The sequence below is a fragment of the Pseudomonas sp. PDM21 genome (genome assembly GCF_014852505.2).
Taxonomy (GTDB): Bacteria; Pseudomonadota; Gammaproteobacteria; order Pseudomonadales; family Pseudomonadaceae; genus Pseudomonas.
The window spans coordinates 2,769,036-2,826,706 of the sequence record NZ_CM181223.1 but is presented as its reverse complement, the minus strand read 5'-3'; the positions used below and the strand labels follow the sequence as shown (position 1 = coordinate 2,826,706).

47 protein-coding genes (2 of these 47 cut by a window edge) are annotated in these 57,671 nt (G+C 66.5%); 20 read left to right on the top strand and 27 right to left on the bottom strand.

Annotated features, from left to right (window positions below; all coding sequences use genetic code 11):
• Positions 1-9: the 5' end (the start) of a helix-turn-helix domain-containing protein gene (locus IB275_RS13245; protein ID WP_192296351.1), read on the bottom strand. It extends 402 nt beyond the left edge of the window; only the first 9 of its 411 coding nucleotides appear in the window; the start codon lies at positions 7-9; its stop codon lies beyond the left edge, outside the window.
• Positions 10-483: 474 nt separating this feature from the next.
• Here IB275_RS13245 and IB275_RS13240 point away from each other — a divergent pair, with 474 nt between their 5' ends.
• Entirely contained in the window at positions 484-3,279 is a 2,796-nt protein-coding gene (locus tag IB275_RS13240) for an ATP-binding protein (RefSeq protein WP_192296352.1), read from the top strand.
• Between the two features lie 12 nt (positions 3,280-3,291).
• On the opposite strand, the gene tssA is transcribed toward IB275_RS13240, so the two are convergent.
• The 5 genes from tssA to IB275_RS13215 are packed head-to-tail and all read right to left on the bottom strand — an operon-like array spanning position 3,292 to position 10,797.
• Positions 3,292-4,350 (bottom strand): type VI secretion system protein TssA, encoded by a 1,059-nt coding sequence (tssA, locus tag IB275_RS13235; RefSeq protein ID WP_192296353.1) that lies wholly within the window; start codon positions 4,348-4,350, stop codon positions 3,292-3,294.
• Complete coding sequence (locus IB275_RS13230) at positions 4,347-8,171, bottom strand: type VI secretion protein IcmF/TssM N-terminal domain-containing protein (protein WP_192296354.1); 3,825 nt, start codon at positions 8,169-8,171, stop codon at positions 4,347-4,349. The genes tssA and IB275_RS13230 overlap by 4 nt, the downstream gene beginning before the upstream one ends.
• On the bottom strand, positions 8,168-8,938 hold the full coding sequence (locus tag IB275_RS13225; protein ID WP_192296355.1) for a DotU family type IV/VI secretion system protein: 771 nt from the start codon (positions 8,936-8,938) through the stop codon (positions 8,168-8,170). The genes IB275_RS13230 and IB275_RS13225 overlap by 4 nt, the downstream gene beginning before the upstream one ends.
• A gap of 15 nt (positions 8,939-8,953) precedes the next feature.
• Positions 8,954-10,285, bottom strand: a complete 1,332-nt coding sequence (gene tssK / locus IB275_RS13220) for a type VI secretion system baseplate subunit TssK (RefSeq protein ID WP_192296356.1) — start codon at positions 10,283-10,285, stop codon at positions 8,954-8,956.
• Between the two features lie 56 nt (positions 10,286-10,341).
• Positions 10,342-10,797, bottom strand: a complete 456-nt coding sequence (locus IB275_RS13215) for a type VI secretion protein (RefSeq protein WP_138214554.1) — start codon at positions 10,795-10,797, stop codon at positions 10,342-10,344.
• Between the two features lie 227 nt (positions 10,798-11,024).
• Between IB275_RS13215 and tssB the strand changes: the two genes are divergently transcribed.
• The 10 genes from tssB (at position 11,025) to IB275_RS13165 (ending at position 23,060) form a co-directional block, all read left to right on the top strand.
• Complete coding sequence (tssB, locus tag IB275_RS13210; RefSeq protein WP_026079019.1) at positions 11,025-11,597, top strand: type VI secretion system contractile sheath small subunit; 573 nt, start codon at positions 11,025-11,027, stop codon at positions 11,595-11,597.
• A 25-nt stretch (positions 11,598-11,622) separates the two neighbouring features.
• Positions 11,623-13,110, top strand: a complete 1,488-nt coding sequence (tssC, locus tag IB275_RS13205; RefSeq protein WP_138214555.1) for a type VI secretion system contractile sheath large subunit — start codon at positions 11,623-11,625, stop codon at positions 13,108-13,110.
• Positions 13,111-13,180: 70 nt separating this feature from the next.
• Positions 13,181-13,678 (top strand): Hcp family type VI secretion system effector, encoded by a 498-nt coding sequence (locus IB275_RS13200; protein ID WP_192296357.1) that lies wholly within the window; start codon positions 13,181-13,183, stop codon positions 13,676-13,678.
• Between the two features lie 12 nt (positions 13,679-13,690).
• Complete coding sequence (gene tssE / locus IB275_RS13195; RefSeq protein WP_192296358.1) at positions 13,691-14,119, top strand: type VI secretion system baseplate subunit TssE; 429 nt, start codon at positions 13,691-13,693, stop codon at positions 14,117-14,119.
• The gene (gene tssF, locus IB275_RS13190) at positions 14,103-15,929 is read left to right on the top strand and encodes a type VI secretion system baseplate subunit TssF (protein ID WP_192296359.1); all 1,827 of its coding nucleotides are present in this window, start codon (positions 14,103-14,105) and stop codon (positions 15,927-15,929) included. Before tssE ends, tssF begins: the two co-directional genes overlap by 17 nt.
• Complete coding sequence (gene tssG / locus IB275_RS13185) at positions 15,893-16,906, top strand: type VI secretion system baseplate subunit TssG (protein ID WP_192296360.1); 1,014 nt, start codon at positions 15,893-15,895, stop codon at positions 16,904-16,906. Before tssF ends, tssG begins: the two co-directional genes overlap by 37 nt.
• The gene (tssH, locus tag IB275_RS13180; protein ID WP_192296361.1) at positions 16,906-19,455 is read left to right on the top strand and encodes a type VI secretion system ATPase TssH; all 2,550 of its coding nucleotides are present in this window, start codon (positions 16,906-16,908) and stop codon (positions 19,453-19,455) included. Before tssG ends, tssH begins: the two co-directional genes overlap by 1 nt.
• 500 nt (positions 19,456-19,955) lie before the next feature.
• On the top strand, positions 19,956-20,465 hold the full coding sequence (locus IB275_RS13175) for a hypothetical protein (protein WP_192296362.1): 510 nt from the start codon (positions 19,956-19,958) through the stop codon (positions 20,463-20,465).
• A gap of 38 nt (positions 20,466-20,503) precedes the next feature.
• On the top strand, positions 20,504-22,504 hold the full coding sequence (locus IB275_RS13170) for a type VI secretion system Vgr family protein (protein WP_192296363.1): 2,001 nt from the start codon (positions 20,504-20,506) through the stop codon (positions 22,502-22,504).
• A 10-nt stretch (positions 22,505-22,514) separates the two neighbouring features.
• The gene (locus tag IB275_RS13165) at positions 22,515-23,060 is read left to right on the top strand and encodes a toxin-antitoxin system YwqK family antitoxin (RefSeq protein WP_192296364.1); all 546 of its coding nucleotides are present in this window, start codon (positions 22,515-22,517) and stop codon (positions 23,058-23,060) included.
• 6 nt (positions 23,061-23,066) lie between these two features.
• On the opposite strand, the gene IB275_RS13160 is transcribed toward IB275_RS13165, so the two are convergent.
• Positions 23,067-23,462, bottom strand: coding sequence for a DUF4280 domain-containing protein (locus IB275_RS13160; RefSeq protein WP_192296365.1), 396 nt, complete (start codon positions 23,460-23,462; stop codon positions 23,067-23,069).
• A 203-nt stretch (positions 23,463-23,665) separates the two neighbouring features.
• Between IB275_RS13160 and IB275_RS13155 the strand changes: the two genes are divergently transcribed.
• Entirely contained in the window at positions 23,666-24,565 is a 900-nt protein-coding gene (locus IB275_RS13155; protein ID WP_192296366.1) for an acetoacetate decarboxylase, read from the top strand.
• A 9-nt stretch (positions 24,566-24,574) separates the two neighbouring features.
• Here IB275_RS13155 and IB275_RS13150 read toward each other — a convergent pair whose 3' ends face one another.
• The 12 genes from IB275_RS13150 to IB275_RS13095 form a co-directional block, all read right to left on the bottom strand.
• Positions 24,575-25,177 carry a hypothetical protein gene (locus IB275_RS13150; protein WP_192296367.1) on the bottom strand — a complete coding sequence of 201 codons (603 nt, stop codon included), beginning with the start codon at positions 25,175-25,177 and terminating at the stop codon, positions 24,575-24,577.
• Positions 25,178-25,324: 147 nt separating this feature from the next.
• Positions 25,325-25,576 carry a hypothetical protein gene (locus tag IB275_RS13145; RefSeq protein WP_192296368.1) on the bottom strand — a complete coding sequence of 84 codons (252 nt, stop codon included), beginning with the start codon at positions 25,574-25,576 and terminating at the stop codon, positions 25,325-25,327.
• Positions 25,577-25,735: 159 nt separating this feature from the next.
• Positions 25,736-26,188 carry a universal stress protein gene (locus IB275_RS13140; protein ID WP_045209392.1) on the bottom strand — a complete coding sequence of 151 codons (453 nt, stop codon included), beginning with the start codon at positions 26,186-26,188 and terminating at the stop codon, positions 25,736-25,738.
• Positions 26,189-26,279: 91 nt separating this feature from the next.
• Positions 26,280-27,320, bottom strand: coding sequence for an AraC family transcriptional regulator (locus IB275_RS13135; RefSeq protein WP_192296369.1), 1,041 nt, complete (start codon positions 27,318-27,320; stop codon positions 26,280-26,282).
• Positions 27,321-27,429: 109 nt separating this feature from the next.
• Positions 27,430-28,758, bottom strand: a complete 1,329-nt coding sequence (locus IB275_RS13130; protein WP_225607865.1) for an SEL1-like repeat protein — start codon at positions 28,756-28,758, stop codon at positions 27,430-27,432.
• Positions 28,751-29,281, bottom strand: coding sequence for a DUF6396 domain-containing protein (locus IB275_RS13125; protein WP_494514430.1), 531 nt, complete (start codon positions 29,279-29,281; stop codon positions 28,751-28,753). The genes IB275_RS13130 and IB275_RS13125 overlap by 8 nt, the downstream gene beginning before the upstream one ends.
• 1 nt (position 29,282) lies before the next feature.
• Entirely contained in the window at positions 29,283-30,050 is a 768-nt protein-coding gene (locus tag IB275_RS13120) for a tetratricopeptide repeat protein (RefSeq protein ID WP_494514429.1), read from the bottom strand.
• Complete coding sequence (locus tag IB275_RS13115; RefSeq protein WP_192296371.1) at positions 30,050-31,963, bottom strand: phospholipase D-like domain-containing protein; 1,914 nt, start codon at positions 31,961-31,963, stop codon at positions 30,050-30,052. The genes IB275_RS13120 and IB275_RS13115 overlap by 1 nt, the downstream gene beginning before the upstream one ends.
• Complete coding sequence (locus IB275_RS13110; protein ID WP_494514428.1) at positions 31,960-34,668, bottom strand: type VI secretion system tip protein VgrG; 2,709 nt, start codon at positions 34,666-34,668, stop codon at positions 31,960-31,962. The genes IB275_RS13115 and IB275_RS13110 overlap by 4 nt, the downstream gene beginning before the upstream one ends.
• Positions 34,669-34,876: 208 nt before the next feature.
• On the bottom strand, positions 34,877-36,085 hold the full coding sequence (locus IB275_RS13105) for a DSD1 family PLP-dependent enzyme (RefSeq protein WP_192295334.1): 1,209 nt from the start codon (positions 36,083-36,085) through the stop codon (positions 34,877-34,879).
• 84 nt (positions 36,086-36,169) lie between these two features.
• Positions 36,170-37,564 (bottom strand): D-arabinono-1,4-lactone oxidase, encoded by a 1,395-nt coding sequence (locus IB275_RS13100; protein ID WP_412548209.1) that lies wholly within the window; start codon positions 37,562-37,564, stop codon positions 36,170-36,172.
• A gap of 16 nt (positions 37,565-37,580) precedes the next feature.
• Positions 37,581-37,949: a c-type cytochrome gene (locus IB275_RS13095; protein WP_081518385.1), complete on the bottom strand. Its 369-nt coding sequence runs from the start codon at positions 37,947-37,949 to the stop codon at positions 37,581-37,583.
• Positions 37,950-38,333: 384 nt separating this feature from the next.
• On the opposite strand from IB275_RS13095, the gene IB275_RS13090 reads away from it, so the two are divergent.
• Genes IB275_RS13090 through IB275_RS13075 form a run of 4 tightly spaced genes read left to right on the top strand, consistent with a single transcriptional unit; the run spans position 38,334 to position 43,499 of the window.
• Complete coding sequence (locus IB275_RS13090; protein WP_192295324.1) at positions 38,334-38,816, top strand: formate dehydrogenase subunit gamma; 483 nt, start codon at positions 38,334-38,336, stop codon at positions 38,814-38,816.
• A complete protein-coding gene (locus IB275_RS13085; protein WP_192295323.1) occupies positions 38,810-40,369 on the top strand; it encodes a formate dehydrogenase beta subunit in 1,560 nt (519 codons plus the stop codon). Before IB275_RS13090 ends, IB275_RS13085 begins: the two co-directional genes overlap by 7 nt.
• Positions 40,366-43,284, top strand: coding sequence for a formate dehydrogenase subunit alpha (gene fdhF, locus IB275_RS13080; RefSeq protein WP_192295322.1), 2,919 nt, complete (start codon positions 40,366-40,368; stop codon positions 43,282-43,284). The genes IB275_RS13085 and fdhF overlap by 4 nt, the downstream gene beginning before the upstream one ends.
• Positions 43,281-43,499 carry a formate dehydrogenase subunit delta gene (locus IB275_RS13075; protein ID WP_192224475.1) on the top strand — a complete coding sequence of 73 codons (219 nt, stop codon included), beginning with the start codon at positions 43,281-43,283 and terminating at the stop codon, positions 43,497-43,499. Before fdhF ends, IB275_RS13075 begins: the two co-directional genes overlap by 4 nt.
• Before the next feature lie 48 nt (positions 43,500-43,547).
• Here the strand turns inward: IB275_RS13075 and mrdA are convergent, their stop codons facing one another.
• The 6 genes from mrdA to IB275_RS13045 form a co-directional block, all read right to left on the bottom strand.
• The gene (gene mrdA, locus IB275_RS13070) at positions 43,548-45,440 is read right to left on the bottom strand and encodes a penicillin-binding protein 2 (protein ID WP_192295321.1); all 1,893 of its coding nucleotides are present in this window, start codon (positions 45,438-45,440) and stop codon (positions 43,548-43,550) included.
• A gap of 225 nt (positions 45,441-45,665) precedes the next feature.
• Positions 45,666-46,064, bottom strand: a complete 399-nt coding sequence (locus IB275_RS13065; RefSeq protein ID WP_192295320.1) for a heme-binding protein — start codon at positions 46,062-46,064, stop codon at positions 45,666-45,668.
• A 51-nt stretch (positions 46,065-46,115) separates the two neighbouring features.
• Entirely contained in the window at positions 46,116-47,015 is a 900-nt protein-coding gene (locus tag IB275_RS13060; protein WP_192224472.1) for a DMT family transporter, read from the bottom strand.
• 51 nt (positions 47,016-47,066) lie between these two features.
• The gene (locus IB275_RS13055) at positions 47,067-48,335 is read right to left on the bottom strand and encodes an NAD(P)/FAD-dependent oxidoreductase (protein ID WP_192295319.1); all 1,269 of its coding nucleotides are present in this window, start codon (positions 48,333-48,335) and stop codon (positions 47,067-47,069) included.
• Positions 48,332-49,438: a polyamine ABC transporter substrate-binding protein gene (locus tag IB275_RS13050; RefSeq protein ID WP_192295318.1), complete on the bottom strand. Its 1,107-nt coding sequence runs from the start codon at positions 49,436-49,438 to the stop codon at positions 48,332-48,334. Before IB275_RS13050 ends, IB275_RS13055 begins: the two co-directional genes overlap by 4 nt.
• Before the next feature lie 82 nt (positions 49,439-49,520).
• A complete protein-coding gene (locus IB275_RS13045; RefSeq protein WP_192295317.1) occupies positions 49,521-50,819 on the bottom strand; it encodes an NAD(P)/FAD-dependent oxidoreductase in 1,299 nt (432 codons plus the stop codon).
• A gap of 170 nt (positions 50,820-50,989) precedes the next feature.
• On the opposite strand from IB275_RS13045, the gene IB275_RS13040 reads away from it, so the two are divergent.
• From IB275_RS13040 to IB275_RS13025, 4 genes are all read left to right on the top strand, one after another.
• Positions 50,990-51,898: a LysR substrate-binding domain-containing protein gene (locus tag IB275_RS13040; protein ID WP_192295316.1), complete on the top strand. Its 909-nt coding sequence runs from the start codon at positions 50,990-50,992 to the stop codon at positions 51,896-51,898.
• Positions 51,899-51,969: 71 nt separating this feature from the next.
• Positions 51,970-52,452 carry a MarR family winged helix-turn-helix transcriptional regulator gene (locus tag IB275_RS13035; protein WP_081518397.1) on the top strand — a complete coding sequence of 161 codons (483 nt, stop codon included), beginning with the start codon at positions 51,970-51,972 and terminating at the stop codon, positions 52,450-52,452.
• A 169-nt stretch (positions 52,453-52,621) separates the two neighbouring features.
• Positions 52,622-53,836, top strand: coding sequence for a 3-(3-hydroxy-phenyl)propionate transporter MhpT (mhpT, locus tag IB275_RS13030; RefSeq protein ID WP_192295315.1), 1,215 nt, complete (start codon positions 52,622-52,624; stop codon positions 53,834-53,836).
• A 50-nt stretch (positions 53,837-53,886) separates the two neighbouring features.
• Positions 53,887-55,140, top strand: coding sequence for a thiolase family protein (locus IB275_RS13025; protein ID WP_192295314.1), 1,254 nt, complete (start codon positions 53,887-53,889; stop codon positions 55,138-55,140).
• Between the two features lie 103 nt (positions 55,141-55,243).
• On the opposite strand, the gene IB275_RS13020 is transcribed toward IB275_RS13025, so the two are convergent.
• The gene (locus IB275_RS13020) at positions 55,244-57,100 is read right to left on the bottom strand and encodes a feruloyl-CoA synthase (RefSeq protein ID WP_192295313.1); all 1,857 of its coding nucleotides are present in this window, start codon (positions 57,098-57,100) and stop codon (positions 55,244-55,246) included.
• Positions 57,101-57,216: 116 nt separating this feature from the next.
• A protein-coding gene (locus IB275_RS13015; RefSeq protein ID WP_081518401.1) for an aldehyde dehydrogenase crosses the window boundary here: on the bottom strand, positions 57,217-57,671 show its end. Its footprint extends 997 nt past the window's final position; the window shows 455 of its 1,452 coding nt (coding positions 998-1,452); its start codon lies beyond the right edge, outside the window — the gene reads right to left on this strand; the stop codon is at positions 57,217-57,219.

The window sequence follows — 57,671 nt, the reverse complement described above, 5'->3', positions numbered from 1 at the left end:
CTGAAGCATGCTGGTCTCTCCCCTGCGGTCTGCGAACCATTCTTTGTGGGTGCAGGGGTACCGGCGAGTTAAAGCTGGTTAAACCGCATTAACCCGCCGCAGAGGAAATGCAGCGGCGCGACCGCCGGAAGCGAATATTTCCAGGGTCCGCGCGGCCACCCGACAACACCGCGAAAGCGCCGCCAGTCAGCCGCCATGCCTTGCGCGGCGTGGCTTGCAGCACATGGGGGATGGGACAGGGGGCACCCTGTTGCGGTATCGCGGGCCAGCGCCACAGCGAGCCGGCGTTAATCGTTATTAAGCCCGCCGGCAAAACTCCCCGCCCGTCGCAGGATGGCTCAACGCTGAGCCGTCGTTTACCCTGACTGCCATCCACACAAGAAATGGCCAATCGACCGGAGAGTCGATGGACCTGTGCCACCGGGGCTGACGTCAGGACCGGTGCGAAACCTGCCCCCAGCGTGCGAAAGCGACTACCAGACGATGATTCCCGAGCCCGTGGCCACGGTCGAAACCGTGCTTCATTTCGGCCCCTACCAGATCTATCCCGCATCCCGCGTGATCCTCGAAGCCGGCCGCCCATTGCGCCTGGGGCAACGCGCGCTGGACATCCTGCTGGCGCTGCTGGAGCGCGCCGGCCAGGTAGTCAGCAAGCGCGAGCTGCTGGCCCGCGCCTGGCCCGGCCAGGACATCGACGAAGGCAACCTGCGGGTACACATGACCGCTCTGCGCAAAGCGCTGGGCGATGGCCAGAACGGGCGGCGCTTCATTGTCACGATCGCGCTGCGCGGCTACAGCTTCGTCGAGCCGCTGACGGCGTCGGCACAGGCGACGCCCGCCCCCGATGACGGCCAGTCGGCGGACCACAACCTGCCACCCCGGCGCAACCGCCTGCTCGGCCGCGAGGCCGAGCTGGAGCGCCTGGTCACCGAGCTGCCGAGACGTCGCTGCGTCAGCCTGGTGGGCTGTGGCGGCATCGGCAAGACCAGCCTCGCTCTGCAGGCTGCGGAGCGTTTCATCGGCCAGTATCCCCACGGCATCCGCATGCTCGACCTCACCCCATTGCAGGACGCGCGACCGCTGAACAGCACGCTCGCCTGCGCGCTGGGCATTCCGGGGCTGGCCGGCGAATCGCTGGAACATCTCTGCCGCCAGGTCGCCGACCGGCAGATGCTGCTGCTCATCGACAACTGCGAGCACCTGATCGAGGCGGCCGCGCATCTGGTCGAGTGCCTGCTGCGCCACGCGCCGCAGATCCACATCCTCGCCACCAGCCGCGAGAGCCTGCGCGCTACCGGCGAATACATCCTGCCGCTACGGCCGCTCGGATGCCCGCCGGCGCAGGTCGGCAGCGTCGAGGACGCCCTCGCCTACCCCGCCGTCGCACTGCTCATCGAGCGGACCAAGGAGACCCACGAGGACTTCGAATTCCGCCCCGAAGACCTCCCCCGCGTCGGCGAAATCTGCCGGCGCCTGGAGGGCATTCCGCTGGCGCTGGAACTGGCCGCCGGCCACCTGGGGCAGGCCGACGGAGGCATCGACGCACTGCTGCAGGACGGCTACCTGGATCTGCCGCTGCAGTCCGAAGAGTCGCCCAGCCGCCACGAACACCTGCGCGCGATGCTCGACTGGAGCTACACACTGCTGCGCCCCGCGGAGCAATCCTGCCTGCGTCGCCTGAGCGTGTTCCGCGGCAGCTTCACCCTGGACTCCATCGCCGCCGTCCTCGGCCAGCCGGCGGACCTGGGCTCGGCCTTCGTGCTGGTGAACCAGCTGACCGCCAAGTCGCTGCTGACCACCGAGATTCGCCGCGACGAGGTCACCTACCGGTTGCTCGAACCGACCCGCCTGCACGCGCTGGAGAAACTCCAGGCCGCCGGCGAACTGCACGAGGCCCGCGAACGCCACCTGCAGCTGTGCCAGAACACGATGCAGGCCGCGCAGAACGACTGGGAAAGGTCCGCTTCGCTGGGCTGGCTCAAGCAACACTCGCCGTGGCTCGCGGAAGTTCGCGCGGCACTCGACTGGGGGCTGCACGCGGAAGTCCGGCACACCCAGGCCATTCACCTCGCGGCCTGCTCGGCACCGCTCTGGCAGGAGCTGTCATTGCTGCACGAATACGGTCCTTACGTGAGCGCGGCACTCGGCCTGCTCAGCGCCGAATCGGCTTCATCGTTGTCACTGGCCATGCGCCTGGAGCTGGCGCTGGGCAACACGACCTACCACGACGTGCGCAACCGTCAGGCGGACGAGGCCTTCCAGAACGCCCGCTACCTCGCCCAGCAGATCGGCGACCTCAACGGGGAACTCACCGCGCTGTCCGGCGGCCTGGCCGTGCTGCTGTGGGCCGGCCAGTACCAGCAGGCGGCCGAGCAGAGCCGGCACTTCGACCGGCTGAGCGACGGCCAGGGTGAGATGCTCGCCACCAGCGCCCTGCGCCTGAAGGTGCTGGCGTTGCATTATTCGGGCAACCAGGTACGCGCCCAGACCGTCGGCGACGAAGTGCTGCGGCGTCTGGAGGAGCAGCGCCGGGCCAACCGTTTCGCCCCTTGTCTGGGGGTGCAATACGACCAGCAGGTTGCGTCTCTTGCCACCCAGGCGCGCACGCTCTGGTTACGTGGCTTGCCCGAGCAGGCGGAGCGCATGGCGACACAAGCCATCGAACTGGCCTGCGAGATCGACCACAGCGCCTCCATCGCCTACAGCCTCGCGGTAGCCGGCTGCGTCATCGCCTTCTACAACGGCGAGTTCGACAAGGCCCGCAGCCGCGTTCGGCAGATGATCGAGGTTGCCGAGCGCCACCGCGTGCCGTTGTTCACCGACTGGGCGCGGCACTATGCGTGGGCCATGCAGCTCGATGAAACTGCCGGCGCCACGGCACCTGCCGTCGGCCTGGTGCGCGACATCGTGCAGACCCTCGGCGGCCGTCCCCTGCCCGCCGATCAGGCCCAATTGATGCGCGCACGCACCGGCGCGGCCGGCTGGTGCGCACCGGAAATCCTGCGCAACGAAGCGGTCGCCCTGCTGGCGCGCGGCGACCGCGAATCCCTGCTCGGCGGCGAAACCCTGCTGATCCGCGCCCTGACACTGGCACAGGAGCAAGGCGCACTGGCCTGGGAACTGCGATCGGCTACCGGCCTGGCGCAGCTGTGGAGCGCGCAGGGCAAACAGCAAGCCGCGCGGCAACTGCTGGAGCCGGTCTACCAGCGCTTTACCGAAGGCCTGGACTCACCGGACCAGCGCCATGCGCGGCAATGCCTCGAGGCCTGCGGTCACTGACGATGGCACCGCTCAGCGCAATACGCCAAGCATGACCCAGACGCGACGGGCCTCGGGGTCGGCATGGACCAGCTCGTCCATCAGCGCACTCAGCGGCATGCCGCCCCACTCCACCGCCCGGCGAATGATGTAGGGCACCGGGCTGTGCGGTTCCGTGCGCGCCAGGTACTCGGCGATGGCGGTGAGCTGCCGGTAGGCCTCTTCGCGGCTCTGCGGAGCACCGCCGGCGGGAAGCGATCCGGAAGTAGCCACAGGAGCCGGCTCCGGCTCGGAAGGCACTTCCGGTGTGGCGCTGGGTATGAACTCTTGCGGGGCCATGGCCTTGCATCCCTGGATGACGTTGCTGAAAGCGTCGATGGACGCGGCGAGTTGGTGCAGGCTCGGTGCGGCATCGCCGAGCTGGCGGTCACACCAGGCATCCAGGCGCCGCAGATGGCCGGCTGCCCTCTCCAGCTGGGTCAGCGTCGCCCCCCAGCCATTCACCGCACCGCTGCGGATCGATTCGTTCAGCCGTTTCTGCTCCTGTCGCGCGCTTTCCGCCGCCACCTTGTCGACCTTGTTGTCACTGACCTGCACCTGCCGTCGCTGCAGTTCCTGCCAGCTGTGCAGGGTGGTCTGCGGCCAGCCGCTGCACAGCGGCACACGGGTAAGCAGGAGTTCGGTGTAGCGCCGCGACAACCAGGCAAGTGGCGCCGCACGCCACTCCTGGTCACCGTCGGTGGCCTGCGGATGCAGTTGCTCAGGGAACGCATCGCAGAGATCGGCCAGCAGGCCCAGCGCGGCCGCAAGGCCTGCAGGACCCTGGGTGACGATCCAGGCCTCGCCCAGGAAACCGGCGATGGTCAGGTCCTTGCTGCGTCGCGCCAGCAGTTCCTCGGCGAGCACCGCCAGCGCCAACCAGTCCGCGCGCTTGGGCTCAGCCTGCCAGACGCCCGCCGGCAGCTGGGTATCCTCCTCGCGGCGAAGCTCGCGCAGGCGATCCATCAGCGGGTCGTGGCGCAGTGACTCTCCGCACGGCGACTCGCCCGGCAGAGGTTGCAGGAGCGCTTGCAGCGCCTCGTCTGAAATCATGGCAACTCCTGGGCGCCGGCAAAGGACGCCACGCCTACACCGCTGAAGGGCGTGCGCGGCGCGCGTACGGGCAAGGGCTGGACGGACAGCGGCTGCTTGGCGTCCTGGGTCATCAAGGAGATCCGCAGGAACATCCGTGCCTCGGGCTCTCGGCTGTTCGGCGCGCGGACCGGCACCTGCAGCGCAAGCGGGAAGTCGGTGTAGTCGGCGCTGGGCTGGCGTTGCAGGATCAGGTGCGAACGCAGCAGGCGCATCAGCGCCCACGGGCCGCCGTACTCCCAACCCACCTCCAGGTCCGCCACGGCCATGCTCGCCTGCTGCGGGTCGATGTCCGGCCGTTGCGCGCTGTCCTTGGCCCAGCGCAGCAGCAATTTCATCGGCTCACCAACATTCCAGTGCAGGCGCTGGCTGTCGCTGCCGGGGAAGCTCAACGGACGGTCCGCCGCGTAGAGCGTCCAGGCGATCACCTGGTCGGCGCCACGCTCGGCCTCGCGGTCGGTGCGCCAGCGCACGTCGAGGTCGACGCCCTGCGCCCCGCCCTTGTCGCGCTGGAACAGGGGGCCCATCCAGGACTTGGCCAATTGCAGGCGCTGGAGGAAATCCGCCGCCGCCACGCGGTCGACCGACTGGCTGAGCTGGAGGCCTGCCTGGGCCCGCTCCAGGTTCTGGTCGAGCAACTCGACCAGGTGCTGCACCCGCGCCGGGTCGGCGTCTTCGGCCTGCAGGCTGTAGGCGAAGGGGAAGCGATTGGCCAGATACTGGTTGAAGTAGTCGGCGATGGCCGACCAGGCCTGGGCGGCGTCCTTCTGCTGCAGTTCCAGGCAGCGTTGCTGCGCCTGGCCGTGCAGGCCACGGGTGAAGCGCGCCACGTCGCCCTGCCCGGCCGCCAGCGCGGAAGTCCGCAGGATGTTGCCGCAGCTGGAGGCGTCCATTTCCACGAAGTCGCGGGTTACCAGCTGATCGAGCAATATCGGCGAGCTGGTCGGGTTCTGCGCCTTGTACTTGACCAGTTCATCACTGAGGTCGGTGAAGCGCCGCACCTTGTCCTGGTCGGAGAAGCCGAGGTTGCCCCGGTCACGCAGCCAGGTCAGCGCCGGCGCGTGCTCCTCGCTCAGGGCGAGCATGGTGTCGAACTGTTGGGCCAGGTTGCGCTTGAGGTCCTGGGTGTCGGTGGAGCGGTACAGTTGCAGGCCGAAGTTGCGCGTGCCGTCCCAACCGGAAGGTTCAGAGCGAACGCGGAACAGTGGCAATGCATCGACCGACTTCAACACGCCGTCTACGTCGGCCAGCGCGCCACGGGTCAGGTGAATGTCCAGTGCGTTCGCCAGATCGCTGCGCTGCACGGACTCCAGGGCCGAACGGACCTGCTCGGCTTGCTCCAGCGGAACGTCGAAGGTGTTCTTCGCGGGCGCGCCGCTGGCCGAAACCGATTGCGTCAGGCTGCTCCATATCGCGCTGGCGGCCGCGGCCGCAGCGCTCTCGGCGAGAGCATCACGGTACTCGGCCGGAATCCGCGCCTGCTCCTGCTCGCTGTACTTGCGGTAGCTGGCGTAGTACGCCAGGGCGGCGTTCAGCGAGTGGGCATCCAGATTGCCCAGGCCGCGCGGATCGATGTCCTGCGCTCCCTTGCTCAAGGCGGTGCCGGCGAAGTCCTGGCGCAACAGCGAATCGATGGTGCTGCCCAGCGCCACCACATGCTCCTGCAGCGCCAGCGTACCACCGGGCTGCAGTTGCAGCAGGTTATCGCGGGAACCGGCGGCGGAGATCCACTGGTCATGGAAGGCGCGCTGCAGCTTGCTGGCCTGGCTGGTCACCCGGGCTTCCGCCGAGGGACCGAGCAGGTAGGACTGGCGTACGTCGTCTAGCATCGCGCGAAAGCCCGGCACGATCTCCTGGGCATTGCCGTGGCTCCAGGCGGCGTTGGTCAGGGCTACCATGTTGCGCAGCGCGTCGATCTGTGCGGCGGTCTCTTCCAGCTCCTCGAGGCTGTTGCCCTGCCGCGCCTTGAGCTCGTTCAGGTGCAGACGCAGGAAGCCGGCCGGGCGCACGAAGTTGTCGGCGAGGAAGAACTGGTCGAGCCAGAGGCTCATCAGGTCGTCGAAGTTGCGCGCCAACTGGCCCTCGCGCGGACCGGGGTCGACGGGTGCCGGAGCATCGGGAATGCCCTGACCGAGCACTGACTGCAGGTAGCCTGCATTACGCAGTGAGCCCGGCTCCAGGGTCAGGCCATAGGCCTGTTCGCCCAGTTTGCCAAGGCTTTCCAGAGCGTTCTTCGAAGTGCCGGCGCGCAGCTCGGTGTACCAGCGGTTGCGCTGCTCGAAGGCCAGTACGCCGTGCGCCAGGTCGCGGGCGGCGACGAAGTTCGGCCACTGCTCCGGGCTGTCGCTCTGCACGTTGGCACGGCGTTCGCTGCTGCGGATGGCGCGCAGCCGGACCAGTTCGGCGGCCTGCGCCTGCTGCAGGGGCACCAGCACTTCGCGGCGGGTCAGGTCGCGCAGCAGTTCATCCATGTGCTCGTCGAAACCGGAGAACCAGGAGCTCGGATATACCAGTGAGCTGAAGTGCCAGCGCGGCGCGGCCTGCAGCAGCGCCCAGTAAGCTTGCAGGCGTTGCCGGGCGGCCTCATCCGGCGATTCGCCGGCCGCATCGCCTTCGCCCTGCCCACGCTGCACGGCCAGGATGCGCTGCCCCAGCGTCTGCGCCTCGCGGGAATCCACGTGCCAGACCCACAGCATCCCCAATAGCCAGCAGACGCCGGCCACGCCAGCCACCGCCCCCAGCACGCGTTGCGAGCGCTGGCGCAGGCGCAGGACTCGCGGCACGACCTGGGCCAGCCCGCGCTCGGCGAGCAGGCGCGATTGCCAGAGATGCTGGGTGAACAGTAACTGCGCGGGTGCCTCCTCCCGCGCCGAGAGCGCCCAGTCGTCAGCACTGGGAGCCTTGCGGTACGCACCGCTGAAGTACAGGCCACGCAAGCGCGGTGCTTCACCCAGCGCATTGCCCTGGAAGACCGGTTCCAGTCGCTGGCGCAGACCTTCGCGCAGACTCTCCAGCGCCTGCGGGAAGCGATACAGCTCCTCGCTCAATTGCCCCTTGAGCACGCCCGCTTCGAGGATCGCCGCCTGCAACGCCTGCAATATCTGGTCGAAGCCGCGCTCAAGGTGCTCGCCCTGCCAGGCCGCATCCGCCTGCAAGGGCGAGGCCCAGCCCAGCGGGCGCTCGCGAACCTCGGCAGGCAGCGCCGAGCGCAGTTCGGCGAATCCATCGAGCTCTTCCAGCCCGGTCACCACTACGTAGACCGGCAGGCTCAGCCCCAGTCTTTGCAACAGGTCGTTGAAGCGCCGACGCAGCTGGATACTTTCCTGGGCCAGGCTTGCCGGGTCCAGCAGGCGCTCCGCCGGCACCGCCCAGATCACGCCGTCCAGCGGGCGACGCGGGCGCATCCGCAGCAGCAGGCCGAGCAGCCGCCGCCAGGGCTGCAGCGACGAGGGCACACCTTCCTCCGGCATGAACAGGGTCTGCGGCACCGCCAGCAAGGCGCCGTCCTGATCGGCCCACCAGCGGCCGAACCAGGCCGGACGGTTCACCGCAGCCAGGCTCCAGTCCGCAGCCAGGCGCTCGCCCAGCAGCGGGTCGCCCAGCAGGAGATACCAGGGCACGTCGTAGCGATCGGCCACATCGTGGTCCTGCTCCATCTGCCGTACGGTCAGGTAGAAGGCGCGTACCGCTTCGCCGCCCTTGCTGCGCAGCCAGAGGAATCCCGCCACCGCCAGCGCCACCGCCAGCAGCAACAGCAGGGCCAGCACCAGCCAGCCGCTCAAGCCGCCAGCTCCGGGAAAGTAGCCGCCCAGGCGAGGTCGAGCAGGGGCGCCAGTTCACCGCGCACGTCGCTCCACAGCCAATGGCCGAGGACGATGAGCAGAAGGACGCCGGCGACAACCGTCAGCGTCAGGCGCAGCCCGTCGGGCAAGGCACGCCGCAGTGGCAATCGCAGCGGCGCAGCAGCGGCCGGGCGCGCCAGGGTCTCCAGCAGCGCTGGCACCTCGGCGTCACGCTGCCAGGCATGGGCGAACAGCGCGTGCCGCCACTTCTCATGGAGCGCTTCGCCCTTGGGGCCGCGCAGCTTGCCATGGAAACCCAGCAGCAGGCACTGCAGGTAGACGTTGGCCAGATCTCGGGTGCCCGGAGCACGGGTTTCCAGCAGGCGATGAATGGCCTGGGGCACACGCTCCCCGGCATTGCGCGTTCCATACAGACGGGATTCCAGCGGCCGTTCCTGCCACGCGGACTGGCCGTTCCAGGGGTCGAACAGCAGGCTTTCGTCAAGCAGTGCGACGAAGGCGTAGACCATGCCTTTCACCTGCTCGCCGGCGGCATCGCCGACGCTGGCATTGGCGCTGCGCCACAAGCGACGCACCACCGCCTGGGCTTCGTCGGCAACCCGTTCGAGGGTCGCACTGTCCTCGCCGGTGGATTCGCGCAGGTCTTCCCAGCGCCTGTGCCACTCCAGCCAGGCGGCCTGGAAAGCGCCACTCAAGGGTGCCTCGCCGAACGACGGCGGATAGATCGCCTGATTCCCTTCAAGCATCTTCGCTTCCCTGCCTCAGGCGCCGCTGGCGCCGTCCACGATGAACAGCACGACCTGCCAGGGACTGCCACCGCCGCTGCCTGCCGCGGCGGCCCGCAGGCACAGGCGCTGGGCGGGATCGAACCAGTCGCCCTCGGCCTGCACGACGAACAGGTGGGTGTCCTCACCCACGCTGTAGGCGATCTGTTCGGCGCGACTCATGGGCAGATGTTCCAGGCCCGACATGCGTTGGCGGCCCAGGATCGCCAGGCTCGCCTCGGAGGCGACGATGCAGCGTGACAGCCACTCGTGAGCCTGCTCCTCGCCGCAACCGGGCGGCATGCGCAGGCCAATGACCAGACGCTGGACCGGTGATCGGAGGTCCGGCAGGGCCAGCGCGAAGTCATTGCCGACCCGTTCAAATGCCAGACTACGATAGCCGGCGCGCACCCTGCCAAGGGTGAGCTCCAGCCACTCGATCACCGGGCTGAAGGTCCGCAGGAGTTCGTTGAAATCGAAGGTCGGGAAGGCCGGGACGCCGCCCAGCGGATCGAGCACGCTCCAGCTGCCGGCCATGCCGCACAGCAGGCCATGCAGTTGTGCCGGGCTCGCTGTGCCGCTGTAGAGCGCGACCTCCAGTTCCGGCAGGCGCGCCCACAGCGCCGCCAGCTGGCGGCGGATTTCCTGGCTGTCCTCGGTGTTCTCCGCCTGCTGCGCCTGGCGCAGGCGGCCAGCGAGAAACACGCATTTCTCCCGCGCATGGGCGCACAGCGCCACCAGCGCCTGCCCCAGCATCGACGCCGGTACGATTCGCGGAGTGGGCGCCACGTAAGGCAGGCTGACGAAGCCACCGGCGTCCTTGCCCACGCGCAGCAGCGGCAGGCACACCGAGTCGGCGCGCTGGGCTTCGGTCACCAGGCGCAGGGCCGGGCGCCAGACGACAACGGGTTCCGGATTCTCGCCACTGGCCAGGTCCGGCACGGCCGGCCCGCTCAGGGATTGCAGGCGGCCCTTGAGCGGCAGCACCTGGCCGCCGCGGGCGAGCGGACTGAGTGCGAGGTAGAGGGTGATGTTGGCATTGGGGGAAGCGGCGATGGCCGCCGTGGCGTCGAACACCAGCGTACCGCCCTGGCCCAGGCTGACCGGCAGGCCATCGGGCAGGATCGCCTCCAGCGCGAGGATACGCACCACGCCGGTGCTCAGGGCGGAGGGGTCCAGCTCCAGGTGTTCAAGGCCCCAGAACCAGGGATTGGCCGCGTGGGCCAGGCGCGCAGAAAGCACTTCGGCGCGCAGTCCCTGGAGCTGGAAGTGCTGGGGAAGCAGTTGCATCCCTTCGTGCCAACAAACTGCGTCAGGCAGAACTCTCACACCACTCCCCCTTCGACGTCCTGGATTGTCATGGGCCCGCCTGGAAAGGCGGTGGTTCAGTGCTCCTCGGCACTCAGCAGGCGCATCTCCCTGCTGTCGAAACGCAGCCATACGTTGGGCTGCTGATCCAGGCGCATGCGATGGGCGCCGGGAGTGTTATAGCCGGCAAAGACCAAAAGTCCAGAAGCCGGCTTGCCGGCCAGGGGGAAGTCCCTGGCCTCCATGAACTGCCCGGGCACCAGCTCGAGGCTCCACACCGAGAGCTGCTTCTGGTAGTCGCGGCGGTACTGTTCGCGGTCGCTGAACCACTGTTTGGCGCTCATCGCCGAGAGCAGCTTGAGCAGGTCCGCATCCTGCACCGCGACGAAGTCCACGGCGATGGGCGAATCGCCATTGGCCTTGCTCGCGACATCGAGGGTCAGACGGTCGACATCGACCTTCGGACCAAACCAGGAACAGCCTCCGAGGACTGCCAGGAGCACAGCACAGAGGCAGGCTTTCGTCGACTTCATGAAACGTCCTTGTGAAATGTCTGTCAGAGATTATTTTCGGATTTGCGTTTTTAGCAACCTGATCTAGCTTGCTTGGTTAGCTCGTGGACAACGAGCCCAGATGGGATCGCCAAGGACAGGCCTGTATCGCATTTCCCCCTTTCCTGTCGTGTGGTCCAGCCAAGGAGCGCGACGACAGCGAGCCCCGCTGCGGCGTGCCCGTCTCCTACGCAGTGGAGTTCGCCAGCATGGCAGAAAGCACGCAGCACAAACTGGACCGGGTGCGCCCTCCCCGGGTCCAGATCACCTACGACGTGGAAATCGGCAACGCCATCGAGAAGAAGGAACTGCCGCTGGTCGTGGGCATCCTCGCCGACCTCTCCGGCAAGCCGGTCACGCCCCTGCCCAAGCTCGGCGAGCGCCGCTTCACCGAGATCGACCGTGACAACTTCAACGCCGTGCTCTCGTCCATCGGACCGCGCGTGGCGCTGCAGGTCGACAACACCCTGAGCAACGACGGCAGCCGGCTCAACGTCGAGCTGAACTTCAAGCACATCGACGACTTCGACCCGGTCAGCATCGTCAACCAGGTCGTGCCGCTGCGCCGCCTGTTCGAAGCCCGCCAGCGCCTGCGCGACCTGCTCACCAAGCTCGACGGCAACGACGAGCTGGACCAGCTGCTGCAGGACGTGGTGAGCAACACCGAGGGGCTGCAGGAAATCCGCGCGACCCACCCGGTGACCGCCGATGCCGGCGCCGCCAACGACACCGCCCAGGCCGCCGCCGACGAAGGCGAAGCACCTGCCGAACCGCAAGCCTGATCCCGACCGCAAGGAGAGCACAGCAATGGCCAAACCCAGCTCCGCCGCGGCGCAAGGCGCCGAAGGCAGCACCCAGACACTCGACCTGCTGGACCGCATCATCGCCGACGGCCGCATGGCCCACGATGACAGCCAGCAGGAATACGCCCGCGACATGCTCGCGGAGTTCGCCACCCAGGTCCTCGACGAAGGCATGGCCGTCAGCAAGGACACCGTGGCCATGATCAACGAGCGCATCGGTCGCATTGACGAACTGATCAGCGCCCAGCTCAACCAGATCCTCCACCATCCGGAGCTGCAGCAACTCGAATCCTCCTGGCGCGGTATGCACCAGCTGGTGCAGAACAGCGAGACCGGCACGCGCCTCAAGCTGCGCCTGCTCAACGTCAGCCAGCAGGACCTGCAGAACGATCTGGAGAAAGCCGTCGAGTTCGACCAGAGCGCGCTGTTCAAGAAGATCTACGAGGAGGAATACGGCACCTTCGGCGGGCACCCCTTCAGCCTGCTGGTGGGTGACTACTCCTTCGGCCGCCACCCGCAGGACATCGCCCTGCTGGAGAAACTCTCCAACGTCGCCGCCGCGGCCCACGCGCCCTTCATCGCCGCAGCCAGCCCGCGCCTTTTCGACATGGGCAGCTTCACCGAGCTGGCGGTGCCGCGTGACCTGAGCAAGGTCTTCGAGAGCCTGGAGCTGATCAAGTGGCGTTCGTTCCGCGAGAGCGAGGATTCGCGCTACGTCTCCCTGGCGCTGCCGCGCTTCCTGGTGCGCCTGCCCTACGGTCCGGAAACCCTGCCGGTGGAAGGCATGAACTTCATCGAGGATGTGGACGGCACCGACCACGCCAAGTACCTCTGGGGCAACGCCGCGTGGGTCATGGCCCAGCGCATCACCGAAGCCTTCAGCAAGTACGGCTGGTGCGCGGCGATCCGCGGCAGCGAAGGCGGTGGCGCCGTCGAAGGCCTGCCGGCGCATACCTTCCGCACCCAGGCCGGCGACCTGTCGCTCAAGTGCCCGACCGAGGTCGCGATCACCGACCGCCGCGAGAAGGAACTCAACGACCTGGGCTTCATCGCCCTGTGCCACAAGAAGAACACCGACCTCGCGGTGTTCTTCGGCGGCCAGTCCACCAACAAGCCACGCCAGTACAACACCAACGAGGCCAACGCCAACGCGCGGCTCTCGGCGATGCTGCCGTACGTGCTGGCGGCCTCGCGCTTCGCCCATTACCTGAAAGTGATCATGCGCGACAAGGTGGGCAGCTTCATGACCCGCGACAACGTGCAGACCTACCTCAACAACTGGATCGCCGACTACGTGCTGATCAACGACAACGCCCCGCAGGAGATCAAGGCGCAGTACCCGCTGCGCGAAGCACGCGTGGACGTCAGCGAGGTCGCCGGCAAGCCTGGCGTCTACCGCGCCACGGTGTTCCTGCGCCCGCACTTCCAGCTCGAGGAACTGACCGCCTCGATCCGTCTGGTCGCCAGTCTGCCGCCGCCGGTCGCCGCCTGAGCCAGGGGGCCGCCCGTGCGGGCGGCCCCTTCACCTGATTCCCCTCTTTCATGCAGCGGAGTTTTCCAACATGGATGCGATACTTCTCGACCTGGGCGACGACATCAAGGGCGACAGCCAGCTGGCCGGCTTCGAAAACAAGATCGAAATCATGTCGTACAGCCACAACGTCGCCATGCAGGTGACCAACGATGTCAGCAACTCGGAGCGCACCTCCGGCAAGCCGCACATCGGCGAGTTCACCCTGACCAAGTTCGTCGACACCTCGACCCCGACGCTCAACGAATACTGCTGTTCCGGCAAGGCTATCCCCACCGCCACCCTGACCATCGGCCGCAACGCCGCCGAAGGCGACGGCAAGATCATGCCGTTCATCACCTACACGCTGAACAACGTGGTGCTGTCCAACGTCAGCGTCAGCGGCGGTGCCGGTGGCAAACCGGTGGAAACGATGTCGCTGAACTTCACCAAGATCAAATGGGAGCTCACCGCGCAGAAGGACGACGGCAGCAAGGAAGGCACCGCCGCCTCGACCTGGGACATGGCCGCCAACAAGCTGGCCAGCTAAGGACACGTGGCCTTGCACGGCATCGCCCGGCCACCGTTGCTGGACCGCCTCTCCGAAGCCGGAGAGGCGGAACCGGCCTTCGACCAGCGCGCCCTGGCGGCCTCAGTCGCGCAGGAACTGTCACGCCTGCTCAACAGCCGCAGTCCGGCTGGCAATGGCGTCGGCATCCTGGCCTATGGCATCGCCGACTGGACCGCCCTGCAGGCCCGCCGCGAAGCCGACCGCCTGCACCTGGCCCGGGAAATCCGCCGCGCGGTGACCCGCTTCGAGCCACGCCTGGGGCTGAGCGAAGTGATGGTCGACGCCGATCCGCAGTACCCGCAACGCCTGCGCGTACGCCTGCTCGGCAACCTGCGCCAGGACACCGGCCGAGCCCCCCTCCTGTTCGAACTCATCCCCGTTGGCGGAACACTGGAAGTACGCCATGAGCGACTCGATTGATGCCGAACTGCTGGACTACTACCAGCGCGAACTGACCTGGCTGCGCCACGCCGGCGCCGGTTTCGCCGCGCGCTATCCCAAGGTGGCGCGGCGGCTGGAGCTGGGCCCCGGTGAGTGCGGCGACCCCCACGTCGAGCGTCTGCTGGAAGGCTTCGCCCTGCTTGCCGCACGGCTGCAGCGACGCCTGGACGACGACTACGCGCAGTTCAGCGACGCCCTGCTGGAGCAACTCTATCCCCTCGCCCTGCGGCCCCTGCCTTCCTGCGCCGTGGTGCGCTTCGAGCCGGACCCGGCCAAGGGCAAGCTGAGTGCCGGCTTCCACCTGCCGCGCGGCACCCCGTTGTTCGTCAGCGTGCCGGGCCAGGAGCGGATCGAACTGCCCGAAGAGCTGCGCGGCCAGACCCTGCACTGGCGCACCACCGACGAAGTCACCCTGTGGCCGCTGCGCATCGAGGAAGTCGTGCTGCTCGGCGCCGAAGAAGCCCAGGCCGCCACCGGCAGTGCCGGCGTGCGTGGGGCCCTGCGACTGGATCTGCGCTGCCTCGACAAGGACGGCTGGGCCGCCCTGGACATCGATAGCCTGCGCATCCACCTGACCGCCAACGCCGTCGCCAAGGCCGCCCTCTACGACCTGCTCGGCGCCCATGCCTGCGGCCTCATCGCCGAAGCCGAGGGTGCCGAACCGCAACGCCTCGCCGGCCTGCCACAACGGGTCGGCTTCGCCGCCGAACAGGCCCTGCTACCGGAAGACGAACGCGTGCATCCCGGCTTGCGCCTGCTCGCCGAGTACTTCGCCTTCCCCGACAAGTTCGCCTTCTTCGATCTGCCGCTCCAGGGCCTGCGTGCCAGCGGCGAGCAGCTCTACCTCTACATCCTCTTCGACCGCCCCGCGCCCGCCCGCCTGACCCTGCAAGCCAGCGACCTGGCGTTGGGCTGCGTACCGGCGATCAACCTGTTCCCGCGCACCTCCGAGCCGCTACGGCCGGACGGCACGCGCAGCGAGTACCGACTGATCGCCGACGCCCACCGCGAGAACTCGGTGGAGATCCACAGCATCCGTTCCCTGCGCGCCAGCACCCCGCTGGGAGTGCTCGAGGTCGCGCCCTACCACGGTACCCAGCACCGCTCCGGCGCATTCGGTCTCTACTGGCACGCACGGCGGGTCGAGGGCATGACGCCCAACCGGCGCGGTAGCGACCTGTTGCTGACCCTGGTGGACGCCGGCCTGCAACCCCTGGAAGAAACTCCCCAGTACAGCCTCAGCGCGGAGCTGCTGTGCACCAACCGCAGCCTCGCCGAGTACCTGCCGGCTGGTACCGAGCTGGCCTTCGAGCGTCCCGGCCCGGTGGCCCGCGCCAGCCTGCTGCGCGCACCGAGCCGGCAATGCCAGCCGGGGCTCGATGGCCCCTCGCGCTGGCAACTGGTGTCGCAGCTCACGCTCAACCACCTGTCGCTGGTGGAAGGCCCGCAAGCCCTCGACGCCCTGCGGGAAATCCTCGCGCTGCACGACTTCAGCGAAGACAAGCTGGCCGCCCGGCAGATCGAAGGGCTGGTCCGGCTGGACTGCGCGCGCGTGGTGGACCACGTCGGCAGCGATGCCTGGCGCGGTTGGCGCAACGGCCTGGAGGTTCGCGTGCACCTGGAGCGCCAGGCCTTCGTCGGTGCCAGTGCGGTGCTGTTCGGCGCCGTGCTCGCACAGTTCTTTTCGCTCTACGCCAACGCCAACCGCTTCGTGCGCACGGTGCTGGTGCAATCGGACCAGGAGATTTGCCGATGGCAACCCCAGGCCGGCCAGCCCATCACTCTCTGAGCCGGCGCCTGCGCGCCGAGCCGCACCGCTTCGAGTGGCTGCAGGCCCTGTTGCTGCTCGAACACGAACAGCCCCAGGCCACACCGCTGGGTCACGGCAGCCGTCCGGACGCCGAAGCGCTGCGTCTGCGCGGCCCACTGACGCCGGTGTTCGCCCCCAGCCAGATCGACGCCCTGGAAGACGAGGACGGCCGGCCGCTGCTGAGCACCTCGATCTTCGGCCTGGGCGGTGCCGACGGCGCCCTGCCCTACGCCTACCAGGAATGGCTGCAGCAACGCGCCCGGCAGAAGGACCACGCCCCCGCCGAATTCCTCGACCTGTTCCAGCACCGCCTGCTCAGCCTGCTCTACCGGGTGTTGCGGAAACACCGGCTGGCGGTAGGTTTCCAGACCCCATCCGCCGCCCCCCTGCACCGCCCGTTGCGGGCCCTGGCGGGGCTGCTGCCGGAGGGCCTGCATGAGCGCGGCGCGATGCCCGACGCCAGCGTGCTCGGCCGCAGCGCACACTTCAGCGGCCAGCGTCGCTCGCTGGTCGGCTTCGCCGCCATGCTCCGCGAGCAGTTCGGCATCCCCGCCGAGTGCGAGGCTTATGCCGGCGCCTGGCGCGAGATTCCACCGGCCCGCCGCAGCGTGCTGCAACGCGGCGGCGCCAACCTGGGCCTTGGCCGTGACGCCATCGCCGGCACCCGCGTATGGGACGAACACGCCGGTTTCCATCTGCGCCTCGGCCCGCTGGACGAAGCCACGGCTCGGCACTTCTTCCCGGACGGCATCGCCTATCCGCTGCTGGCCCACCTCTGTGCGTTGTACTTCGGCCCCGACCTGGACTGCCGGCTGCGTCTGCTGGTGCGCGCCAGCGGGCCGCTGGCCCTGGGACGTGGCAATGGCCCGAGACTGAACTGGAACACCGGCCTGCGCCGCAGCGGCGGCGCCGTAAAACCCATCGACCTGACCCTGCGCCACGCGGAGATGCCCTGATGGACCTCGCCAGCCTGATCGGCCGCCTCAACCCCGAATCCCGCCGCGCGCTGGAGCGCGCCGCACAGCGCTGCCTGCAACGCACGCACCACTACGTCGAGATCGAACACCTGCTGCTGGAACTGCTGGACATCGACGGCGGCGACCTCGCCCGTCTGCTGCCGCGCTTCGGCCTGGAGCGCGACCAGCTGGTGGGCGAGATCAACACCGCCCTGGAGCTGTTCCGCATCGGCAGCACGCGCACCCCGGCGCTCTCGCCACAGACCATCGGCCTGCTGGAGGATGCGGTGGTGCAGGCCAGCGTGCTCGGCCAGCCGGCGATCCGCTCCGGGCTGCTCCTGCTCGCCCTGCTCGACCGCGAGGAGCGCCGCGCCCTGCTGCTCAACAGCGCCTCGTCGCTGCTGCGCATTCCCCACGAGACGCTGCGGGAGAAACTCCTGGAGTGGACCGAAGGCTCTCGCGAGCAGCCCGCCGGTGCCCGCACCCCGGACAAGGCAAAACCCGCCAGCGCAGCGGCCCAGGACAGTGGGCTCGACCAGTACACCCAGGACCTCACAGCCGACGCCCATGCCGGGCGCATCGACCCCATAGTCGGGCGCGACGGCGAGATCCGCCAATGCGTGGACATCCTCCTGCGCCGTCGGCAGAACAACCCGATCCTGGTCGGCGCCCCCGGCGTCGGCAAGACCGCCGTGGTCGAAGGCCTGGCCCTGCGCATCGCCGCCGGCGAGGTGCCGCCTCCGCTACAAGGCGTGATCTTGCGCGTGCTTGATCTGGGCTTGCTGCAGGCCGGAGCCGGGGTCAAGGGCGAGTTCGAACAGCGCCTGAAAGGTGTGATCGACGCGGTGCGCAGCAGCGAGCAGCCGATCATCCTGTTCATCGACGAGGCCCACACCCTGATCGGCGCCGGCGGCGCGGAAGGCGGCAGCGACGCCGCCAACCTGCTCAAGCCGGCCCTGGCCCGTGGCGAGCTGCGCACCCTGGCCGCCACCACCTGGCTGGAATACAAGAAGTACTTCGAGAAGGACCCGGCGCTGGCCCGGCGCTTCCAGCTGGTGCAGGTCGAGGAGCCCGACGAGGCTACCGCCGTCGACATGTTGCGCGGCGTCGCCGCGAAGCTCGAACAGCACCATGGCGTGCAGGTGCTTGATGTGGCGATCCAGGACGCGGTAAAGCTCTCGCACCGCTACATCTCCGGCCGCCAGTTGCCGGACAAGGCCATCAGCGTGCTGGACACCGCCTGCGCCCGCGTTGCCCTGGCCCAGCACGACGTGCCGCCGGCTCTGGAGAACCTGCGCCACCGCGAACTGGCGGTGGAGGAAGAGCTGCAACGCCTGCGCCGCGAACAGGCCACCGGCCTGGACCACAGCGCACGCATCACCGGCCTGGAGCAGGAGTCGCTGGGCAACCTTTCGGCCATCCGCGCCCTGGAAAAACGCTGGGGCGAAGAGCGCGAGGCGGTGCGCGAACTGCTGCGCTCACGCCATGAACTGCTGACCCTGAGCGAGAGCGCCGACGCCGCCAAGCCCGACGAAGAGCTCGACGGCCGCATCGATCACCTGGCTGCCGAACTGGCACGCCTGGAAGCCGGCCTCGACGCCATCCGCGAGGACGACCCGCTGGTGCCCGAACAGGTCGACTCGAAGACCGTCGCCGCGGTAATCGCCGGCTGGACCGGCATCCCGGTGGGCAAGATGCTCGCCGACGAGGCCCATGCCATCCGCACCCTGGCCCAGCGCATGAGCCAGCGGGTGATGGGCCAGGAAGCCGCGCTGGGCACCATCGCCCAGCGAATCCAGGCCTACCGCGCCGGCCTCACCGACCCGGCCAAGCCGGTGGGCGTGTTCCTGCTGCTCGGCCCCACCGGCGTGGGCAAGACAGAGACCGCCTACGCCCTGGCCGACGCCCTCTACGGCGGCGAGCGCAACCTCATCAGCATCAACCTCTCCGAGTACCAGGAAGCCCACACCGTCAGCCAGCTCAAGGGCGCCCCGCCCGGCTACGTCGGCTACGGCACCGGCGGCGTGCTCACCGAAGCCGTGCGCCGCCGCCCTTACTCGGTGGTGCTGCTGGACGAAATCGAAAAGGCCCACCCGGACGTGCTGGAAGCCTTCTACAACGTCTTCGACAAGGGCGTGATGGAAGACGGCACCGGCCTAGTGGTGGACTTCAAGAACACCGTAATCCTCGCCACCAGCAACGTCGGCGCCGAACTGCTGCTGGACACCCCGCCCAAACAGATCGCCACACCCGTCTTCGACGAGCGACTGCGCAAGGTGCTGCTGCAAGCCTTCCGTGCCGCCTTCCTCGCGCGCATGACGGTGGTGCCCTACCGCCCGCTGGAGGAAACGACGCTGGAAGGCATCGTGATCGCCAAGCTGGAAAAACTCCGAGAACGCTACAAGGCGGCCACCGGCAAGCAGTTCGACTTTGACCAGGCGATCGTCAAGGCGGTGCTCGCCAAGTGCAGTTCGGCGGGGGCACGGGACATCGAGAATGTGCTGATGGCGGAGGTGACGGGGAAGTTGGCGGAGTGGGTGCTGGAGTGACAGTTAATGCACTTGTGCAACTGCGGGAAACAATGAACCGCATCAGGTTGGCACACAGGATGAAAAATGATCAGGAGAGAGCATGCCCACTTATAAATACCAGTGCCTAGAATGCTTAAAGACCTATATAGGACCGGAACTGCTACGCCCCATCATGTGCAACTGCACCCCTCCCAAAAAAATGCATGGTGTTCGACAGCAGTCCCCGCTTTCCGCAGAGCTTATAAAAATTATCAATATCAGTGACGCAAGAAAAATGCGAGTCGACTTCTGCTCAAGATGGAACATAACCAATAAGTCCCATGCAACCCATGGCTCTAATTTTTCTGGAAACCAGAAAGTCGTCGATCTGATTAACGACATCGTATCAACCGTTCAGGGTGGGCTTCGAATCAGCGTCCGTCAACTTATAATCTCGGAATTCAGTTACGACATCGACACTTGCGAAATGATCAACTGACCCAGACACAACCTTGATAACAGCATATCTGGAGTAAAGTATGCCTAGCAACGAAGCCATAACCTTTTGCGGGGAACTCATGAACTGGGCTGCCTCAAGTACCATTTCTGAGCGTATCAAGAGCGCCATGGACACAAATGCCCAATGGGAGATATGGCTACAGGTTGAACTGGCGATCTATTTGAAATCGAAGTCCGGCCTTGTCGTCCGAGAACAGAATTATGATGCCAGCCGTAAATCGCTCGATATATTATGCAAGCTGAATACGAGAGGCTACGCCATCGAATTGAAAGCCGAGTCTCTGAAAACCGGCCTCACTTCAGGGATGACCATGGTCCAGGCTCTACTCTCAGACAAGTCGAAGCTCGAGGAAAATCCTCTGGTCAAAACCCTGATAAGTTTCGGGTGCAATAGTCTCACATCCCTCGTCATAGGTATTGGTAGCATTTCCAATCATCGACAGACAGCCTTGGAAATCCTAAGCGAAACACAAGCGTTCATTTTGAGCTTCAAAGATGACTTCGGTCTTTACATACTCATTATGGAATAGATTTCAAGCCCAATAGGTTGAAGAGAGACATATGAATCATGCCTTCAGACGCCAACGCCAGCTTTGCGCTTATCACAGCGTTCTCCGGCGTCCTATACCCTCAATATTTGGCTGGTGAGGAGAGCCTGAATCATCTTCATCAGCTTGCCGTCCATGGGTACGCTTTTACAAGTCTGATCCCAAATAACTTCATTGGCTCACGGGCAACTCTCGTCATTCACAACGACACTCAGCAACGCTCCCTCGATGCCTTGGTCGCCGAAATCCACCAGCTCCCCGCCGATGCCACCGCCGACCGCTACCAACTGGTCCTGCGCCCCTGGCTCTGGTGGCTGACCCTGGCCAGCAACAACCGCGTATTCCAGAACCTCGCCGCCAGCGACATCGTCACCACGATCTTCAAGGCCCACGGTTTCACCGACTTCAAGCTCTCTCTGAGCGGCAGTTACGAGCCGCGCGAGTATTGCGTGCAGTACGCCGAGAGTGATTTCGCCTTCGTCTCGCGGCTGCTGGAGGAGGAAGGCATCTTCTGGTTCTTCACCCACGAAGAGGGCAAGCACACGCTGGTCCTGGCGGACAGCAACGACGCCTTCCCGCCTATCCCCAACGGGCCCAAGGTGCCGTACCTGGGCCAGGAAATCGGCGTGCGCGAATTGCACGGCATCCGTTCGGCGCAGTACTGCCTGCAGGCGGTGGCCGGAACCTACAGCGCCACTGACTACGAGTTCACCACACCCACCACTTCGCTCTATTCCCAGGCTCAGGCGGAGGCCGGGCCGCGCGCGCAGTACGAGCATCCCGGCGGCTACACCGCCAAGGCCCGTGGCGATGCGCTGACCAAGCAGCGGGTGGACGGCCTGCGCAGCCAGGAAAAGCGCCTGATTGGCGAGAGCGATTGCCGCTGGCTGGTGCCGGGACACTGGTTCACCCTCACCGGTCATGATGACGCCAGCCTGAACATCGACTGGGTGCTGACCTCGGTGACCCACGAGGCCGACCACGAGCATCACCGCAATCGCTTCGAGGCCATCCCCAAGGCCACCGCCTACCGCCCTCCCCGCACCACACCCAAGCCGCGCATGCACACCCAGACCGCCAAGGTGGTGGGCAAGGCTGGCGAGGAAATCTGGACCGACCAGTACGGCCGCATCAAGATCCAGTTCCCCTGGGACCTGCAGGGCAAGAACGACGAGGCCTCGTCCTGCTGGGTGCGCGTGGTGCTGCCCTGGAGCGGCAAGGGCTTCGGCATGCAGTTCATTCCGCGCATCGGCCAGGAGGTAATCGTCACCTTCATCGACGGCGATCCGGACCGTCCGCTGGTCACCGGCTGCGTCTACAACGGCGACAACGCCCTGCCCTATGCGCTGCCGGACAACCAGACGCAATCCGGCATCAAGACCAATTCGTCCAAGGGTGGCGGCGGCTTCAACGAGCTGCGCTTCGAGGACAAGAAGGACGCCGAGGAAGTCTTCCTGCAAGCGCAGAAGGACATGAAGGTGAACGTGCTCAACGACAGCACCGCCACCATCGGCCACGACGAGACGCTCACGGTGCAGAACGCCCGCACCCGCACGGTGAAGGAAGGCGACGAGACCATCACCCTGGAGAAGGGAAAGCGCAGCGTGACCATCCAGACCGGCAGCGACACGCTGGACGTGAAGGATACGCGCACGGTGAAGGTCGGCGCCGACCAGACCCACAGCACCGGCGGCAACTACAGCCACCAGGTCAGCGGCAACTTCGAGCTGACGGTGGACGGCAACCTGACCATCAAGGTCAGCGGCACCCTCACCCTGCAGAGCGGTGGCAGCCTGACGCTGAAGACCGACGCCGATCTCGCCGCCCAGGCCGGCACTTCGGTGACCAGCAAGGCCGGCACCACCCTGACCAACCAGGCGGGCACCTCGCTCACCAACAAAGCCGGCACCACCCTGACCAACGACGCCGGCGTCAGCCTCACCAGCAAGGCTGGCGCCGAGCAGACGGTGGACGGCGGCGGCATGCTGACCCTCAAGGGCGGACTGGTGAAGGTCAACTGAGGACAAGGACATGGCCAACAGCGGAACCCTCGACCTCAAGCGCGGCGACAGCACCCTGCAGGGCCGCCTGCAGGACGGCGCACTGGAAGGCCCGCTGCGCATCAGCGAGCGCGGCCGCCCGCAGGCCAGCCTGGACTACCGCGACGGCGAACTGCACGGCACCAGCACGCTCTACCACCCCAACGGCCAGGTCAGTGCGCAGTTGCCCTACGTACGCGGGCGCCTGCAGGGCGAGGCGCGTTTTTTTGCGGCCGAAGGCTGGCTGCAGCGCAGGGTCAGCTACCGCGACGGACTGATGCATGGCGAGGCCTGCAGCTATCTCGCCGATGGCACGCTGGTCGAGCAGGCCTTCTACCGCGAAGGTGTTCAGGAAGGGCCGTTCCGCCGCTTTCACGGTAACGGCCAACTGGCACAGGAAGCCCGCTATGCGAAAGGTGCGCCGCTGGATCAACCGCGCGCCTATGCCGAGGATGGTCGCCCGCTGGACGACAATGGCAAACCTATTTCGCGGCTGCGCTGGTGGCTGGGCAGCCGTGGCGAGGCCAGCGGGGCCTGAGCGGACTCAGGGAATCAGCATCTGCATCTGGCCAGGAAACACCACCTTGATCGCCCCGCCCCAGGTGCACATCAGCGTGCCGTTGGCATCCAGCGCCGGCATGCCTCCCAGTAGCACCGTGGGCGCGCCGCCGGGGATCCACGGCGCGGCTGTAGCAGGGATGCAAGGCATCGGCGTCAGCACGCCGAGGGCAGCTGCGGTAGCGGCGGCGACGGTCGGATTCGCCGGGCTGGAGCACAGGCCGAAGGGCAGGATGTTCAACAGGGGGATGTGATCCTGCAGGTTGGCCGCCGGCATGCCACCGGTGAGGGTGCGATTGACCGGTAGCACATTGAGCACCGACGGTGCGACACCGAAACTGCATTGCAGCGTCGCGCCGCTGCAAACCTGGGGACAGCCCATGGAATCACCTCGCCTGATGCCTGCCTTGGCCAAACCTGCTCAAGCGTAGCCAGCTTCGCGCCACTGCGCCCAGCATTAAGACCTCCGCCGACCGGCAGAATCCTGCTTGACATTAAAGTTAACTTTAAACTTAGGGTGAGCCCATCCGCCGACCGGCTTGCAACACTCGGCGGCTCCCACCAGGGTCAAGCAGAGGTCAGCAGATGAAGGCGCAGTTCAAGGCAGTCGAGTTCGGCACCCAGAGCGTTGAAGTGATCGAGGGCGGCTATTACGACCGCTACCGGATGAACCCGGACCTGAACGAGGTGGCGAGGGATCCCGCCGCCGGCAACATCGACTACTTCCGGCGCATTCCCAAGCAGATGGTCGCCTCGCGCGTCGGGCCGACCTGGGCGCCGAATTTCTACTATCGCACCAGCAGCATCCAGCTGCTGTTCCTGGCGCCCATCGACCGCCTGCGCGCCACGCTGCCGGTGCCGCTGGAACCGCTGCGCGCCCTGCCCGGCCAGGGGCTGGTGGCGCTGACCTTCTTCTCCTACTCGGTGTGCGACAACGACCCGTACGATGAAGTTTCGGTCGCCATCGTCATCCGCCGGCCGGGCGCCAGGGGCAGCCATGCCCTGGAACTGTTCGACGCCGTGCGCCGCCGCAGCTTCGTCGCCCATGTGCTGGCCCTGCCGGTTTCCACCGAGATCGCGCGGGTGCGCGGCGTGCATGGCTACCAGTTGCCGAAATGGCGCACCGGCATCGAAGTGAAGATCGGCAGCGAAGTGTCGGCCAGCATCCAGGGGCCCGACGGCAAAGCCGACCTCGTCCTGCGGGCGCCGCTGCCGGCACTGGAGATCGCCACCCCGCAATCGCGCCTGGGCACTGCCACCATGGTCCATCAGGTCGATGGCCGCTGGCACCAGACGCGCGTGCAGAGCAACACCCTGGCCTACGCGCAGAAGCTGCTGCCCGGCAACGTCAGGCTTGCCCGCAACGGCGGGCCGCTGAGCCAGTTGCTCGATGGCCTGGGCGCGGCGCGCATCCTGCGCCTGGACGTGGTCAAGGATGCGCAGATCGTGCTCCACCTGCCCTCGCCGCTGGAGAGCCAGCCCTGAACAGACGCCCTACTGCGGCTGGACGCTGACGGCGACGGCGGAGGTCACCCGCATCACCAGCTGGCGGCCGAGGTACTCGGGCTTCATCACCACGTCGGGGCGGACCTTGACCGTGTGCTGGCTGCCGTCGGCGAACTGCAGGGTGGCAGTGCGCTTGGCGGTGTCCATGGATTTGACGGTGGCGGTGATTTCCACCGTGTCGGCCGCGAGCATGCCCGGCTTGCTGCCCGGCTGCGCCGTGGCCAGCAGCCCGGCGCCGCCGCTGCCGGTTTCCTGGCCCGGCTCGCGCAGGAAGACGAGGCGTTCCAGCGCAACGATGGCGCGGACCCTGTCACCCACCTTGAGCTGGTCGAAGTTGCGCATCTCCGGCGGCGCCTGGAGGGTGCGGCTGTTGCCGTGGTCATCCTTGAGGGTGAAGGTCCGCTTGCTGCGATCGATGGCAGTGACGCTGGCCTGCATCTCCTCCGTCTCGGTCATCGCGCCGCCCGGCACACCCTTGGCAACCGACTCGGTGCTGTCGTACTGGTAACTCAGCTCATCGTTCTTCTGGCTCTGGCAGCCGACCAGCACGCCAGCGGCGAGGGACAGGCAGATCCAACGGGACACACTCATCAGGCGACTCCTTGCATCAGGGTGTTTGCGTTCGGGGTTTGCGGACAAGTACCGAGGCCGCATGCCGCTCTTTCATGGCTGCGTGATTACAGCGAGCGTAGCAGCCGCCCGGCCATCCACCGTGCGGCACGTCGCGCTCTGGCGCTTTCAGTACTTGATGTCCCGCGCGGTCTCGCGCCCCTGCTGCTTGGTCTGGCGCTTGTCCTGCCGGCACTGGGCGTTGTACTGCTGGTCGGCGGCGCGGCAATTCTGCTTGGTCTGGCGCGCATCCTGGCGGGTTTCCTGGCGCACATCCCGCGCCTGGCGGCGCTGGTTGCCCTGCTCCGTGGCCCAGGCGGTACCAAGCGAGGCGACGAGGAAGGTCGCCGCCACCAAAGCAGTGAACAGGGAACGGGTCATGGCGTCACCTCCTGCAGCACAGGGATAGAGACTCTCCAGTACAGCCGATTTCCTGCGGGCTTGCCGATGGCGGCGTGGGGTTCGCCGCACTCTTCGACGAAAGGCAGGCCAGGCCAAGAAGACGGGTGCATGCAGCGTCCCGCAGCCGGCCGCGCAACCTCAGTGATCGCGCACCAGCAGCACCGGACGCTTGCTCGACTGCAGTACGCCTTCGGCCACGCTGCCGAGCATCAGGCGATGCACGCCACGGCGGCTGTGGGTGCCCATGACGATGGCATCGGCCTTGACGGCATCGGCCTCGGCTTCGATGCGGTCAGCGACTTCCTCACCGGTGGTCTCCATCGTGACGCGCTGGTAAGTAGCGGGTACGGCGTACTCGCCGACCACCTCCCGAGCCTTGCTGAGGATGTCGTCGGCAGCCTTGAGCGCGGCGGCGTGCAGCGCCTCGGCGTCGTAGTACTTGGCGTAATAAGGCAGGTGTCCCAGCGGACGGTCGACGATGGTGATGACGTGCAGTTCACCGCCACTCATGCGGACCAGCCGTGCGCCTTCGGCCAGGGCTCGGAACGAAACGGGGCTGCCATCGACGGCGGCCAGTACGTGCTCGTACATGCTGTGCTCCTCGTTGTTTGGGCCGTTCGACCTTAACTGCCCGGGCCAGGAACGCCCTTGTGCCGTGTCAATGTAATCGCCCCATGGCGCATCAGTGCGCCGGAGCGACCTCGTCACGGCAGGCGGACGGGCTCAGCCCGGTCCAACGCTTGAAGGCGCGGCGGAAGCCGCGCACGTCACTGTAGCCAAGCGCCTCGGCGATGCGCTCGATGGGCATTTCCGGGTTGTTCAGCAGGCTCATGGCGCGGGCGTGGCGCACCTGGTCCTGCAACGTATCGAAGGTGATGCCGTGCTCGCTCAGGCGGCGGCGCAAGGTCCGGCTGCTCATGTTCAGCTCGCTGGCGACCTTGTCGATCGGGCTGCCGTGGGCCAGGTCACGGGCGATGGCGCGTTCCACCGTTTCCAGCAGGCCGGTCTTCTGCTGCACCGGAGCGGACTCCGCCTCCAGCAGGCTGAGCGCCTGGCGCAGGGCGACGGGATGGTGGCTGGGCAGTTGCACATCCAGCCAGTGGCTGGCGATGGCCACGCGGTTGTGCAGGCAGCCGAACTGCAGGTTCGGTCCGAGCAGGCGGCGGTACTCGGCCTCATAGCTGGGCGCGGCGTGGGTGAACTCGAAGCGCAGGGGCTGGAACTGGGGGCCGATCAGGGTGCGGTTGTAGACCAGCAGGCTGGCGAAGAACTCCTCCACGGCGAACACCTGGATGTCGGCGAAGGGCAACCGGCACTCCACTTCGATGAAGCTCTCTTGCGGCCCCTCGATCAGGTTGCACACCGCGATACCACCGGTGGTGTGCTGGAAGCGCCGGCCCAGCTCGAAGGCATCGCGCAGGTTCTTGCACAGGGACAGCACATGGCCCAGCAAACCGAGGGTACCCAGCACGTTGCGATGACCGACCCAGAGCCCCAGACCACGCTCGGGCAATGCCGCAAGCGCGCGCTGGATCATGGCGACCGTCTGCCGGTAGGTGACGCGTTGGTCCGGGTCCTGCAGCTCCTCGGCGGTGAAGCCGAGCCCACGACACAGGCGCTCGCCGCTGACGCCTTCGTCACCGGCGACCTCGGCCAGGGTCTGCAGCAGGAAGGGCGAAACCAGGGCCAGGTCGTATTGCGCATCGATGCTTGTACTGGGCATGCAGGCTGCTCTCGATCGGGGGCGCCGGCGATTCTTGTTATGTGGCTGGCGCACGATGGCCGCATCATAACGCGTTCGCAGGCCCGCCAAGAGCGGGCGTAACAGAATATTACAGAGCCTCAAAAGACTGCCGAACCCAGGCATCACCGAGCAGTATCCATCTGACGTGTTCGGGGCCGACGGTGACCTTTTTCGGGAGAGGCCAAAGGCGAGTCTCACGACGTTCGAGCACCAGCGTCGGCAAGGTGTCGCCTTGCTGGAAGCGGCGCAGGGTCTTGCCTTCAACGGTTATCCAGGAGAAGGACACGCCCATGGCCTGCCAGTAGCCGCTGCGCGGGCAGGCTTCGCCGCTGACGCAGATGGGCGGGACAGGGAGTGATGGGAGGCGGACGAAGCTGGGCGACTCGGGGGTTGGCCGGCCTGTGGCGGGATCGAGGTATTTTTCTTTCGCCAGCTTTTCGATCAGCGCATCGCTGGGTTTGGGTGGCGGGATATTGGCCTTGCGTTCTTCCAGCCATTGCAGCTTGCCGTCCCAGGGCGGCAACTTGGCGGGTGGCAGCGGGAGGATGTCGTTGATTTCGGGAACTTTGGGCGAGGCGTAGGAGTAGTCCGCGAGGATGCTCCAGATTTTTTCGTAGCGGTCGGCCCTTTCTAGGTCTTCTTTCTGGTCCAAGTAATACAGTTCATCGGAGAGAGGAGGATTGCGAAATCCGTTGTTTAGGAAAGAAGCTGAGCTTTCATCACCTGCTGCTACTCCGAGTTGAAACGCCTCTAACGCCTCTTTATAACGCTTGCGACCTTGAAGATTGACCCCAAGATCACTAGCGGCAGAGCCATTACCCTGCTCTGCCGCGCAATTACGCATCTGCCGAGCGATATCCGGCGCCATATCGCTGGGCGCCAGCTTGTCGGCCACGTAGGCCTGGGCGTCTGGACTACCCATATCAGCAGCCTTTCGGTAATACCGCAGGGCCATGTCCTTGTCCTGCACAAAACCCAACGCCCCCTGCTGCAGGGCGATGGCGATGAAAGCGTAGCCGGAGCCAACTTTGGCATTAATCAACTCTTCGGCCAGGCGCAGATGTTCAGCGGTGCGTAGTTTGAACGTGCCCTGCATGGAGCCGTTTTGCAGGTTGATGCTGGCCTTGGCGTGACCGTGTTCGGCGGCAATGCGGTAGAGGCGTTCCACCTGAACATCCATGGCTGGATCTTCGTTGAGCTGGTTGTTCTTTTGCAGCCAGCGGGCGTAGTGGAACAACAAGTCGCTGTCCGCCGTGGGCATCGGGAACTCTTCGTGCTTGCAGGTGAAGGCCAGGTTGGCGCGAATCTGAGGTAGTGGGTCCACGGTGATTACCTTTTCCGGGGGAGTGACGGCACTGCCGGCCTCACAGGCGGTCAGCAGCAGCGCCAGGCAGATAAGCCCCCAGAACCTAGGCATCACCGAGCAGTATCCATCTGACGTGTTCGGGGCCGACGGTGACCTTTTTCGGGAGAGGCCAAAGGCGAGTCTCACGACGTTCGAGCACCAGCGTCGGGAGGGTGTCGCCTTGTTTGAAGCGGCGCAGTGTCTTGCCTTCCACGGTGATCCAGGAGAAGTGCACACCCATGGCCTGCCAATAACCACCGCGTGGACAGGGTTCGCCGCTGACGCAGATCGGGGGAACGGGGGATGACGGCAGGCGGACGAAGTTGGGCGAGTCGGGCGTGGGGCGGCCTGTGGCGGGATCGAGGTGTTTGTCCTTTGCCAACTTGCTGATCAGCGCTTCGCTGGGCTTGGGTGGCGGGATATTGACCTTGCGATCCTCCAGCCATTTCAGCTTGCCGTCCCACGGTGGCAGCTTGGCGGGCGGCAGTGGGAGGATGTCGTTGATTTCGGGAACTTTGGGCGAGGCGTAGGAGTAGTCAGCGAGGATGCTCCAGATGGCTTTGTAACGGTCAGCGCGTTCGAGGTCTTCCTGCACATCAAGGTAGTGCAAGCTGTTGGAAGGGGGGGGGATTACGAAAAGCCTTACCCAATTTACCCGCTGAGATTTCATCGCCTGCCATGACTCCAAGCTGGAATACTTCTAACGCTTCACGATATTGCTTGTTAATTTGTAAAGAGATTCCCAAAGCCAGTGCAGCCTTCCCTCCCCCTTGTTCCGCAGCGCAACGAAACATCTGCAACGCCACTTGTGGTGCTGCACCCTTGGGCTCTAGTTTTTCACCTACATAGAACTGAGCCTCGGGGCTGCCCATATCGGCTGCCTTGCGGTAGTAACGCAAAGCCATGTCCTTATCCTGCACCAAACCCAACGCGCCCTGTTGCAGAGCGATGGCAATGAAGGCGTAGCCGGAACCAACCTTGGCATCGATCAATGCTTCGGCTAAGCGCAAGTGTTCGGCAGTGCGCAGCTTGAACGTGCCTTGCATGGAGCCGTTCTGCAGGTTGATGCTGGCCTTGGCATGGCCATGTTCAGCAGCAATGCGGTAGAGGCGTTCCACCTGAACATCCACGGCCGGGTCTTCGTTGAGCTGGTTGTTCTTTTGCAGCCAGCGGGCGTAGTGGAAGAGCAGGTCGCTGTCCGCCGTGGGCGTCGGGAACTCTTCGTGCTTGCAGGTGAAGGCCAGGTTGGCGCGAATCTGGGAGAGCGGGTCCACGGCGATATCCTTTGGTGGGGCATTGACGGTGCTGCTGCCCGAATCACAGGCAGCAAGCAACAGGCAGGCAAGCAGGAGAAGACGGCGCATCAGTCCTTGTTCTCCAGCTCGATGGGGTCGAAGAAGAACTCGATGATGGGGGCTTCAGTGGGAAGGCTGGCTGCTTGAAGTCTTTTGTTTGTCGCTATGATTTCCCCCCAAGCATCAAATGCCTCCTTCGGATCATCCTGCGCCCCCTTCCCATTGGTATGCAGGTTCCACAATCGCCGCCGCATGGGTTGCGTCACGCCCATTTCCTCGTGGGCGATATTCATCTCGCTGTCCACCTGCATGCTGCGGGTATTGATATTGGCTGAGCCGTGGGTGGTGAAGACGTCGTCGATGATCATCAGCTTGGAGTGGATGTATACCGGCATCCAGGCGCCGGGAGGCGAGTCCTTGGCCACCAGGGAGCAGATATGGATTTTCAGGCCGGGCCGTTCCGGTGGACGCTTGATCTCGCTGCGGATGATGGCGTCGATTTCCTCCTCAAGGTCTTTCTTGCGTTGGGGTGCCTGCTCGTCAGCCTGGCGCTGGGCGTCCCGCGCTCTTGCCCCCAGGTCCGTGCCCTGCAAGGCATCGGGCAGTGCCGTCACCAGCTCGGTGACCTTGCGTTCGAGGCGCTCATGCCAGGCTGGCTCCAGTTCGGCGGCGCGTTGCTTGGCCTGTTCGATGCGGCGCAGCTTGGTCACGATCGGCATGCCGTCTTCGCGGCCCAGGCGTTCGAGCATGCGCTGGGTGTTGGCGACGCCGGGGCCCACACCCTCCTCATTGGCGTTGGTGACCACGAACAGGTGCAGCGCGCCATGTTCGCCGGGTTTTCGGCCTTTTTTGGTTTGCTTCTTTGCGGTTTCCAGAATGACGTCGGCCAGTGCGGGCCAGCGGAAGTACTGGTTTTCGATGTAGATGAATTGGGTGGCGTTCTTGACCGTCTGCAGGTAGAGCGTCTCGATATCGCGCTTTGGCTTGTCCTCCTGGGCCTGGGTGCGCAGGAGCTGGGCCATCAGCAACGCTTCATCGTGGGCAGGGGCAGGCCGCAATTGACGGGCGACCAGGGTGTCGTTGCGCTGTACAAACAGATCCTCGCCAGTCTGCCGACGCCAGGCAGAGGCGAAGTTGTGGTGCAGGTAAGCCAGTATCGGGCCGGTAACGCGGCTGGAAATGTCCTGCCGTGGTAACCGACCGCGCGCGCCCTTGTTCGGAGGGGGCATGTCGCGGCCGCGACCTTTGGCCGAGTGCTGGTCGGTATCCCAGTACTCGTCGAGCATGTTGTGGCCCATGACGAAGCCAACGGCGCGCTCGGGGATTTCGTAGTCGACCAGGACAGTCTTCTGGTGGTGAGTGGGCGCTGCCGCTAGCGAGAATAACGTCATTTTGCTGAGGTCAGGGTCGAGGCTATGCAGCTTCGCTTGGTAGACGATTTCCGCGCGTTGCAACACGTCAAAGCCACGACTGACAAATATCGGACTGGCCTTGGTCCAGTACGTCGCCTCAATGTCCATGGCGGAGCATTCCTGAAACCAACTCCGGTCGTACGCATATTGCTCGTCCGAGGATGTTTGCCCCGCGCGATCCTTTATCCCAATCACTCCTTTATTCGGCAGGTTGGACTCCCCCGCTGTCCCTGCCAGGTTGTAAGGCGCCTCCCAGCCCAAAATACGCACCCGCACCGGGTTGTTCTTGTCCTTCGCCTTGGCCATCAACAGCTCTCCGATACTGGGAGCACTGCCATCTCGAATGAAGTACATCGACGGCTGGAAGCCCCAGCAGATGATGTCGACCGACCTGGTTGCCTTGGCAATGGCCTCATGCACGGCGCGGAAAGCCTCTTCGCCATTGATCAGCGGTTTGTAGCTGGCAGGCCTGGGCTTGTACTCGGTGTCTGTGACAAACCAGGGAGAATTGCAGGTGATTTCATTGCCGTATTGCAGTGCCAGAGGCACAACGATTTCACAGGTGGTCATGACTGGTCTCCCGCCCGTTTGGCGATATCTTTCAGCAAGTCGGCGTAGTCGGTGCGATGGTCGGTATGTTTCGAGGGCGGGCCGATCTCGGGATCATCGGAAGGCGACGGGTGATTCTGCAGACCGAGGCTGGCCAGCCGTCCCTGTTCCGGATTGCTGTAATCGTCGGGCACCGGAATTCGGTAGCTGACTCCGTTGGCCAGCTCCAGGCGGTACTGCCGGGTAACGACCTGGTGGTCGAAGACGAGGTAGCCGCTCTTGTCCAGCACGCCTTGCTGGAGAGGTGCTCCATCAGCAAACAGGGTATAGGGCATGCCGGCCCAGGTTGACTGGGTTGCGGTGGGGGCTCGTGAAATACGCAGTTTTACGCGTGCCACGGACTGGAGCTTCGGGTACTCAGGATGGGTCGCCGGCATGCTGGCGGGCCCGCGCAGGGAGAAGTGCGCGGCCTTGATGTTGAAGTCCCCCTTGGTGCCCGCTTCGATGCGGTACGGGTCGAAGGTGATGTAGCTGCCGCCTGCGTTGAGGGTGATTTTCTTCTTCGCGACGATGTGCACCTCATCCTCGGTGCTGGTGATTTCCAGGCCGTGGCGGGCGAGCAGTTCCATCCGATCGTTCTGCGCCTGGATCGTGACGGGCCCCTGATTGGCGAAGAGCTTCATGCCCATCTTCCTGGCGAACAGGCCGATGCCTTCGCCGACTGCTGCGGTGAAGCGCTTGGCGACGCTGATATCCATGTTGGCGCCAGCGGTGGCGATCAGGTTTTTCCCAGCGGCCAGCTGGAGGTGTCCGCCACTGGTGGCAGCGATACCGTCAGGCGCCGAGGCGAGGATGCCGGGTTCGCGGAGCAGTTCCAGAGCGGCCTTGAGCTGCTCGGGGGCGTACTGGTCGGGCTCGTGTGTCACGGCCAGCGCGGCATCACGGGCCATGGCGCGGATCTGCTCCAGGGCTTGCTCCAGCTCACGAACGGCGGCCTGCATATCCAGCGTTTGGCCCTGTGCGCCGGGCTGGGCGTCGGCGCTGATGAACACACCCTTGCCGGCCCGTACTGCGCCCCAGCCATCGGTGCGTAGCTCGAAGCCTTCGCCGCGCTGCTGCCGTTGTGCATCTACCAGATGGCCAAGATTCAACTGGCTCTTGCCGCTGTACTCCGTGGACAGCTTGATGTGCTCTTTCCCACGTGAGTCGTCCAAGCGCAGCTTGTTGTTGGCCGGTGTGCGCAGGACGTTGCGCTTGTAGTTTTTCAGGGTGACGTGGTCGGGATGCCGCGAGTCGTGCATGGCGTAGGCGATGTAGGGCCGGTCCGGGTCGCCGTTTTCGAAGGCGATCCGTACTTCGGTGCCTTGTATCAAAGGCAGGTGCAGCCCATACGTGTCGCCGCAGTAGGGGCGGGCCAGGCGCAGCCACATTGACTCGCGGCCTGCGGGCCAAGTGTCGCGGTCGAAGACGAAATGGCACTTGTAGCGGCCTTCCATGTCGATGTGGCCGTACAGGTCATTCGGCTCGGGGCTCGTGACGCGCGCCGGGAGGGTACCGGCGATCACCGGCTTGGCCGGCACTTCCGGGCGGAAGCAGACCTGTTCGTCGTAGGGGATGGCTTCGAACTGCACCTCAAAGCTGCGGTCGCGAGCAGCGCGGCACTGCAGGTCGACAATCACCGCGCCCGCCGCGAAGCGCTTATCCGCGCCGTCGAGCTTCACTATCTGGCCGGGAAGGAGCACGGGGCTGCTGGTGAAACCGGTCAGGCGCGTGCGCTGGTTGAGGTAGCGTTCGTGGGCGAGGCGCGCGTAGAAGTAGCCGCTTTCGCTTTCCAGGTCTTCGTCCTGGGCGTAGGCGTCGCCGAGTTTCCGGTGTGGCTCGTCGTAGTGGTAAGCCTCGCCGTAGGTGGTTTTTGGCGATCTGAGCAGGTCGACCTTGGCGTCCAGCTCAGCACCGGCGTCGCGGTAGTAGTAGGCGCGATTGCTGACGCTCTGCACGACCCCTTCATGGTTGTCCTGCAGGTTCCAGACGGCATCCTGTCCGCTGGACTCCAGTGACGACAGCGGGCGCAGCGGTAAGGGTGGCGCGGGCAGGTACTGACGCTGGTCGTCGTGGAATTCCAGTACCTCGATGCGCAGGCGCTCATCCATGCTGAAGCGGTACCAGATGCCCACCTCGGCCGTGAGGCGCTGGATGAACGCCAGATCATCCTCGCCGTACTGCATCACCTGTTCGCGTTGCGGATATTCACGGGTCAGTTCGAAGAGGAAATCCTGCCCTTCGAACTCATTGCGCCGCAGTACCTGCTCGACGATCTGCGGCACGCTCTGGTTCTGGTAAATGCGGTACTGGCGAGCGAGGCCCAGCAGCTTCAGACGGGGGACGAAAGTCACCTTGTAGCGGGATTCGTCCCGTGACATGGCCAGCAGGGAAAAGCGGCTGATCGTGCCGTACAGCGTACGCAGGGGCGGCGCGAGCGGCGGCGTGTAGCCGGGAATGCCTAACTGCTCGGGCGGCGCGCGCAGGCTGAAGCTGGCGTCCTTGCAGAGGAACGAGTCGGCGGGGAGGTCGAGATCGGTGCTGGTGAATTCGATGCGGTAGGCGAAGGGCTGGCTGAGCGCTTCGTCTCCCGTGAAGGCCAGGACATCGAGCGGCGCGGTGACGTCCCTGATACTAAGCGTATGACGACTGTGATCGAAGAAGCGGTGGGCGGCATCGATGAGCATGGCGGGCGTCCGTTCCGGGGAGAACGTCGATCCCACCAGTTAGGCTGCGGCCTTGTCAGTCAGCCCGGTCCGTAAAGGGCGTCTGATCATTCGTCAACCCAAAGTACAGGCATCGGTGCGGTCGCACGAAACCGAATTAGTGAGTCGGCTGCAGACAGAAAAAGCCTCAGGCCGATGACCTGAGGCTTTTAGGAGCGCGCTCAGAGACTCAGCTATAGACCGGCCACTGCTCGACGATGCGCCCTCCCCGCACGGCCAGCAGGTCGCCAAATTGCAGCAGGATCGACTCGGACTGGGTCGGCCGCAGGAACACCTGGTCGTCCACCTTCAGGCCCACGGCGCTGGAGCCGTTGACCATCTCCTGGTTGGAACTGCGCCCGTACAGGCCGTTGAATTGCAGGCCACGGGGCGATTCGGGCTCGGCCATCCAGTTGCCGCCATAGACAAAGAAGGTCTCGCGCTGGTTCGGGTCCCACCAGGAGAACAGCTTCGACTTGTCGTCCAGCGCCGGAATCTGCACCGGGCCGGTGCTCTTGATCACCGGCGTGGCGATGAAGGCGGCGGGCTGGTGCTCCACCAGCGACGGCAGGTCGTAGTGGGTCGGCTTGACCAGCGCCGAACCCACCGACACCTCGGTGCTGGTGCGTTCGTTCTCGTGCATCTTGTAGCTCGGGCTGCCGGCGGTATTGAGCGTCAGGCCCGGCTTCCACAGCGTCGGGTGCTGGGTGCGGGCGTAGTCGACGAAGCCGTCGTAGAGCGTCATCACCTTGGCGAAGAGTTCTTCCGAGGAGCCGAGGACCTCGGGCACGCCCATGCCGACGAAGGGGTCGTAGCCCATGAAGCCGGCGAACTCCAGGTGCTGCGGGTTGGCGCCGATGATCCTGAGCATCCGGCCCAGGGTTTCGTGATCAGCCACGCCGCCGCGGTGCAGGCCGACGTCCAGTTCGATGTTGACCCGCAGCCGGGTGTTGCGCCCTTGCGCCAGCGCCAGGTACTGCTGCAGGCGTTCGGGGGTGTCGAGCAGCCATTGCAGCTGGGTGGTCGGGTCGAAGGGACCGCGCAGGTTCTCATAGAACTGCTGCGCCGAGCCCACCGGCAGTGGCTTGCCCAGCAGCAGGTCGGAATCGGGGAAGCGCTCGGCGTCGTGGTTGAGGAAGGGCTGGTGGAACGACATCATCCGCCGGGTGCCGGCGCGCCTGGCGATGTAATCGAGCAGTTGCGGCGACGGCAGGGACTTCTCCACCACGCGCAGGTGCTTGCCGGTGCGGGCCACCGACTGCATTACCACGTCGACGTTGTGATCCAGCCGGTCGAGGTCGATCAGCATCACCGGGCGCATCGGCCCGTGCTCGCGCAGCTCGCGGTTGAGCCGGGCGAAGTAGTCGTCATAGGGCGCGCCGTGGTCGCTCGGTCGCAGCCAGGCGCCGGCACCGGCGAGCAACACGCCCGCCCCCGCCGCGCCGACGATGAAGTTGCGTCGTTTCATGGTGATTCTTCCTTGTCAGGCCACGCCCAGGATCGATGACAGGTGGGCATTGAGAAACTTGCCCTGCGGGTCCAGCTCGCGGCGCACCTCGGTGAATTCCTTCCAGCGCGGATACAGCGGTTGCAGCGTGCGCGCGTTCAGCGTGTGCAGCTTGCCCCAGTGCGGCCGGCCGGCGTACTTCCAGAAGATCGGCTCGACGGCGGCGAAGAAATTGTGGTGGTCCATGCTGTAGTGCTGGTGCACGGAGATCGAGCAGCTGTCGCGCCCCTCGAACATGCTCAGCGGGATGTCGTCGGCCTTCACGTAGCGGTACTCGATGGGGAACCAGGTGCGCAGGTCCTTGTCGTTGATCAGCTTGAGAATCTCGCGCAGGCAGGCCGGGCCATGTTCGGCCGGGACCGAATACTCCATCTCTTTGAAGCGCACGTTGCGCACGTTGGCAAAGACGTCGTAGGAGTCGCCGATGCGGTCGTCGAAACTGGCGATGTGGCGCAGGCTGTTGAGCAGGAAGCGCCGCGCCGCGGGGAAGTCGCTGCCGTACTTGTCCAGGCCCTCGATGATGCTGACGTATTCGTTGCCGCCCTCCTTGGCCGGGTCCAGCGGCGGCGTTGCCGGGTCGGTGGTCTCGTTGAGGGCGATCGACAGCGCGTAGTCGGAATGGGTCAGCACCTGCATTTCCCAGTGCTGGTTTTCGCGGGTGTTCTTTTCCACGTCCTCCAGCAGTTCTTCGGTGCTGGCGATCCACTGCCGTTCATGCAGGCGGAAGGCCGCGCGATTCTGCAGACGCACGCGGGTGGCGATGCCGAAGGCACCGAGGGACACCCGTGCGGCGTTGAACACCTCGGGATGGCGTTGGGCGTCGCAGTCCAGCACCTCGCCGCTGGCAGTCACCAGTTGCAGGCCGGTGACGTGGGAGGAATAGGAACCAAAGCCAACGCCGGTGCCGTGGGTCGAGGTGGAGATCGCCCCGGCCAGGGTCTGGTAGTCGATGTCCGACATGTTCGGCAGCGCCTGGCCGATCTCCTTCAGCGCCGGCCCCATGAGCGACATGGGCGTGCCGGCGGCGAATTCTGCCTGCAATGTGTCGGCGTCGTGGCCGAGCAGGCCATTGAAATAGGCCAGCGAAACCAGCGTGCCGTCGGTGGGCACCAGGGCGCTGAAGGAATGCGCCGAGCCCACCGGACGGACCTTGCCCTGGGCCTGGCGGATGACCTGGACCAGTTCGTCCAGGCTCTGTGGCGCCAGGCGAGCCGCCGGCAGGCAGCTCTGCCCGCCGGACCAGTTGCGCCAGGGAATCAGCCGTGGCGCACGGGCCAGCTCGGCTGCCAGCGGGCTGCTCGACAGCGCCAAGAATGCGCCGGCAATGCCCGCGTTCTGCAGCAGCTGACGGCGGGTGAGATGAATTGGCATCGAAGGAACCCCGCGCTTATTGGACCGACTGGCCGGACATGAAGGAAATCAGCGCGAGGAACTCCTCCTCCGAGCACTGCATGCACATGCCCATCGGCGGCATGCCCTTGAAGCCGTTGATGCTGTGGTCCAGCAGGCTGTCGGCGCCCTGGGCGACACGCGGTTGCCAGGCCTTCGCGTCACCGGTCTGCGGCGCTCCGGAGGCCGGGTTGGCGTGGCAGAGCTTGCAGCTGCTGTCATAGATCTTCGCCAGCGCGGGATCAGCGGGCGACAGGACGGCAGCGTTGCGGGCCACCGGCGGCGCGGCATCGTCGCCACAGCCGCCGAGCAGGCCGGTCAGGGCCAGCAAGGCAAGCGCAAGCCAGGGTGTTGCGGGTTTATGCATGGTGCTCCCCTTTTCTTCCCGCGCGCGGCGACGGCGCGGATTCTTGTTGTCATGGGTAGCTGGCAGGTTAAGGCGGGCAGCGGCCGCACCTGAGGGCATTACCGGCCAATAAGGGGGCTCTGAGCGGACAAGGTGGCGGTTTGGGTCCCTTGTCGGTTTCAGGATGCGCAGGGTCGTTCGAGTGCTATCCCTAATCCAGAGGGATGGCAATCTTTCCTACTGTCGAGGACCAGGCGCGCACAGATGCCTGGCCGGACGGCAACACCCCATAAGAACGATGGCGCCCCGCAAAGCCACGCAGACCGTGACGTGGCCGGTTCGCCGCCGCCGAAGGATTCCGGGCCGCCGCCCATCGCAGGCGCCCGCGATGTCGAGGTGCGCTGTATGCCTGATGATTCGCTTCACCTGCCCCTGATCCACGATGTGCTGGAACGTCTCAAGGCCACGCCCGGCGCCCTGCTGCCGGTGCTGCACGCCATCCAGGACTGCGTCGGCTACATCCCCGACGATGCCCTCCCGGAAATCGCCCACGCTCTGAACCTCAGCATCGCCGAGGTGCGCGGGGTGATCAGCTTCTACCACGACTTCCGCACCACGCCGCCGGCCCGCCATACGCTGCGCCTGTGCCGCGCCGAGTCGTGCCAGAGCCGGGGCGCCGAAGCCCTGGCCGCGCAGCTGCGCGAGCAGCTCGAACTGGACGACCACGGTACCAGCGCCGACGGCCGCATCGCCCTGCGCCCGGTCTACTGCCTGGGCGCCTGCGCCTGCTCGCCAGCGCTGGAGCTGGACGGCCGAGTGCATGCCCGCCTCACCGCCGAACGCCTGCGCGAGCTGGTGAACGGTTGCCGGGAGGACGCCGCATGCTGAAGCTGTTCGTTTCCTGCGATTCGGTGGCCCGCGCAGTGGGCGCCGACGAAGTGACCGACGTCCTGGTCGCCGAGGCCGAGCGCCGCCAGCTGCCGCTGGACATCCAGCGCACCAGCTCGCGTGGCCTGTACTGGCTGGAGCCGCTGCTGGAGCTGGAGAGCGACGCCGGCCGGCTGGGCTTCGGCCCGCTCACGGTCGACGACGTGCCAGCCCTGCTCGATGCGCTCGGCGGCGACCCGGCCAGCCATCCGCTGGCCCTGGGCCTGGTGGAAGAGCTGCCCTACCTGAAGAGCCAGCAACGCCTGCTCTTCGCCCGCGCCGGCATCACCCGGCCGCTGTCGCTGGACGACTACTGCGCCCACGGCGGCTTCGCAGGCCTGGCCCGCGCCATCGGCATGGACGGCGCCGAGGTCGTCGCCGCGGTGCTCGATTCCGGCCTGCGCGGCCGTGGCGGCGCGGCCTTCCCCGCCGGCATCAAGTGGCGCACGGTGCGCGATGCCGCCGGCAGCCAGAAGTACGTGGTGTGCAACGCCGACGAAGGCGATTCCGGCACCTTCGCCGACCGCATGCTGATGGAGGGCGATCCCTTCCTGCTGATCGAGGGCATGGCCATCGCCGGCCTCGCTGTCGGCGCAAGCATGGGCTACCTCTACGTGCGTTCGGAATACCCGGACTCCATCGCCACCCTCAACCAGGCACTGAAGCTCGCCCGCGACGCCGGCTACCTCGGTGAAGACGTCTGCGGCAGCGGCCGCGCCTTCGAGCTGGAAGTGCGCGCCGGCGCCGGCGCCTATATCTGCGGCGAGGAAACCGCCCTGCTGGACTCGCTGGAAGGCAAGCGCGGCGTGGTCCGAGCCAAGCCGCCGCTGCCCGCGCTGCAGGGTCTGTTCGGCCTGCCGACGCTGGTGCATAACGTGCTCACCCTGGCCTCGGTGCCAATCATTCTGGCGAAGGGCGCAGCGTTCTACCGCGACTTCGGCATGGGCCGCTCGCTGGGCACCATGCCCTTCCAGCTGGCCGGCAACGTCCGTCACGGCGGGCTGGTGGAACGCGCCTTCGGCCTGACCCTGCGCGAGCTGGTGGAGGGCTACGGCGGCGGCACTGCCAGCGGCCGCCCGCTGAAGGCCGCGCAGGTCGGCGGCCCGCTGGGTGCCTGGGTGCCCCCGTCGCAGTTCGACACCCCGCTGGATTACGAAGCCTTCGCCGCCGTCGGCTCCATGCTCGGCCACGGTGGCGTGGTGGTGGCCGATGACCGCCTGGATATGGCACGCATGGCACGCTTCGCCCTGCAATTCTGCGCGGAGGAATCCTGCGGCAAGTGCACGCCCTGCCGCATCGGTTCGACCCGTGGCGTGGAGGTGGTAGACCGGCTGATCGCCGCCACCGACATCAGCGCCCGCGAAGAACAGGCGCAGTTGCTCAGCGACCTCTGCGACACCCTGCAATACGGCTCGCTCTGCGCCCTCGGCGGAATGACCTCCTTCCCCGTGGCCAGCGCCCTCAAGCACTTCCCCGCCGACTTCGGTCTGGCGACTTCGGAGGCCGACCAGTGATCAACTACTTCGATCCCTCCTCGTCTGCTGGCAGCGCCAGCGACATCGACTTCGGCACACCCGCGCGCGACAGCGACGTGCAGGTCAGCCTGAGCATCGACGGCCGCGAGATCAGCGTGCCCGCCGGCACCTCGGTGATGCGTGCCGCCGCCCTGCTGGGCACGACCATCCCGAAACTCTGCGCCACCGACAGCCTGGAAGCCTTCGGCTCATGCCGCATGTGCCTGGTGGAAATCGACGGCATGCGCGGCTACCCGGCCTCCTGCACCACGCCGGTGAGCGAAGGCATGGTGGTGCGCACGCAGACGTCGAAGCTGGCTGACCTGCGGCGCAACGTGATGGAGTTGTACATCTCCGACCACCCGCTGGACTGCCTGACCTGCTCGGCCAACGGCAACTGCGAACTGCAGACCGTCGCCGGCCAGGTCGGCCTGCGCGAGGTGCGCTACGGCTACGACGGCGCCAACCACCTGAAGGACCAGAAAGACGTCTCCAACCCCTACTTCGACTACGACCCGAGCAAGTGCATCGTCTGCAACCGCTGCGTGCGCGCCTGCGAGGAAACCCAGGGCACCTTCGCCCTGACCATCGAAGGGCGCGGCTTCGAGTCCCGCGTGGCGGCGGCCGGGGGCGAGAACTTCCTCGACTCCGAATGCGTCTCTTGCGGCGCCTGCGTGCAGGCCTGCCCCACTGCCACGCTGATGGAAAAGAGCGTGGTCGAGATCGGTCAGCCGGAACGCGCCGTCATCACCACCTGCGCCTACTGCGGCGTGGGTTGCTCCTTCCGCGCGGAAATGAAGGGCAACCAACTGGTGCGCATGGTCCCGGACAAGAACGGCCAGGCCAACCACGGCCACTCCTGCGTCAAGGGCCGCTTCGCCTGGGGCTACGCCACGCACCCGGACCGTATCACCAAACCGATGATCCGCAAGCACATCGGCGACCCCTGGCAGGAAGTCAGCTGGGACGAAGCCGTCACCTACGCCGCCAGCGAATTCCGCCGGATCCAGACGAAATACGGGCGCGACTCCATCGGCGGCATCACCTCCAGCCGCTGCACCAACGAAGAGACCTACCTGGTGCAGAAGCTGGTGCGCGCGGCATTCGGCAACAACAACGTCGATACTTGTGCGCGGGTCTGCCACTCGCCCACTGGCTACGGCCTCAAGCAGACCCTGGGCGAATCCGCCGGCACCCAGAGCTTCGACTCGGTGATGCAGTCCGACGTGGTGCTGGTGATGGGTGCCAACCCCACCGACGCCCACCCGGTGTTCGGCTCGCAGCTCAAGCGCCGCCTGCGCCAGGGCGCGCAGCTGATCGTCATCGACCCGCGGCGCATCGACCTGGTCGATTCGCCCCACGCCCGCGCCGAGCTGCACCTGCAACTGCGCCCCGGCACCAACGTCGCCATGCTCAACGCGCTGGCCCATGTCATCGTCACCGAGGGCCTGGTCAAGCAGGACTTCGTCGACGCACGCTGCGAAGCCAGTGACTTCATCCGCTGGCGCGATTTCGTCAGCCTGCCGGAGAACGCCCCGGAAGTGCTCGGCCCGGTGTGCGGCGTGCCCGCCGAAGAGATCCGCGCCGCCTCGCGCCTCTACGCCACCGGCGGCAACGCGGCGATCTACTACGGCCTGGGTGTCACCGAGCACAGCCAGGGCAGTACCGCCGTGATGGGCATCGCCAACCTCGCGATGGCCACCGGCAACGTCGGCCGCGAGGGCGTCGGGGTGAACCCGCTGCGCGGGCAGAACAACGTGCAGGGCTCGTGCGACATGGGCTCCTTCCCCCATGAACTGCCCGGCTACCGGCACATTTCCAACGAGACGGTGCGCAGCCAGTTCGAACAGGCCTGGGGCGTGACCCTGCAGCCCGACCCCGGCCTGCGCATCCCCAACATGTTCGAAGCGGCGCTTGGCGGTACCTTCAAGGCGCTGTACTGCCAGGGCGAGGACATCGCCCAGAGCGACCCCAACACCCAGCACGTCACCGCCGCCCTTTCCGCCATGGAGTGCGTGGTGGTGCAGGACATCTTCCTCAACGAAACCGCCAAGTTCGCCCACGTGTTCCTGCCGGGCAGCTCCTTCCTCGAGAAGGACGGCACCTTCACCAACGCCGAGCGGCGCATCTCCCGTGTGCGCAAGGTGATGGAGCCCCTCGGCGGCAAGGCCGACTGGGAAGGTACCGTGGCCCTGGCCAATGCCCTGGGCTACCCGATGAACTACACCCATCCTTCGCAGATCATGGACGAGATCGCCCGCCTGACGCCGACCTTCACCCGCGTCAGCTACGCCGAACTGGACCGCCATGGCAGCCTGCAGTGGCCGTGCAACGATGCCGCACCGGACGGTACCCCGACCATGCACATCGAGCAGTTCGTGCGCGGCAAGGGGCGCTTCATGCTCACTGGCTACGTGCCCACCGAGGAGAAGGTCAACGCCCGCTACCCGCTGCTGCTCACCACCGGGCGCATCCTCAGCCAGTACAACGTCGGTGCGCAGACCCGGCGCACCGACAACGTCGCCTGGCACGAGGAAGACCGCCTGGAAATCCACTCCAGCGACGCCGAGAGCCGTGGCATCAGCGACGGCGACTGGGTCGGCGTGGGCAGCCGCGCCGGGCAGACGGTGTTGCGCGCCAGGGTCAGCGAGCGCGTGGCGCCGGGAGTGGTCTACACGACCTTCCACTTCCCCGAGTCGGGCGCCAACGTGATCACCACCGACAACTCCGACTGGGCCACCAACTGCCCGGAATACAAGGTTACGGCGGTGGAGGTGGTGCGCGTGTTCCAGCCTTCGGAATGGCAGAAGCGCTACCAGGCGTTCAGTGACGAACAGCGGCGCCTGCTCAAGGAGCGCCGCCACGCCCAAGGCGAGAAGGCCGAGAAAGTCGAGAAAGTCGAGGTCCGTCGATGAGCGTCGAGAACCTGATCAAGATGGCCAACCAGATCGGCCAGTACTTCTCCACCGAATCGGACCATGCCCTGGCGGTCCACGGCGTGCAGCAGCACCTGCAGAACTTCTGGACGCCGGCCATGCGCCGCGACCTGAAGGACTGGCACGTCAATCATCCCGGCACCGAGTTGCATGCCCTGGTGCAGGCGGCGCTGACGGAAACGGCGCAAGCCTGACCGCCCACACCGCACCCGGCCCGTGCGCCGGGTCGGGTGCGGCAGACCTCAGGCGTGCTTGCCCGAAGCCGTCTCGGCCGGCACCGCGTACTGCGGCTTGAGCTTGCCGTCCGCATCGAGCAGCCAGGCATCCATGATCTCGCGCACCACCGGCCCGGCCACACGCCCGCCGGCCTCGCCGTTCTCGATGGTCACCGAGACCACGATGGAAGGCTCGGCCGCCGGGGCGAAGCCGACGAACAGCGCGTTGTCGCGGTGGCGCTCCTTGGTCTTCAGGCGGTTGTAGCGCTCGCCCTGGCGGATCGCGACGATCTGCGCGGTGCCACTCTTGCCAGCAATGCGGTATTGCGCGCCCTGCCCTGCGGCCCGCGCGCCGCCGCCCGGATCGTGCATCACCAGCTGCATGCCGTAGTTCACCGCCTCCCAGTCGTGGGGATTGCTCAGGTGGATGTCGGGCATGGGGTTGGCATCGACGACGTCTTCGCCGCCCACCGATTCGGCCAGCCGCGGCCGGTGCCAGGCGCCCTTGCTGGCGATCAGCGAGGTCGCTTCGGCAAGCTGCAGCGGCGTCACCTGCATGTAGCCCTGGCCGATGCCGAGGATCACTGTCTCGCCGGGGAACCAGGCCTGGCGCCGGGTGGCGCGTTTCCATTCGCGGGACGGCATCAGGCCGGGGGATTCCTCGGCCATGTCGATGGACACCTTGCTGCCCAACCCGAAGCGCGTCAGGTAATCGTGCATGCGATCGATGCCGAGCTTGTGCGCGACGTCGTAGAAGTAGGTGTCGTTGGAGCGTTTGATGGCCGTGCTCAGGTCCACCCAGCCGTCGCCGCTGTGGTTCCAGTTGCGGTACTTGTGGTCGTAGTTGGGCAGCTGGAAGTAGCCCGGATCGAACACCCGCGTGGCCGGTGTGATGGTGCCGGTATCCAGCCCGGCGATGGCCACCACCGGCTTGATGGTCGAGCCCGGCGAATACAGCCCGCGCAGCGCCCGGTTGAACAGCGGCCGGTCGATGGAGTCGCGCAGCTGCGCGTACTGCGCCGAGCTGATGCCGTTGACGAACAGGTTCGGGTCGAAGCTCGGGTTGCTGACCATCGCCAGCACCTGGCCGGTGTTCGGGTCCAGCGCCACCACCGAGCCGCGGCGATCGCCCAGGGCCTTTTCGGCGGCCACCTGCAGGTCCACGTCCAGGCCCAGCACGATGTTCTCGCCGGCTACCGGCGGCACCTTCTTCAGCACGCGCATGACGCGGCCCTGGGCATTGGTCTCGACTTCCTCGTAGCCGACGTGGCCGTGCAGCTGCGGCTCGTAGAAGTGCTCGATGCCGGTCTTGCCGACGTACTCGGTGCCGCGGTACTCGGTGCTGTCGAGCCGCGCCGCCTCGCGCTCGTTGATGCGCCCAACGAAGCCGACCGAATGGGCGAAGTGCTCGCCGTAGGGATAGTGGCGAACGAACTCGGCATCCACATCGATACCCGGCAGCTTGTAGCGATTGACCTCGATGAGGGCGATCTGCTCCTCGCTCAGGTCATGCAGGATGGCGACCGGTTCGAAGGGATGGCGGCTCTTCTTCAGCGCCTTGTCGCACTGCAGGCGCTGCTCGGGGCTCAGGTGGAGGATATCGGTCACCTGGTCCAGCACCGCCTGTGAATTTCCGGCGCGCTCTCGGGTCAGGGTGAGGTTGAAGCTGGGCAGGTTCTCGGCGAGTACCTTGCCGTTGCGGTCGAAGATCAGCCCGCGCTCCGGGGGGATCGGCAGGACGTGGATGCGGTTGTTCTCGGAGACGGTGGCGTTGGTCGCGTAGTCGGTGACCTGGAGGAAGTACATCCTCGCCACCAGGGTCACGCTCATCAGGGCCACGAGCGCACCGCAGGCGATCAGGCGGCGGTTGACCAGCGTCGCCTCCTGCTGGTGGTCCTTGAGTTTGATCGGATCGTGCATCGGGATTCCAGAAGGTCCCCATCGACCCGGTGAAAAGCGCTTCGCCCCTGCCGTGCAGGGGAGCTTTCCGATCGATGCGGCCTGTTTGCAGCAGAGTGGGAGCGAAAGGAAGCGGGCATCGCCAGACGCGGGATCATCACGCGCCAGCTGGCACACCGGCGCGGCATGGTACCAGACTGGCAGGCCGGATTCTGACCGGTAGTCGAGGCGCTCCCCTGCGCGCCCTCAGAGCCCGGCGATCCCCGCCTTGGCGACCTGCGCGTCCTGTTCCGCGCGGACGCCGGAAACGCCGACCGCGCCCACCACCTGCCCGCCCACGAGGATCGGCACGCCACCTTCGAGAGAAGTCAGCAGCGGCGCGCTGAGGAAGGCCGTGCGGCCGCCATTGACCATGTTCTCGTACTCGCGGGTTTCGCGCCGGCCGATCGCCGCGCTGCGCGCCTTCTCGGCGGCGATGTAGGCACTGGCCTGGGCGCAGCCGTCCAGGCGCACCAGCGCCAGCGGGTGGCCGCCGTCGTCAGCCACGGCGATGCACACCGCCCACCCCTGGCGCCGGGCTTCGTCGGTGGCGGCGGCGACAATGCGGGTGACGTCGGTCTGGTCGAGTACGGCTTTGTGTTGCATGCAATCTCTCTCGTGAAACGGCGCATCGCGCCGGGTGGGAAGCGGGGAAAGTCAGACCACAGAGCCTTCCGGCGGCTGCTCCAGCACCGCCACGACCACGGCGCTGCCGACGATCAGCACGATGCCGACCAGCGACAGCAGGCTGAGCACCTCGCCCCAGATCACGTAGCCGAACAGGCTCGCCCAGATGATGCTGGTGTAGGTGTACGGCGCCAGCGTGGCGGCATGGGCGCGGCGCACGGCGATGGTGAACAGCAGCTGGCCGAGGGTCGCGAGCAGGCCGAGGGCGAGCATGAAGCCGAGGTCCGGCAGGCTTGGCGTGCTCCAGGAAAACGGCAGCGTGGCGCCGGTGACCAGGGTGCCAACCACAGTGAAGTACAGCACCGTGGTGGTGGAATCGTCGGTCTCGCGGATGCGGCGGATCTGGATCATCGACAGCGCGCCGAAGAAGGCGCTGGCCACCAGCAGGCCCGGCCCGACCAGGCTGGCCTCGGCGTTATCCGGTTTGACCACCATCAGCACACCGACGAAGCCCAGCACAGCCGCCAGCGCGTTGCGCGGCAGCAGGCGTTCGCCCAGCAGCAGCGGCGCCAGCACGATCACCAGCAGCGCCTCGGAATAGGCGATGGAGATGGCCTCGCTCAGCGCCACGTAGGGCAGCCCGGCGAAGAAGAGTGCCGACGAGCCCAGCAGGGTCACCGCGCGGATGCTCTGTCCGCGCACGTCCAGTTGCCGCCAGCGCTGCGCCAGCGGCCGGCCGCGCAGGCAGAGGAGAAACGCCGGCAGCACGCCGAAGGCCATGCGGAAGAAGGTCACCTCGTTGGCCGGGTACTTCAGCGCCACCACCTTGGCCAGCGCATCCACCACCGCGAAACAGAACATCGACAACAGCATCAGACCCACGCTGCGCATGGCATGGCTGCGGGGGGCGACGAGGGTCAGCTGGGGCATGTCGTGATCTCCTGTTGTTCGAGGTGAATGTCCGCGGTGAATGCCCGTGCTTCAGCGAGAGCCGAAGCGGCTGGCGAGGAAGGGCGTCACCGGTACGCTGGTGACGACGTCACTGGCCTGCTCGGCGAGCAGTTGGCCAGTGATCGCGCCGAGGGTCAGGCCGATGTGGCCGTGGCCGAAGTTGTAGAAGACCTGCGGCAGGCGCCGGGACGGGCCGAGCACCGGCATGCTGTCCGGCACCGAGGAGCGGAAGCCCATCCACTGCGACACCGGCTCGTGCTGCAGGCGCAGGAAGCGCCGCGCGCCACGGGTCAGGTAGCGGTAGCGCGCCGGGCTCGGCAATGCTTCCAGCCCGGCGAACTCCACCGTGCCGGCAATTCGCAGGCCCTGCGCCATGGGCGTCATGTAGAAGCCGCCGGCACCCCAGCACACCGGGCGATTGAGCACCTGCCCGGCGTGACCGAAGAGCACGTGGTAACCGCGCTCGGTGTCCTGCGGCACGCTGTCTCCCAACTGGTCCACCAAAGTCCGCGACCAGGCGCCGGTGCACAGCGCCACGCGGTCGGCCGCCAGTCGCTCGCCGCTCGTCAGTTGCGCCTGCACCGCATCCCTGCCCTGCCCGGCCGGCTCCAGGCCCAGCAGCTCGCCACGGCGGAACTCGCCGCCCCTGGCAAGGAAACGCTCGAACAGACGCAGGCTCAGCGCATAGGGATCGAGCGTGCGGCTCACGCCGGGCAGCTCCACCGCGCAGCTCGCGCGGGCGTTGAGCGCCGGTTCCAGCTCGCGCAGTTCGGAGCCCTCGACGAATCGGATCGGCACCTCGAAGCGCCGGTGGTAATCCACCATGGCCTGCGCGTCCCCGCGCTCATGGGCTTCGAAGATGTACAGCGAGCCGTCGTGGCGGATCAGGTCGTTGGCGCCGGTCTCGTCGAACAGACCCTGCCAGGCCCCCATGCAGGGGCGCAGCAGGGTGTTGAGGTCATGGCCGATAGCTTCCACGCGATCGCGCCGCGAGGCCGCCAGGAACTGCAGCAGCCAGGGCGCGATGCGCGGCAGGTAGGCCGGGCGGATCGCCAGCGGGCTGTCCGGGCGCAGCAGCATGCCCGGCGCCTTGCGCCAGATGCCGGGTGTGGCCACCGGCTCCACCGAGTAGGTGGCGAAGGTGCAGGCATTGCCGAACGAGGTGGCGAGACCTGGCGGATTGCGGTCCAGCAGGGTCACGCGGAAGTCGCGGCTTTGCAGTTGCAGCGCAGTGGCCAGGCCGACCACGCCGGCGCCGACCACCAGGGCGTGGCGGCGCAGGTCGTTGGGCTGAGTCATTTGCCGCTCATCACGCGGGTCCACAGGCGAGTGCTCATGCGCATCCCGGACGGCGACAGGGTCTTGATCGGGAACAGGGTGTCGAGCACTTCCTGCGGCGGGTAGACGGCCGGGTTGCTGCGCAGCTCCGCGTCGACGTACTGGGTCGCGGCGGCGTTGCCATTGGGGTACTGCACGGCATTGCTGATGTTGGCGATCACTTCCGGCTGCAGCAGGTAATTCATGTAGGCGTAGGCGTTGTCCAGGTGCGGCGCGCCCTTGGGAATGGTCACGGTGTCCACGGCTATGGTGCTGCCTTCGCGCGGCAGGCTGTAGCCGATCTTCACGTTGTTGCCGGCCTGTTTGGCGGTGGTCATGGCCTGCAGCACGTCGCCGCTGAAGCCGATGGCGACGCAGATGTTGCCGTTGGCCAGGTCGCTGACGTACTTGGACTGGTGGAAATAGCGGATCGACGGACGCACCGCCTGCAGTGCGGCTTCGGCGGCCTTGAAGTCGTCCGGGTTCTGGCTCGCCGGGTCGCGGCCGAGCACCTTGAGGGTGATGGGCACCATCTGGGTGGCGTTGTCGATCACCGCGATGCCGCACTGGGCGAGCTTCTCCGCGTTCTTCGGATCGAACAGCAGCTGCCAGCTGTGGGTGACGTCGGTGTTGCCGAAGATGGCCTTGATCTTGTCTTCGTTGTAGCCGATGCCGACGGTCACCCAGAGGTAGGGAATGGCATAGCGGTTACCCGGATCGTTGGCCTCGAGGATCTTCATCAGCTTGGGGTCGAGGTTCTTCCAGTTGGGCAGCTTGCTCTTGTCCAGTTCCTGGATGGCGCCGGCCTTGATCAGGCGCGGCAGGAAGTGGTTGGACGGACTGGCCAGATCGTAGCCGCTGGCTCCCGTCATCAGTTTGGCTTCGGTGGTCTCGTTGCTGTCGACGAGGTCGTAGGTAGTCTGGATGCCGGTCTGCTTGGTGAAGTTCGCCAGGGTGTCTTCGGCGATGTAGCCGCTCCAGTTGGCGATGGTGACGGTCTGCGCCGCCTGGGTGGTGCCGGTCACTGCTGCGAGTGCGAGGCCTGCCAGGGTGAAGCTGGCCAGAGTCTTGGAACGATTGATCATGCTGCCCTCGGTTTTTTTGTTCTTGGCGATAGTTTTCTAGAGATGGTCTTCATGGATTGTCGTGCGGGGGTAAAGCGATGAATCAGGCCTCGGCGCGTGCGCGGCGCACTTCCCAGGCCATGCGCAGCGAGGCGCCGATATCGAAGAACGGGCTGGGCGGCAGGTAGCCGGGGCTTGCCTGCGCCAGCACGTCGGCCAGCACGGACGAGCTGTCGCCCACGGCCATTTCCACCAGCAGGCGGCCCCACAGGGTGCCGCGCGCCACGCCCGAGCCATTGCAGCCGGCCACCGCGTGCAAGCCCTGGTCGACGCGGGCGAAGTACGGCTCGCCAGAGCGGGTGCCGCTGAGGTGGCCGGTCCAGCTGTAGGCGATGTCGGCTTCGATGATGCCGGGGAAACGCTTCTGCAAACCGCTCAGATGACGGCGACGGCGCTCGGCCAGTGCGTGGTTGTCGAGGTCGCGATGACGGTATTCGACGGTGTTGCGGATCAGCAGCCGGCGGCCCGGCAGCAGGCGCACGGTACCGCCGCCGGGCAACGGCGCGAGCACGCCCCACTGGCGCTCGCCGAACAGCGACTGCCAGCGCGGCTCGTCCAGCGGGCGGGTGATACTGGCGCTCAGTTCCAGCGGGAAGGCCCCGCTGTCGTGCAGACCGGCGCGGGCGATGAAGGCGCCCAGACAGACCAGCACCTGTGGCGCATGCACTTCGCCTTGCTCGGTACGCGCCACCCAACCCTGGCCGCTGCGGCGCAGGTCGGTCACGCCGCTCTGCTCGAAGACTTCCACCGACGCCGGCAGGTTCTCCGCCAGGCCCTTCACATAGCGCCCCGGTTGCAACAGCGCGTTACCGCCGGAGCAATGAATGGCCCGCGCATAGAAGCCACTGCCGAGCCGTTGCTCCAGCGCCGCACCTTCGTAGTAGCGAGCGCTGGCGCCGACCGAGGCCAGCGTGGCGAGGATACCGTCGACATCGCCCAGGTGCTCGGGCTGGTGGGCGGCGAAGTGATAGCCGTCTTCGAAAAGCTCACAGTCGATACCCAGCGCGGCGATGTGCTGGCGGACTTCCTGCGCCGCTGCGATGCCGATGCGCGAGGCGACCTGGTACGCGGCGTGGCCGGGCTGCCCGAGGCGTTCGCTGGCGGCAGGCAGTTCATGGGCCACGACGAACCCGGAATTGCGCGCCGAGGCGCCCTGGGCGATGCGCTGGCGCTCCAGCAACACCACGCGCCGCTGCGGGAATCGCGCCGCCAGTGCATGGGCAGCAGACAATCCGGTGATGCCGCCACCGATGATCAGCCAGTCCGCCCGCTCGGTGCCGCTGAGCGTCGGCCGTGCGGGCAACTCGCCCGCCAGGGCGATCCAGCCACAGTGATTGTTCATTGCCCGGCACTCCTTCACAATCCATGCGCCGGGCGTATCCAAGCGATTTCCCTGATGGCGCGTCATGCCCAGAATCTACGGGCAGTTACGCTGGAGGCACCAACGCTCATTTTTCATCCTGGTATTCCCATCTCGCATAGATCGGCGCATAGATCGCGCACGGAAGGGTCATGGACAAACTGCTTCGCGTTCCCTCCCTGCAGGCCCTGCAGGCCCTGGTACAGGTCGCCGACTCCGGCAGCTTTACGGCCGCCGCGAAACAGCTGCACCTGACCCAGAGCGCCATCAGCCGACAGGTGCAGCAACTGGAGGAGTACTACCGCGTGCCGCTGTTCGATCGCACCAGCCGCAAGGTGGCGCTGACCGACGCCGGCCGCGAGGTGCATGCTGTGGCCGAAGGCATGCTCCAGCAATTGCTGCGCCTGGAGGAGCGCCTCGCCCCGGCCTCGGCGGAGCGGCCCTTCCGCATCCGCATCTTCGTTTCGCTGGCGGTGCGCTGGCTGCTGCCGCGCCTGAGCTCCTTCTACTCGCGGCACCCGGAGCTATGCCTGTCCATCGAGACGGTGGGCGGCGAAGTGGTGGACGACGGCGGCGACTGCGACGCCTACGTGCTCTACCTGCCCAGCGGCAGCGACCCGCAGGGCCGCACGCTGATGCCGCTGTATGACGAATACCTGATCCCGGTCTGCGCCCCACGCCTGGATGACGGCCAGGCGCCGCCGCGTTCGCTGGAAGAGCTGGCGCGCCACCCGCTTATCCACGCCTCCAGCGGCGGCCTTGAATGGCCGCAGTGGCTGCGCGCCCAGGCCGCACCGCCGCCGACTTCGTTGAAGCACATGCTGTTCAACCTCGACGACCTCGCGCTGGACGCCGCCACCCGCGGACTGGGCGTCGCCATGACCGACCGCCTGCTGGCCCACGACGCCCTGCAGCGCGGCGACCTCATCGTGCCCTTCGGCGAGGCGCTGAAAACTGGCGGCCGCTATGCCCTCTGGCTGCGCGACAGCGGCGCCGCGCACCCGGCCTGCCAGCCGGTGCTCGACTGGTTCGAGGAGCAGCGCAATCAACTGGAATACTGAAGCGCTCTGGCCTGCCGGCAGAAGTGGTGCGACAATCGCCCAAATTAGTTAACAGAAGAAACCTTATTGCCATGACGAAGAAGAGCCGCGCCCCCGAGGGCGACGAAGATCAGGGCGCAGGCGCCGTCGCGCCGGCCTCTCCGCTGGACAACTACGTCGGCTACGCCCTGCGTCGTGCGCAGCTGATCGTCTTCCAGCACCTGGTGGACGAGCTGGCAAGGTTCGACCTGCGCCCGGCGCAGTTCACCGCCCTGGCCATAATCGACAGCAACCCGGGGCTGATGCAGGCCGACCTGGCGCGCGCGCTGGGCGTGGAGCCACCGCAACTGGTGCCGCTGCTGAACAAGCTGGAAACCCTGGCCCTCGCGGTGCGCGTGCGCTGCAAGCCGGACAAGCGCTCCTACGGCCTGTTCCTCAGCAAGGCCGGCGAAACGCTGCTCAGGCAGCTCAAGGAAGTCGCCCTGCAAAGCGACTTCGCCGCCACCTCCCGCCTCTCCGAGTCCGAGCGCGAACAGCTGCTCGCTCTGCTGCAGAAGATCCACGGCGCCGACTGATCCAGCCGGCACTCTACTCCCCGCCTCTATTTGCCCGACTCCGTTCACCGGCCCTGCCGGAGGGCGGAGCGTGCCGTTGACGAATGTCGCCAAGCCTCCTAGCATCGCAAAACTAGTTAATTGCATTAACTAGTTTCCGCCGAACAACAACTAGAAGAGCATCCCCGGCATGAGCGATACCACACCCGCTTCCGCAGCGCGCCCGAGCGCCGCCACACCACTCACCATCCTGCTGTGCTTCATCGTCGCCCTGCTCGAGGGCATGGACATCCAGTCGGCGGGCATTGCCGGCCCGGGCATCGCCGCCCACTTCGGGCTGGACAAGGCGCAGCTCGGGTGGGTGTTCAGCGCCAGCATCCTCGGCCTTTTGCCCGGCGCCTTCGCCGGCGGCTGGCTGGCCGACCGCATCGGCCGCAAGCGTGTACTGACCGTTGCCGTCGCACTGTTCGGGCTGTTCTCGCTACTCACCACCCAGAGCTGGAACCTCGACAGCCTGCTGCTGGCGCGCTTCATGACCGGCCTGGGGCTGGGCGCCGCGCTGCCCAACCTGATCGCCCTCACCTCCGAGTCCGCCAGCAATGACCGCCGGGCCACGGCGGTGAGCCTGATGTATTGCGGCGTGCCGCTGGGAGGTGCGCTGGCCTCGCTGGCAGGCATGTTCGCCACGCCGGAGCGCTGGCAACTGGTGTTCCACCTTGGCGGCTGGGCGCCCTTGTTGGTAGCGCCGCTGCTCCACTTGCGGCTGCCGGAATCGGCGGCTTACCAGCATCAGGTCGATGAGGGGCAACGCACGGGCATGGCACAGGGCCTGTTCGGTAACGGGCAGGCAGTGCCGACACTGCTGCTGTGGCTGAGCTGCTTCTTCACCCTGATGGTGGTCTATCTGCTGCTCAACTGGCTGCCCTCGCTGCTGATCGGCCAGGGCTTCAGCCGCCCCCAGGCCGGCAGCGTACAACTGCTGCTGAACCTGGGCATGGCGCTGGGCTCGGTGCTGGCCGGCGTGCTGCTGGATCGCTGGCGACCGGCCCTGCTGGTGGCGCTGATCTATGGCGGCATCCTGCTGACCCTGGCCGCGCTGGGTTCCTTCGAAGGCTTCGCCGGCATGCTGCTGGCGGGCTTCGCCGCCGGCTTCTTCGTGCTGGCCGCGCAGCTGGTGCTTTATGCCCTGGCGCCGCAGTTTTACCCCGCCGGCATCCGCGCCACCGGCGTCGGCTCGGCGGTTGCCGTCGGCCGCCTGGGCTCCATCGGAGGCCCGTTGCTGGCCGGGCAGATGCTCGCCAGCGGCAGCGGCACTGCCGGCCTGATGGGCCTCGCCGCGCCCGGCGTACTGATCGCCGCAGCGGGAATCATCCTGCTGCTGCGCCACCGGCCGACCCACGAATAACCCCCACGCCCGTGGGCGCGCCCACGGGCCACATTGCCCTAGGAAACCCCATGAGCCTGCCCGGACTTTTCAGCGCCTTCGACGATGCCCTGCTCGTCGAAGCCGTACGCACTCCCTGGATCGACTATCGCGGCGCCCTCGCCGCCGTCTCACCCACCGACCTGGGCATCTTCGCCGGGCGCAGCCTGTTGCGCCGCAGCGCGGTGGACCCGACCGACATCGACAGCGTGCTGGCCGGTAACATGGCCCAGGCCAGCTTTGATGCCTACATGCTGCCGCGCCACATCGGCCTGTACTGCGGCGTGCCGCAGCAGGTGCCAGCGCTGGGCGTGCAGCGTATCTGCGGCACCGCCCTTGAGCTGCTGCGCCAGGGCGCCGAGCAGATCCAGCGCGGTCAGGCCACCAGCGTGCTCTGCGTGGCCGGCGAATCCATGTCGCGCAATCCCATCGCCAGCTACAGCCATCGCGGCGGTTTCGCCCTCGGCCAGCCGGTGGAGTTCAAGGACTTCCTCTGGGAAGCCCTGTTCGACCCGGCCGTCGGCCTGAGCATGATGCAGACCGCCGAGAACCTCGCTCGCCGCCACGGCCTGCGCCGCGAGGAGGTGGACGCCTACGCCCTGCGCAGCTTCCAGCGCGCCCTGCAGGCGCAGGCGGACGGCTGGTTCGCCGGGGAGATCGAGGAGGTGCGCGAGCAGACCTTCGAGCAGGCGGGCCTGGCGCCGCGCCACTTGAAGCTGTCCGGACGCAACGCTGAAGCCGCCCAGGACAGTCATATCCGCGAAACCTCCGCCGAGGCCCTGGCGCGCCTGGGCGCGATCTATCCCGAAGGCGTGCAGACCGCCGGCAACAGCTGCGCGGTGGTCGATGGCGCGGCGGCCGCATTGCTGATGTCGACCAGCGCCGCAGCGGGCCGCCCCGTGCTGGCACACCTGCGCGCGGCAGCGGTGATCGGTGTCGACCCGGCGGTGATGGGCATCGGCCCGGCCCCGGCGATTCGCCTCCTGCTGCAGGGCAGCGGGCTGCGCCTGGATCAGATCGGCCACATCGAGATAAACGAGGCCCAGGCCGCCCAGGTGCTCGCCGTGCAGCGCGAACTGGAACTGGACGACGAGCGCCTGAACCGGCACGGCGGCGCCATTGCCCTGGGCCATCCGCTGGCCGCTACCGGCCTGCGCCTGGCACACACCGTGGCCCGCCAGATGGCCGCCAGCGGCCAGCGCTACGGCATCGCCTCGGCCTGCATCGGCGGTGGCCAGGGTATGGCCGTGCTGCTGGAAAACCCGCGCCCCGCCGCGTTCAACTGACCCGCAACCCCAACCGTCGGGCCCCATGGCGCGGCGGTTTTCTCCCCGAAACGACAACGGGCCACCCTGCTTGCACAGGGTGGCCCGTTCGATTGTCGCCGGCTCAGGAAGCGCTGATCGCCCTCGGGTCTTCGCCGCGGTACAGATGCTCGATCAGCTCCGCACGCGAAGCGAGGATCGCGCGCTGGTTGAGCGAGCCCTTGTCGGTGATTTCACCCTTGTCGATCGAGGGCGCCTCGTCCAGCAGCGCCACCCAGCCGAAGTAGTTGGCGTTGCCGGTGGCCTGCAGGTTGAGCTGCGCCAGCCAGTCGGCGAACCAAGCACGCACCCGCGCGCTGCCCAGCACCTCGGCATCGCTGGCCTCCCGACCCAGACCGGACAGCGAACGACACTCGGCCAGACGCGGAAACACCAGCAGCGCCAGGCCCGGTCGGTCCGGCGCCAGCACCACCACGTCCTGAACATAGCGCGACCCGGCCAGCACAGCGCGGGTACGCAGCGGCCCGACATTGACGAACACCCCGGAAGACAGCTTGAAGTCCTCGGCCAGGCGGCCGTCGAACATCAGCCCCAGCTGCGGGTTGCTTTCATCCGCCAGACGCAACGCATCGCCGGAGCAGTAGTAACCCTCCTCGTCGAAGGCTTCGGCATTCTGCTCGGGGTTGCGCCAGTAGCCGCGCATCAGGTTCGGCCCGCGATAGCGCGCTTCCAGCTTGCCCTCCACCGGCACCAGCTTGACCTCGCAACCGGGCGCCGGCAGGCCGACATAACCGGCCACCGACAGCGGCCCGGTGGTGAAGGTGCAGGACGGCGCGGCCTCGGTCATGCCCAGGCCGGCCATCATGCGGATGCGCTCGCCACAGTGGGCTTCGGCCAGTCGGTCGAGGCGATCCCAGATGTCCTGGGACAGCCCGGCAGCGGCGAAGAAGAACAGCCGGATATCGGCGAAGAAGCGCTCGCGCAGGTCAGCGTCACGCTCCAGCGCACTGGCCAGCTCCTCCCAGCCGCGCGGCACGGTGAGGTAGGCCGTCGGCGAGATGTCCTTGAGGTTGCGCAGGGTCTCGGCAAAGCCCTGCGGCGTTGGCCGGCCGCCGTCGATGTAGAAGCTGCCGCCGTTGTACAGCGCGATCCCCAGGTTGTGGCTGCCACCGAAGGTGTGGTTCCACGGCAGCCAGTCCACCAGCACCGGCGGCTGCCGGCCGAACTCGGGAAAGGTCTGCAGCAGCATCTGCTGGTTGGCGCAGAGCATGCGCTGGGTGGTCGGCACCGCCTTGGGCAGCTTGGTCGAACCGGAGGTGAAGAGGAACTTGGCGATGGTTTCGCTTTCGGTGGCCGCGAACGCGGCATCCGCCGCGCTGCAATCGTCCGCGTCCAGAAGCTCGGCGAAAGGACGGCAACGCCTTCCCGGCACATCACCGCGACCGAACAGCAGCGGCAGTTCGGCATCCAGCACCGCTTCGATAGCACGGGCGTAGGGCCCGGCATCGGCGGCGAACACCAGCCCCGGCTGCAGCAACTGGACGATGTGGCGCAGCTTGGCGAAGTCCTGGGACACCAGCGAATAGGCCGGCGACACCGGGCAATAGGGAATCCCGGCGTACATCGCGGCGAAGGCCAGTTGCAGGTGTTCCAGGTCGTTGCCCGAGAGGATCAGCAGCGGCCGCTCCGGGCCAAGCCCGTATGCCAGCAGGTTCTGGGCGATGCGCCGGGTGCTGTCGAGCATCTGCGCATAGCTGATGCGGCGCCACTGGCCAGCGTCATCACGGGCCGCAACGAAAGTCTGTTGCGGGCGCTCGGCAGCCCAGTGCTGCAGGCGTTCCAGCAGGCGTTCGGGCAGCGGCGCGAGGGCTTCGCGGGCACGCAGGTAGAGGGTGCCGTCAGCCTTGCGGCGGACCTCTACCTGCGGATGGCCGATGGCGACCCGCCGGTAGCCCACAGGGGAGTTGGATGCGACATTCATGAGAGCGTCTTCCGTAAAGGCACGCCACCGCGCCCAACGGAGCGGTGGCGGGAATATTGTTCTTGTTCTGCCCAGCGTCCTGCCGGGCATTGGTATCCGCAGCCCGAATCAGCCGGTCAGATGGGATAGTGGCGCGGCGCGGTCTGCAGGGTGATCCAGCGCAACTGGGTGAAGTGGTCGATGGCGGCACGGGAGCCGAAGCTGCCGTAGCCGCTGGCCTTGACCCCGCCGAACGGAATCTGCGCCTCGTCGTGCACGGTCGGCCCGTTGATGTGGCAGATGCCCGACTCGACGCGCCGCGCCAGGTTCAGCGCACGCGCCTGGTCACGGCTGAAGATCGCCGCCGACAGGCCATACTCGCTGTCGTTGGCCACCCGCAGGGCCTCTTCGTCGCCGTCCACACGAATTACCGAGAGCACCGGGCCGAAGGATTCCTCGGCATACAGGCGCATCTGCGCGGTCACGCCATCGAGCAGCGCCGGTTGCATCACCGCGCCTTCGAAGTCGCCACCGCAGAGCAGGCGTGCGCCCTTCTCCACGGCATCGTCGATCAGCCCGCGAATGCGCAACG

Excerpts from the sequence above, each read along its gene's own strand:
- IB275_RS13240 (WP_192296352.1), top strand. The coding sequence starts at position 484 with ATGATTCCCGAGCCCGTGGCCACGGTCGAAACCGTGCTTCATTTCGGC.
- tssA (WP_192296353.1), bottom strand. The coding sequence starts at position 4,350 with ATGATTTCAGACGAGGCGCTGCAAGCGCTCCTGCAACCTCTGCCGGGC.
- IB275_RS13225 (WP_192296355.1), bottom strand. The coding sequence starts at position 8,938 with ATGCTTGAAGGGAATCAGGCGATCTATCCGCCGTCGTTCGGCGAGGCA.
- IB275_RS13215 (WP_138214554.1), bottom strand. The coding sequence starts at position 10,797 with ATGAAGTCGACGAAAGCCTGCCTCTGTGCTGTGCTCCTGGCAGTCCTC.
- tssB (WP_026079019.1), top strand. The coding sequence starts at position 11,025 with ATGGCAGAAAGCACGCAGCACAAACTGGACCGGGTGCGCCCTCCCCGG.
- tssC (WP_138214555.1), top strand. The coding sequence starts at position 11,623 with ATGGCCAAACCCAGCTCCGCCGCGGCGCAAGGCGCCGAAGGCAGCACC.
- IB275_RS13200 (WP_192296357.1), top strand. The coding sequence starts at position 13,181 with ATGGATGCGATACTTCTCGACCTGGGCGACGACATCAAGGGCGACAGC.
- tssF (WP_192296359.1), top strand. The coding sequence starts at position 14,103 with ATGAGCGACTCGATTGATGCCGAACTGCTGGACTACTACCAGCGCGAA.
- tssG (WP_192296360.1), top strand. The coding sequence starts at position 15,893 with ATGGCAACCCCAGGCCGGCCAGCCCATCACTCTCTGAGCCGGCGCCTG.
- tssH (WP_192296361.1), top strand. The coding sequence starts at position 16,906 with ATGGACCTCGCCAGCCTGATCGGCCGCCTCAACCCCGAATCCCGCCGC.
- IB275_RS13175 (WP_192296362.1), top strand. The coding sequence starts at position 19,956 with ATGCCTAGCAACGAAGCCATAACCTTTTGCGGGGAACTCATGAACTGG.
- IB275_RS13170 (WP_192296363.1), top strand. The coding sequence starts at position 20,504 with ATGCCTTCAGACGCCAACGCCAGCTTTGCGCTTATCACAGCGTTCTCC.
- IB275_RS13165 (WP_192296364.1), top strand. The coding sequence starts at position 22,515 with ATGGCCAACAGCGGAACCCTCGACCTCAAGCGCGGCGACAGCACCCTG.
- IB275_RS13160 (WP_192296365.1), bottom strand. The coding sequence starts at position 23,462 with ATGGGCTGTCCCCAGGTTTGCAGCGGCGCGACGCTGCAATGCAGTTTC.
- IB275_RS13155 (WP_192296366.1), top strand. The coding sequence starts at position 23,666 with ATGAAGGCGCAGTTCAAGGCAGTCGAGTTCGGCACCCAGAGCGTTGAA.
- IB275_RS13150 (WP_192296367.1), bottom strand. The coding sequence starts at position 25,177 with ATGAGTGTGTCCCGTTGGATCTGCCTGTCCCTCGCCGCTGGCGTGCTG.
- IB275_RS13145 (WP_192296368.1), bottom strand. The coding sequence starts at position 25,576 with ATGACCCGTTCCCTGTTCACTGCTTTGGTGGCGGCGACCTTCCTCGTC.
- IB275_RS13140 (WP_045209392.1), bottom strand. The coding sequence starts at position 26,188 with ATGTACGAGCACGTACTGGCCGCCGTCGATGGCAGCCCCGTTTCGTTC.
- IB275_RS13135 (WP_192296369.1), bottom strand. The coding sequence starts at position 27,320 with ATGCCCAGTACAAGCATCGATGCGCAATACGACCTGGCCCTGGTTTCG.
- IB275_RS13130 (WP_225607865.1), bottom strand. The coding sequence starts at position 28,758 with ATGCCTAGGTTCTGGGGGCTTATCTGCCTGGCGCTGCTGCTGACCGCC.
- IB275_RS13120 (WP_494514429.1), bottom strand. The coding sequence starts at position 30,050 with ATGCGCCGTCTTCTCCTGCTTGCCTGCCTGTTGCTTGCTGCCTGTGAT.
- IB275_RS13115 (WP_192296371.1), bottom strand. The coding sequence starts at position 31,963 with ATGACCACCTGTGAAATCGTTGTGCCTCTGGCACTGCAATACGGCAAT.
- IB275_RS13110 (WP_494514428.1), bottom strand. The coding sequence starts at position 34,668 with ATGCTCATCGATGCCGCCCACCGCTTCTTCGATCACAGTCGTCATACG.
- IB275_RS13100 (WP_412548209.1), bottom strand. The coding sequence starts at position 37,564 with ATGCCAATTCATCTCACCCGCCGTCAGCTGCTGCAGAACGCGGGCATT.
- IB275_RS13095 (WP_081518385.1), bottom strand. The coding sequence starts at position 37,949 with ATGCATAAACCCGCAACACCCTGGCTTGCGCTTGCCTTGCTGGCCCTG.
- IB275_RS13090 (WP_192295324.1), top strand. The coding sequence starts at position 38,334 with ATGCCTGATGATTCGCTTCACCTGCCCCTGATCCACGATGTGCTGGAA.
- IB275_RS13085 (WP_192295323.1), top strand. The coding sequence starts at position 38,810 with ATGCTGAAGCTGTTCGTTTCCTGCGATTCGGTGGCCCGCGCAGTGGGC.
- IB275_RS13075 (WP_192224475.1), top strand. The coding sequence starts at position 43,281 with ATGAGCGTCGAGAACCTGATCAAGATGGCCAACCAGATCGGCCAGTAC.
- mrdA (WP_192295321.1), bottom strand. The coding sequence starts at position 45,440 with ATGCACGATCCGATCAAACTCAAGGACCACCAGCAGGAGGCGACGCTG.
- IB275_RS13065 (WP_192295320.1), bottom strand. The coding sequence starts at position 46,064 with ATGCAACACAAAGCCGTACTCGACCAGACCGACGTCACCCGCATTGTC.
- IB275_RS13060 (WP_192224472.1), bottom strand. The coding sequence starts at position 47,015 with ATGCCCCAGCTGACCCTCGTCGCCCCCCGCAGCCATGCCATGCGCAGC.
- IB275_RS13055 (WP_192295319.1), bottom strand. The coding sequence starts at position 48,335 with ATGACTCAGCCCAACGACCTGCGCCGCCACGCCCTGGTGGTCGGCGCC.
- IB275_RS13050 (WP_192295318.1), bottom strand. The coding sequence starts at position 49,438 with ATGATCAATCGTTCCAAGACTCTGGCCAGCTTCACCCTGGCAGGCCTC.
- IB275_RS13045 (WP_192295317.1), bottom strand. The coding sequence starts at position 50,819 with ATGAACAATCACTGTGGCTGGATCGCCCTGGCGGGCGAGTTGCCCGCA.
- IB275_RS13040 (WP_192295316.1), top strand. The coding sequence starts at position 50,990 with ATGGACAAACTGCTTCGCGTTCCCTCCCTGCAGGCCCTGCAGGCCCTG.
- IB275_RS13035 (WP_081518397.1), top strand. The coding sequence starts at position 51,970 with ATGACGAAGAAGAGCCGCGCCCCCGAGGGCGACGAAGATCAGGGCGCA.
- mhpT (WP_192295315.1), top strand. The coding sequence starts at position 52,622 with ATGAGCGATACCACACCCGCTTCCGCAGCGCGCCCGAGCGCCGCCACA.
- IB275_RS13025 (WP_192295314.1), top strand. The coding sequence starts at position 53,887 with ATGAGCCTGCCCGGACTTTTCAGCGCCTTCGACGATGCCCTGCTCGTC.
- IB275_RS13020 (WP_192295313.1), bottom strand. The coding sequence starts at position 57,100 with ATGAATGTCGCATCCAACTCCCCTGTGGGCTACCGGCGGGTCGCCATC.